The following is a 57,671-nucleotide window of genomic DNA, read 5'->3' on the forward strand; positions in this document are numbered from 1 at the left end:
CTGCCGCGTGCGTTTGCCCGCGATGCGCTTTGCCATCAATATTCATGCCGCCAGCCTGTACCGTCCCTATTTTGTCAGCGATCTCGAACAGCTGCTAAAGCAGTATCAGGTAGAGCCGTGGCAGTTGATTCTGGAAATCAGCGAGGCCGCAGGCAACATGAATTTCTCGGCGGGCTACCGCACGATCAATCGCCTGCGACGGCTGGGGTGCCGCATCGCCATCGATAACTTTGGCACCGGCTACGCCAGCTATCTGCAGCTCAAAACGCTACAGGCCGATATGCTGAAAATTGACGGTAGCTTTATTCAAAATATGCTGCACAGCCCGCTGGACTATCAGATCATCGAATCCATCTGCCGCGTCGCACGGTTAAAGCGGATGCAGATAGTCGCGGGATGCGTTGAGTCAGATGCGGTAGCGGCTGCGCTGCGCGGGCTGGGCATCGATTATTTACAGGGCTTCGCCATCAGCGAACCGCAGCCGTTAACCTCACTGGCAGAGCGGTGATTATTCCGCCGGGGCCTTCTTCGCCAGCAGCGTAGCGAAACGCAGGCTGATGCGGTTGCCGTTTTCATCGGTTCTGTGCAGCTGGCCGACATGCTCGTTATATTTAACGATCTGCCACTGGCGATAGTAGTGGCTCAGCTCGCCCGATTTAAAGGTAAAAGGGAAGGGGATCGGGCAGGGATAATCTTCCGTATCCATCGCCGCGACAATCAGGTTATAGCCGTTTTTCACCGTGCTGGCCTGCATATCGGCAATCAGCTGTGGAATGGTTTCCGGCTCTAAAAACATCATCACCACGGTAGAGAGCACAAAATCATATGCGCCGTTAAAGCGCACGCTATTGAGATCGGTCACCTGGGTTTCGATTCCGCTCAGGGCTTCAGCGGCAATGATCTGATTCAGCCGCTCAATGCTTTGGGGATTTTTATCCCAGGCGGTAACCTCAAACCCTTTCATATTCAGCCACAGGCTGTTGCGGCCGCTGCCGCAGCCCACATCCAGCGCCTTGCCTGGCGTCAATAAGGGGAGTGCCGCCACCACTTCAGAGTGCGTGGCGCTCAGCTGATATTTCTCAGCAAAATAGTTATCCGGACGTATGGTCATTTTTTTATATCTGGTTGATGCGGGCGGAGGAAGCGCCGCCCGAATTCGCCGGCGTGCGTTACGCCTCTTCTTCGATGGTGAGTTTCCAGCCGGAAACATCCTCCCAGTACGCCTGTTCACGCTCTAAATCGAGCTGAACCAGGGTGTTCTGGCTGAAATATCCGGCCGGGAAGCGCAGCGTCCAGTGGCCTTCGTCGGTGGTTAACGCCAGCCGCTCCGGACGATTGGTCGCCTGACGCTGATTATTCAGCAGCGTGCCAAGACGCAACAAAAACACCAGCGGCAAAATCTGCTTCTTTTTAAACAGCGTAAAACGCGGCAGTTCGTCGCTCTTGATCGCTTTCCGGTGGAAGCGTACCAGTGTCGCCAGCAGCAGCTGTTGATCCTGATTAAAACCAGGCAAGTTGGTGTTTTGCAGAATATAGGCAGAGTGGCGCTGCATCCCGCTGTGGTTAATGGTTAAGCCCACCTCGTGCAGCAGCGCTGCCCATTGCAGCAGCGCCGCGAGCTGCGGATTTGCCAGCCGGGGATTTTGATCGCGCCACTGTTGCCAAAGCTCATCGGTGGTTTCCAGCACGCGCCGCGCCTGATCGCTATCGATATTGTAATGATTCGCCAGGCTTTGCGCGGTGCGGCTGCGAATATCCTGATGACGGAAGCGGCCTTCCATTTCATACAGCACGCCTTCGCGCAGCGCGCCGTCTGAGAGGCGTAGCTCGCGGATCGCCAGCGCATCAAATACGCCGCACAGAATCGCCAGGCCCGGCACAAATACCGCTTTGCGCTCTTCCGACAGGCCCGGCAGGCTCAGCGCGGCAAAGGATTTATGCTTCAGCACTTCTTCACACAGCATTTCCAGCCGTTCCGGCGTCACCTGGCGCTCTTTTTCGCCCATCGCCTGCAGCACTTCGCAGGCGGCTTTAATGGTGCCGGAAGCGCCCAGCGCGTATTGCCAGCCGAGCAGCCGATATTGCCAGGCCAGCGTTTCCAGTTTTTGCGCCGCCGCCAAACGCGCGCGGCGGAAATTCTCCTGGCTGATCACGCCGCCGGGAAAATAGAGATTGGCAAAGCTGACGCAGCCCATACGGCGGCTTTCCACCAGCTTGGGTTCAAAATCTTCGCCAATCACCAGCTCGGTAGATCCGCCACCGATATCAATCACCAGCTTGCGGCCTCTTTCCGGCTGCGTGTGTTCCACGCCCATAAAAATCAGGCGCGCTTCTTCATGACCGGAGATCACTTCGATCGGGTAGGGGATGACTTCCGCCGCGCGTTGCAGAAAATCTTCGGCATTGCTGGCCTGGCGCAGCGTATGGGTACCGACAATGGTAACGTTCGAGGCGTTAAAGCCCTGTAGACGCTCGGCAAACAGCGCCAGGCAGCTCAGGCCGCGCTGGATAGCGTCTTCGCTCAGCACGTTATCCGCGCCCAGCCCGTCCGCCAAATGCACCCGCTGTTTCAGGCGACCCAGCACCTGCATCGCGCCATCCACGACGCGGGCAATGACCATGTGAAAGCTATTGGAACCGAGGTCAATCGCGGCAAACTCTTGTGGTCGAGGCGTATTCTTATGGGATATCGGCATAGTGAGTTATTCAGGTTGTTCCAGAGATTTGATGTAATCGTAAATGGCCTGCTGCGACCGAACCTTGCGGCGGTTCCCGCGCGGTACATAACGGTTACTCAGTTCTTTATCAATGATGCGGGCTTTCACAGTATCACTTAACAGGATGGCAATAATATCCAGCACGCGCTGTTTCAGAACAGGATCAAGGATCGACACCGCGACTTCGATACGGTAATCGATATTACGCGTCATCCAGTCGGCGGAAGAAAGAAACACTTTTTTATCGCCGCCGTTATCAAAAATATAGACGCGATCGTGCTCAAGATAGCGGTCAACGATGCTGGTAACGCGAATATTATCGCTGATGCCCTCAAGATTCGGGATCAGGGAGCACATGCCACGCACCAGCAGGTTAACTTTGACGCCCACGCTGGAGGCGGTATACAAACGATCCACCAGGCCTTTATCGACGAGGTTATTCACTTTCAGCGTAATCCCAGCCGGAATGCCCTGCTGCGCGTTGGCGATCTCCTCATCAATCAGCTGATACAGCATACGGCGCGAGTTCTGCGGCGACACCATCAGATAATCGAAGCTGACCGGACGATAAGGGTTTTCAATAAAGTTAAACACCCGACGTACTTCATTGGTAATACGCGCATCGGCGGTGAGCAGGGAGTAGTCGGTATAAATACGCGCGGTTTTTTCGTTGAAATTACCGGTGCCGATATGGGCATAGCGCACAATTTCGCCGCCTTCACGGCGCGAAATCAGAAACAGTTTGGCGTGGATTTTCAGGCCCGGCGCGGAGAAGATCACATGCACGCCCGCTTCGGTCAGACGCTTGGCCCAGTGAATATTGGCCTCTTCATCAAAACGCGCCTGCAGCTCCACCACCACCGTGACTTTTTTGCCGTTATAGGCGGCATGGATCATCGCATCAATAATGCGTGAGTTTTTCGCCACGCGATAAATATTGATTTTAATCGCCAGTACGCTGGGATCGAACGACGCCTGACGCAGCAGCTCCAGCACATGTTCAAAGGTGTGGTAAGGATAATAGAGCAGCACGTCGTGGTTACGAATGGCGTCAAAGCCGTTGCGGAAGCCGTCGAACCAGATATGGCGCAGCTGCGGCATCGGCTTATTCACCAGATTGGTTTTGCCAACGTTAGGGAAGCTGATGAAATCTTTAAAGTTATGGTAACGTCCGCCAGGCACGATGGAGTCGTAATTGGAGATATTCAGCTTGTTACGCAGCAGCTCAACCATCGCATCGGGCATATCGCGTTGATAAACAAAGCGCACCGGCTCTGCCGTCAGACGCTGCTTGAGGCTGGAAGACATCAGCTCCAGCAGGCTCGATTCCATTTCGGTAACCAAATCGTACTCGGCGTCACGCGTCATTTTCATCGAATAGGCATTAAGCGCGTCGTAGTCGAAAAAGCCTTTAAAAATATCGTCCAGACAGTAGCGCAGAATGTTATCCAGCAGAATCATCGGCTTGCGGCGACGCGGTGATTCAGCGGGCAGATTCACAAAGCGCGGCACTTTATCGGACGGAATTTCCAGCAGGGCGTAACGAATATCCTCGCCGCGAATAATCTCCACCGCCAGATAGGTGTAATCATCCTTAAGAAATTCAATCAGATCGGTATCATGATTAATCAGAATCGGCGTGACGTGCTGCCGCAGCTCATGCTTGAAGTAGTGACGCAGCCAGCTTTGCTGATTAGGCGACAGCTGCCGCTCGTTGATCAAAAAGATCTGGTTACGCGCCATCTCCAGCAGCAGATCGTTATATAAACCGTCAAACTCCTGGTCGGCGCGCAGCACGCGCTGCTGGATCTTTTTTAACAGATGACGCGGCGTGTTGGGCGAACCCTGCTCTTCACCAATCAAAATGCGCCGCTTCAGATCGGCGAAGCGCACTTTGTAAAACTCTTCCAGGTTATTCGAATAAATGCCCAGAAAGCGCATGCGCTCGATCAGCGGATTGGTTTTATCTGCGGCTTCCTGTAGTACGCGTTCATTAAAGGATAACCAGCTCAATTCTTTTTCTATATAAAGCTTTTCCTGACCCATTGTGGCTCCGTTATGCTGATTTGAGACGAGGGTATCCATTTTCCAACTTCATTATGGCGAGAGTATGGCAGCAATGTCTCACCGCAATAGTTGTCATATCAGTGAGCTACGGGCACCATAGCGACTTCAATAAGAGGAATCTGCAAGCACGATGATCGATAATCATATTCCCGTCAACTACAGCAACCGCACCCGGCGTTATGTTGACCGCCTGACCGCGCGTGCGATCGCTGCCTGTGGCGTCAGCGTGCTGCTGGTCATGATGCTGCTGTTTGTCTGGCTGCTGTGGGTGGTGATGCCCTTGTTTGCTACGCCTTCTATGCAGGCGGGGTCGCTGCAGCCTGCGCTTTCCGCTCAGCCAGCCGTTGCGCTGGGCGTTAATCAGGGCTGGGGCTGGCGAATCGATAGCCAGGGCGAGGGCCGTTTTTTTCCCTTAAACGGCATTGCGCCTGAGCCACCTTTGCAACTGGCGCGTGGACCGGTCATCGCCGCGGCGACCGCCGATAACAGCAGCCTACTGTTGTTACAGCCTAATGGCAATTTCCGACTGGTCCAACCTGACTTTAGCGCAGCGGATGAGGCGCCGCGCTGGAAGTTTCCGCTGGGCGATGGCGCGTTCGACAGCGGCAGTCAGGGCTTTACCCTGGCGGCGCTGGCGGCCAGCGGCGCGCAAAAATGGCTGGCGGCGCTCAGCGACGGGCAACATATTCGGCTGTTGCATCTTGCAGCCGGTGAGACGATGCAAAGCGATACCCTGGCCAGCGGGCCGGTGAAGCAGCTGCTGCTGGCGCCCAACGGTAAATTGCTGTTCGCCAGCAGCGAGCACAGTTTGCGGGTCTGGCAGATACAGGGGCAGCAGGTGACGCTGCGCGATACGTTGCCGCTGGCGCATCCGCCACGCCAGATGGCGTTGCTGAGCGGCGGACGTTCACTGCTGCTGGCTGACGACAGCGGTATCAGCCAGTGGTTTGATATTGCCAGCGAGCAGGGCGTGCATCTAAAACGCATTCGTGATTTTAACGGCGCGCGCGCCGAGCCGTTGCTGATTACCGAACCGCAGCGTCGGGTATTTGCCACGCTGAGCGCCGCAGGCGAACTGCAAATGTTTGCCAGCAAGCGCGAGGGGGCGTTTTATCATCATGCGCTGGGCGCAGGCGTGCAGCGGGCGCAGTTTGCTCCGTCCGGCGATGGATTATTGCTGGAACGCGGTGACGGCTGGCAATACTGGCGTATCGACAATCCCTGGCCCGATATCAGCCTGCGCAACCTGTGGCAACAGGTCTGGTATGAAAACTATCCGCAGCCGGACTGGGTCTGGCAATCCACGGCGGTTGACGATCCTTATCAGGCGAAATTCAGTCTGGTGCCGATGGTAACCGGCACGCTGAAGGCCGCCGCGCTGGCGATGCTGTTTGCCACGCCGCTGGCGCTTGCCGCCGCCATCTATACCGCCTGGTTTATGTCGCCCGCGCTACGTCGCTGGATCAAACCGGCAATGGAGATGATGGGCGCGTTGCCCAGCGTGGTGATCGGTCTGTTTGCCAGCCTGTGGCTGGCACCGCAGATTGCTGCCCGGCTTTCCGGCGTGCTGCTGCTGCCGATCGCCCTGACGGCGACGCTGTTGCTGTGCGGGCCGCTGCTGAAACGCCTGCCGTCGCGCTGGCGGACGTGCGTGGATGCGCCGGGGCGCGAAGTCTGGCTGCTGTTGCCGCTGCTGCTGCTGGTCAGCGTGCTCTGCCTGTGGCTGATGCCGCTGACCGATATCGCGCTGTGGGGCAAGCCGTTGGCCTCGCTGCTGCCGGGCGGCTATGAGCAGCGCAACCTGCTGATTGCTGCGTTAGCGATGGGCTTTGCGCTGGTGCCGCTGATATTTACCCTGGCGGAAGATGCCATTTTTAGCGTGCCGACCGCGCTGGGGCAGGGGTCGCTGGCGCTGGGCGCGACGGCGTGGCAAACCCTGTCACGGGTGATCTTACCCAGCGCCGCCTCCGGTATTTTTGCCGCGCTGATGATTGGCTTTGGCCGGGCGGTAGGAGAAACCATGATTGTATTGATGGCGACGGGCAATACGCCGGTGACGGAAGGTGGCCTGTTTCACGGCGTGCGTACGCTTTCGGCGAACATTGCCGTGGAGATGCCGGAAGCGGCCGCAGGCAGCGCGCATTATCGCATCCTGTTTCTCAGCGCGTTGGTGCTGCTGGTGTTTACGCTGGTGTTGAACACGCTGGCGGAAGTGGTGCGCCAGAACCTGCGGCGACGTTATGGACAGCATGAGGGGCAGGGATGAGCGCGCAAAAGCAAAACGATCGCTGGCGCTGGCTGACGGCTGGCGCGGTAACCTTCAGCCTGCTGGCGTTTCTGCTGCTGCTGTCGCTGCTGGGCTGGCAGGGGCTACGCCATTTCTGGCCGCAGCCGGTGACGCTGTTTACGCTGGCGCAGCCTGCTGCAGGCGAGGCGCAGCTGTTGGGCGAAGTGGTCAGTCGCCAGGCTTTGCCGCGTCAGCAGCTGATCGATGCGGGGTTGCCGCAGGCGCAGCAGTTGCCGGAACAGGTCACGCGTTATTTAATCAAAACCGGCAACCGCGACGTTGCCGCCTCCGATTTCCGCACGCTGCTGGAAAGCGATATTCAGCGCCGCGAGCAGCCGCCAGAGGTGCTGGTATTACAGCGTCGCGTGGGCGGCGATGCGCTGGGCTGGTTCGCCGGTCTGTATGAGAATCAGCAGCCGCTGACGGCGCAGAACATGCAGCACGCCTTACAGGAACGCTTACAGCAAACGCATCAGCTGTTGGAGCAGGCTGAGCGCATCCGTCGCCGCGAAATGGCGCATATCACGGCGCAGCTTGAGGGGCTGGAAGCGGAGGCATTAAAGCTGAAGGCCAGCGGCCGCGACAGCGAACAGGAAAAATCGATGCTGATGGCGAATCGCGTGGAGCTGCAGCGGCAGTTTGTGGCTCAGGCCGAGCGGCGCGCCTCGCTGCTGCAGGAAAGCGCGCGCAATACGTTGATGCTGCGCGACGCCAACGGACAGCTGCACCGTATTCCGCTGGCGCAAATTCGCGATGCCTGGTATCCCAACGCCATGACGCTTACGCAGAAATGGCACCATTTTCTGCATCATCTGTGGCATTTTGTCGCCGATTCCTCGGAGGATGCGCCGGGCGAAAGCGGCGCGTTCCCGGCCATTTTCGGTACCGTGCTGATGGTGCTGCTGATGTCGGTGGTGGTGATGCCGCTCGGCGTGGTTGCCGCCGTCTGGCTGCATGAATATGCCGGTCAGCATACGCTCACCCGGCTGGTGCGCATTGCGGTGGTGAACCTGGCGGGCGTGCCGTCGATAGTGTACGGCGTGTTTGGCCTGGGCTTTTACGTCTGGCTGATTGGCGGCACCATCGATCAGCTTTTTTACGCCACCTCGCTGCCTAATCCAACCTTTGGCACGCCCGGCCTGCTGTGGGCGTCGCTTACGCTGGCGCTGTTGACCTTGCCGGTGGTGATTGTCGCCACCGAAGAGGGGCTGGCGCGTATTCCCGCCAGCCTGCGTCACGGTTCGCTGGCGCTGGGCGCAACCCGCGCGGAAACGCTGTGGCACGTTACGCTGCCGCTGGCATTGCCTGCGATGCTGACCGGTTTAATTCTGGCCGTGGCGCGCGCGGCGGGCGAAACCGCGCCGCTGATGCTGGTGGGCGTGGTGAAAATGGCCCCGGAACTGCCGGTAGATGGCATTTTCCCTTACCTGCATCTCGACCGTAAATTTATGCATCTCGGCTTCCAGATTTACGATCTGGCGTTTCAAAGCCCCAACGCCGAGGCCGATCGCCCAATGGTTTACGCCACGGCGCTGCTGCTGGTGACCATTATTCTTGGCTTGAATCTTACGGCGATGGGTTTACGCCATCGTCTGCGCGAGCGCTATCGCTCGCTGGTGCAATAACGGTGAGGACCATGACCGCTGAACTCGAAACCGCGCTAACGATTAATCATCTCTCCCTCTGGTATGGCGATAAACAGGCGCTGGATGGGATTAACCTGCAGGTGCCGAAGAATCGTATCACCGCGCTGATTGGCCCCTCCGGCTGCGGCAAATCGACCCTGCTGCGCTGCTTTAATCGCATGAATGATGTGATCGATAACTGCCGCATCGAGGGCGAGGTGATGCTGGATCGCCGCAATATTCTCGAACGCGGCGGCGATCTCTCGGCGCTGCGGCGACGCGTCGGTATGGTATTTCAGCGCCCCAATCCGTTTCCAAAATCGATTTATGAGAATGTGGTTTACGGCCTGCGGCTGCAGGGCGTGCGCGATCGCCGCGTGTTGAATGAGGCGGTAGAGCGAGCCTTACGTGCGGCGGCGCTCTGGCCGGAGGTCAAAGACAGCCTGCGGCAAAATGCGTTGACGCTCTCCAGCGGTCAGCAGCAGCGGCTGGTGATTGCGCGCGCCATCGCCATCGAGCCGGAAGTGCTGCTGCTGGATGAGCCTACCTCGGCGCTGGATCCGATCTCTACGCTGGTGATTGAGGAGCTGATGACCACGCTGAAGCAGCATTTCACGCTGATTCTGGTGACGCATAATATGCAGCAGGCGGCGCGCGTCTCTGACTATACCGCTTTTATGCATCAGGGAAAGGTGGTGGAGTTTGCTGATACCGATACGCTGTTTACCACGCCACGGCAGCGCCGCACCGAGGATTATATTACCGGGCGTTTCGGCTGAAAAAGCCCAGAGCCAGCGGGCTGGCTCTGGGCGATAACTTATCTGTTCGGCGCAAAAGCGAATTAATCGCCCGCGTAGCCCTGCGGCGGAAGTGGGTTGCCATCCAGCCAGGCGGCGTTGTCACGCATAACCAGCCGGTTCTCAACGAACCAGTTAATCACCAGCGGATAGATAGCATGTTCCTGATGCTGTACGCGCGCGGTCACGTCCTCTTCGCTGTCGCCGCTGAATACCGGCACGCGGGCCTGTAGGATCACCGGGCCGCCATCCAGCTGGTCGGTTACGAAATGCACCGACGTGCCATGCTCGCTGTCGCCGTTGGCAAGCGCCTGACGGTGCGTGTGCAGGCCGGGATACTTCGGCAGCAGGGAAGGGTGGATATTCAGCAGCCGATCGTGATAGTGAGCGACAAAAGCCGGACTCAGAATGCGCATATACCCCGCTAACACCACCAGATCGGGCGCATAGCTGTCTATTGCGCGCATAAGCTGCTGGTCAAACGCTTCACGGTTTGGGTAATCGGCGGCGGAAAGCGCGTGGGCGGCCACGCCCGCACGCGCTGCGCGTTCAAGGCCAAACGCGTTGGCCTTATTGCTGAAAACGGCGGCTACGCTGGCATTTATCCGGCCCTGCTCACAGGCGTCAAGAATCGCCTGCAAATTACTGCCGTTACCCGATATCAGCACCACCAGCCGCTTCATTTAATAACCACACGCTCTTCTGCGTCAGAGGCGTTGATCGCGCCGATTTTCCACGCCTGCTCGCCTGCGGCATTCATCAGCGCAACCGCTTTATCCGCCTCATCAGCGCTGACGGCGATCACCATGCCGACGCCGCAGTTAAAGGTGCGGTACATCTCATGACGGCTGACGTTGCCCGCCTGCTGTAGCCAGTTAAACACCGACGGCCACTGCCAGCTGGCTTCATCGATAACCGCCTGGGTATTTTCCGGCAGCACGCGCGGAATATTTTCCCAGAAGCCGCCGCCGGTGAGGTGGGCGATGGCATGGACATCGATCTGTTCAATCAGGCTAAGGATATTTTTGACGTAGATACGCGTTGGCGCCAGCAGATGATCCGCCAGCGGTTTGCCGTCGAGCTGGGTGCTTAACGCATCGGTCTGGCTCACCTCAAGAATTTTACGCACCAGCGAGTAACCATTGGAGTGTGGGCCGCTGGCGGCGAGGGCGATCAGCACGTCGCCATCCTGCACTTTGCTGCCGTCAATAATCTCTGACTTTTCCACCACGCCGACGCAGAAGCCAGCCACATCGTAATCTTCGCCGTGATACATGCCTGGCATCTCTGCGGTTTCACCGCCAACCAGCGCACAGCCCGACTGTAAGCATCCTTCAGCAATGCCGCCGATCACCGCGGAAGCGGTATCGACATCCAGCTTGCCGGTAGCGTAGTAGTCAAGGAAGAACAGCGGCTCAGCGCCCTGCACCACCAAATCGTTAACGCACATGGCGACCAGATCGATGCCGATAGTGTCGTGACGTTGCAGATCCATCGCCAGACGCAGCTTGGTGCCGACGCCGTCGGTGCCGGAAACCAGCACGGGTTCGCGATATTTTTGCGGCAGCGCACAGAGCGCGCCAAAACCACCGAGGCCGCCCATCACTTCCGGACGACGGGTTTGTTTTACCACGCCTTTAATACGATCAACTAACGCGTTGCCTGCATCAATATCAACGCCAGCATCTTTATAGCTGAGAGAGGTCTTTTCGGTCACAGCGGTTTCCCCACGCGGTTTGCGGTTTGAATTAAAGCGCGGCAATTCTAACAGTGCAGGCAAACGTTTGCGAGACCGGCGTGGCAGAATATTTATTTTGGCCGATGCTTGATACAGCCGCTGGCTTTTGCGCTTTATTGCCCGATAGCATATGGCGCAGCAGGCAAAAGGCGGTATAATCCGGCGATTTTTTTTTCCGCTCAACACTCCGGGAGTACAACAATGAAGATCGTGGAAGTCAAACACCCGCTCGTCAAACATAAACTGGGCCTGATGCGTGAGCATGACGTTAGCACCAAGCGCTTTCGCGAACTGGCATCTGAAGTGGGGAGTTTGCTGACCTACGAAGCCACCGCCGATCTGGAAACTGAAAAAGTCACCATTGAAGGCTGGAACGGTCCGGTAGAAATCGACCAGATCAAAGGCAAGAAAATCACCGTTGTGCCGATTCTGCGTGCCGGGCTTGGCATGATGGAAGGGGTGCTGGAGCATGTGCCAAGCGCGCGCATCAGCGTGGTAGGCGTCTATCGTGATGAAGAGACGCTGGAGCCGGTGCCCTATTTCCAGAAGCTGGTCTCTAATATCGAAGAGCGCATGGCGCTGGTGGTTGACCCGATGCTGGCAACCGGCGGCTCGATGATCGCCACCATTGATCTGCTGAAAAAAGCGGGCTGCAACTCGATTAAAGTGCTGGTGCTGGTCGCCGCGCCGGAAGGGATTGCCGCGCTGGAGAAGGCGCACCCGGACGTTGAGCTTTACACCGCCTCTGTGGATCAGGGCCTGAACGAGAAAGGCTACATCATCCCCGGTCTCGGTGACGCGGGCGATAAAATTTTCGGAACCAAATAATTATTCAGCCGACCGCAGAGTCGGCTTTTTTTTGCCAAAAACATCTCAAGGGGATACTCCATGACTCGTCGCGCGATTGGCGTTAGCGAACGTCCACCGCTACTGCAAACGATTCCGTTAAGTTTTCAGCATCTGTTCGCCATGTTCGGCGCCACGGTGCTGGTGCCGATTCTGTTTCATATCAATCCGGCAACCGTCCTGCTGTTTAACGGCCTTGGCACCTTGCTCTATCTCTTTATCTGTAAAGGCAAAATTCCGGCCTATTTAGGTTCCAGTTTCGCGTTTATCTCGCCGGTGCTGCTGCTGCTGCCGCTCGGTTATGAGGTAGCGCTGGGCGGCTTTATCCTTTGCGGCGTGCTGTTTTGTCTGGTGGCGCTGATTGTGAAAAAAGCGGGCACCGGCTGGCTGGATGTGATGTTTCCGCCTGCGGCGATGGGGGCGATTGTTGCGGTGATCGGCCTGGAGCTGGCGGGCGTTGCGGCGAATATGGCGGGCCTGCTGCCGGCCAGCGGCGCAACGGTGGATGGCACGGCGGTGACCATTTCGCTGGTGACGCTGGCGGTGACCGTCTTTGGTTCGGTGCTGTTTCGCGGTTTCCTCGCCATTATCCCGATTCTGATCGGCGTGGTGGCGGGCTATCTGCTTTCGTGGGCAATGGGCATTGTGGACTGGAGCGGCGTCGCGGCCGCGCCGTGGTTCGCGCTGCCGACGTTCTATACGCCGCGCTTTGAATGGTATGCGATGTTAACCATCTTACCCGCTGCGCTGGTGGTGATTGCTGAGCATGTTGGTCATCTGGTGGTCACGGCGAATATCGTTAAAAAAGATCTAATTCGCGATCCTGGCCTGCATCGTTCGATGTTTGCTAACGGCTTCTCAACCATTATTTCCGGCATGTTTGGTTCGACGCCGAACACCACCTACGGTGAAAATATCGGGGTGATGGCGATCACGCGCGTTTACAGCACCTGGGTGATTGGCGGCGCGGCGATCATCGCCATTCTGCTCTCCTGCATCGGCAAGCTGGCGGCGGTGATTCAGGCGATCCCGGTGCCGGTGATGGGCGGGGTTTCCCTGCTGCTGTATGGCGTGATCGGCGCATCAGGTATTCGCGTGCTGATTGAATCGAAAGTGGATTACAACAAGGCGCAGAACCTGATCCTGACCTCGGTGATTTTGATTATCGGCGTCAGCGGGGCGAAAGTGCATATCGGCGCGGCTGAGCTGAAAGGCATGGCGCTGGCAACGCTGGTTGGCGTGGCGTTGAGCCTGATTTTCAAAGCGATCAACGTTCTGCGCCCGGAAGAGGTGATTCTGGACGCGGACGATAAGCCGCAAGCGTAATAACCGCAGCAAGAAAGGCGCCCTGAGGCGCCTTTTTTATTACCTTTCAGCGCCCTGTGCCAGAGGCGAACGCACGCTTTTAACCGCCAGGCGGCGCGGCGGCGTGATTTCATTTCATTTGAAAAGATGTGTTAAACTACCGCGGTTTTTAGCCCGTTCACGCTTGAGGTGCATCTGAACACGCCGGCACAACTTTCACTGCCACTCTATCTACCGGATGATGAGACTTTCGCCAGTTTCTGGCCTGGGGATAATCCGTCCCTGCTGGCGGCACTTAAAGGCGCGTTAGCACAGGAACATGGCAGCTATCTCTATTTCTGGTCACGTCAGGGCGGCGGACGCAGCCATTTGCTGCATGCCGCCTGTGCTGAAATGTCGATGCGCGGCGATGCCGTCGGCTATGTGCCGCTGGATAAACGCACCTGGTTCGTGCCGGAAGTGCTGGACGGCATGGAGCAGCTGTCGCTGGTCTGCATTGATAATATTGAGTGCATTGCCGGTGAAGAGGCGTGGGAGATGGCGATCTTCGATCTCTATAACCGCATCCTGGAAACTGGAAAAACGCGGCTGCTGATCACCGGCGATCGCCCGCCGCGCCAGCTGAACCTGAAGCTGCCGGATCTCGCGTCACGCCTCGATTGGGGGCAAATCTATAAGCTCCAGCCGTTATCGGATGAAGATAAGTTGCAGGCATTGCAGCTGCGCGCCAGCCTGCGCGGCTTTGAGCTGCCGGAAGATGTGGGCCGCTTCCTGCTGAAACGGCTGGATCGTGAGATGCGCACGCTGTTCACCACGCTGGATCGGCTCGATCGCGCCTCGATTAGCGCCCAGCGTAAGTTAACCATTCCCTTTGTGAAGGAAATCCTCGCGCTATAGGCCGTGGATTAACGCCCCTTTTGATATTGACGGAAGCGCAGCTGTAGCTGACGCAGCTGATCGATGCGTGCGTCATAACGCGCCTGCGTCAAACTGCCCAGCTTCACCTGCGCGCTGGCGCTGCTCAGCGTGGTGATCGCCTGATCTAACTGCCCGGTCAACGCCAGCCCTTCCGCACGCGCAGAAAGCTCCTCATCACGATGGTTTTGCGCCGCCGACGCCTGCGCCAGCAAATCCCAACCGTTGGTATCATCAGGATGCGCCCAGGTATAGCGATTCAGAACGCGGCTGGCCTCGGCGGGCTGCTTGTTTTCCAGCAGCGCATTCGCCAGGTTAAGCTGTAGCACCGGATCGTTGCGGCTGGCTTTTTGCGCGCTCAGACGCTTCACCGCGCTTTGCGGCTGATTCAGGCCGAGATCGATATCGGTCATCAAATCCAAATACCAGACGTTGCCAGCATCTTTTGCCAGCAGCGGCTCGATAATCTTTTTCGCATTGGCGAAGCTTTTCGCCTCCAGAAACAGCAGGGCGCGGCCATATTGCGCGGCCTGCTGCTGACGTGCATTGCCTTTTGACCACTCCTCCAGCAAATCTTCACTCAGCTGGTTCTGTCCGGTGGCATACATGCCCAGCGCGCGCGCTTTCGCCATGTAGTAATCCTGCGAGGATTGCACCACTACTGCACGCATCTGGCTGGCGCGGTTACGGGCATCCGCCAGGCGGCTGTCCGGCAGCGGGTGAGTCAGCAAAATTTCCGGCGGCTTAAAGGCAAAACGCGACTGGTCCGCCAGCTTTTGTAAAAAGGTCGGCATCGCCTGCGGATCGAAACCCGCGCGTTGCAACACCTGAATGCCAATGCGATCCGCTTCCTGTTCATTATTCTGCGTAAAGGAGATTACGCCCTGCTGCGTACCCGCCAGCGTACCGGCCAGCCCGGCCATGCCCGCCTGCGGGTTCGCCATTGCCAGTAAGATCGAACCCAGCGCGCCTACCCAGGTGAGCGGGGCGTTACGCTGCTGCTCTTCCATCGCACGCGCCAGATGACGCTGGGTCACGTGTGAAATTTCATGCGCCAGCACCGAGGCCAGCTGGCTTTCATTATCGCTGGTGCGGAACAGCGCTGAATGCAGCACAACGTTGCCGCCAAAGAAGGCAAAAGCGTTTATTTCATCATTGCGGATCAGATAAAAATGAAAGGGCGTGCGCACCGAATTGGCATGAGAGACCAGACGCATGCCCAGCTGATTGATGTATTGATTGAGCAAGGGATCGTTAATCAACGGCGCGCTGGCACGCAGCTGGCGCACATAAAAATCACCCATTTGCAGCTCTTGATTGATCGATAACGTACCGCCTGCGGTGGTGCCAATATCGGGGAGCGTATCAGCCACGTCGGCCTGGGAAGGAAGCACGCTGCCAGCCAGCAGCGTGACGCAAAGTGAAGCGATCACATTTTTCTTCAAGCGATTAAACATACTTCTTCCCCAGGGCAAAAGAGTAACGTTTCGACCGATCCCGGTCCTGATAGTTCATGCGTCAGTGCAATAGCGCGCTCAGGGCGCTATCTTAGCGAGGTAAACTGTATAATGAAATGGCGGTTTTTACCTGATGATATAAGGGTATAAGCGTGCTTCAGGTCACGGTTGAAGTTCAAAGTTGTGTAAACTTATTCAGAGAAATTGAAAGTGGCACGGGATTTGATTAAGCATGTTCTGAAAATCACGGCGGCAGCGCAGTCGCTTTTATTTACAATCGTTAGCTATTCTGTTGTTTTCGTAAACGTCGACTTTTTTACTTAAATGCAAACTGGCATCGATTAATTTTTTATTTCTTTGAAGAGATATGAAACTAAAGGCCATTAGTTAATTAAAAACCCGCTGCAATCCTTTATTTTACCGCTTTGTTGCTTTATTCCACTGGCGCTAATTTTTTGTTATTTTCGTGCGTTTATTCCTAAAGCGATAAGCCAGTGATTAAAATGCTGCGATTCACTAAAAATAAAAATAATAACGATAGTTGCTGGCAGTGACATTAACCTGTTGAAATTAAGGCGCGCGTGCCGCTGCGTAAGCTGTATTTCCCCGACAAGAGTCTGTGATATAGATAAAAAAGGCCGCTAAGAAATAGAGATGATGTTTCCATCCTGGTACTGCTGAAGATCTGGCAAAGAGCAGGGAAATGCGTGGGGCAATAACCCCTTTTTTGCGTGCTTCTTTGCCTGGACCAGGCGGTGCGGGAGAGTATTTTAGCGACAGGATTCAGTAATAACAGAGTATGGCAAATAACACGCAGTGAGCGATCGCGAGCGCGGTTCGGATGAGATATTTCTTATCTCAGCGGACGGCGCTCATCTGCCTGAAAATCGGGAAAGGTTCTGCTGCAAATATAATACGTTCAGTTTTTCTATGACTAACATCCTCTTTTAAAGGAGTGCTTTTTTATGCGTCCCGTAACTTATATCGTCGTGGCGGCTTTGGCCGGTTTTGTCGGCGGTAATGTGCTTCAGGCACCACAGCTCTATGACAAAGTGACTCATCATATCGCGAACAACCAGAGCGAGCCGGAAGGTTTCTGGTCAACGCCCGCGATTGCTAACTATGGGAAAATTCATTACGTCGATACGCCAGCTTACAATCCGCGCAATGATGCCAGCCTCAGCAATAAGATTGTGTTTCAGCTCAACAGCAACGATGGCGATATCAAAGATCCGCATCTGGGCCTGGAGCGTGTTTCACGCGTGGTGAATCTCTATTACGCGGCGGGCATTCCGCTAAATAAACTCGATTTCGTGGTGTCCATGAACGGCGATGCCGTGGTTGCCGCACTGAGCAATGAAGAGTTCCATAAAGCTTACGGTATCGATAACCCAAATCTGAAGATGATTAGCGAGCTGGAAAAAGCGGGCGTGAAAGTGACCGTTTGCGATCAGTCGGTGGCCTTCCATCATATCGACCGTTCATGGATTGATAAATCAGTAACCCATACCATCTCCAGCGGCACCACGGTTGCCACGCTGCAGAACCAGGGTTATGCGCTGTTAATGCTCTGATTTTTCTTTTCTGTATAGCGTGATTGAAAATGACATTGCCCGTGCAGTGTCATTTTTATTTTACTTCCCGCCGCCTTATTCCTTTCCCGTCCACACGCCGGTCATCTGACCTAAGAAAAATCTTAATAATTCGCGCTGAAACGTTTTTCTGCCTGTTCAATCCATGTACAATTGAGACGTGCATCTCACCAGGGCACCTGCGGCACAACAAATCTTGAAAATAAAAGCACCTTAAGGCGCAACAGAAATGATGAAGACAATGGAGACAAATCCATGCTGAGGCTGTTAAGGCCGAAAACGGATTTGCGGACGCTTATTACCCTGCTGGCGATAGCCAGTATCGTTATCACCCTTGCTAATTCCCTGTATGCCAGCTGGCGCGTGCAGCGCGAGCTATTGATTACCAATACGCTGGAGGCGAACCGGGTTTACGCCGCTAAACTGGCGGCCACGACCGGACAGTTTTTTCAGCAGGCGCAGTCGCAGCTGGCATGGAGCGCCGCCGAGCTTGGCGCGCATTTTGATGATGATGCGCTGCTGGAAAGAGAAGTGGAGCGTCTGCGGCAGCAAACCAACAGCTTTAACTCGGTGTTGGTGGTAAATGCCGCAGGCTGGGTGCGCGCTATCTCACCGGAGTCGCTGACGCTAAAGGGCATGCAGCTGCATACTGACAGCACGCGTGAAGCGCTGACGCGGCGAACGGCATTGATTGGGCAACCGAGTATTTCGGCGGCCAAAAACCTGATCGTATTTGTCTCACGTCCGATCTGGTCTGCGGACGGCAGCTATCTGGGCTTTGTTGGCGGCACCATTTATCTGAAACGGAAAAGCATCCTGAATGAGCTGCTGCTGAGCCAGTTCTATCGTGATGGAACCCAGCTTTATGTACTGGATCGCAATAATCGCGTGCTTTACCACCAAAACGGTGAGCTGGTTGGCAAGAAAATTGCGCCGCTGCTGCATCAGGATGCCACCTCCTACGCCAGCAATGGCTATCAGGAGATCAACGATGAGCACGGCGTGCCGGTGCTGGCGGGCTTCGCCCATGTGCCGGACTCCGACTGGACCATTATCGCCCTGAAACGCACCAGCACTACGCTGGCGCCGCTCAGCAGTCTGCTGTTGCAGATAATAAAACACTCGCTGCCGCTGGCGCTGTTAACGCTGGCTGCGGCCTGGCTGCTGGCGCGCCTGATCGCGATGCCGCTGGGGCAGCTGGCGCGCAAAGCCAGCCAGATGGATGAGCCGGATGCGGCAGTGGAAATCAACGCTATTCGCTCCTGGTATTTTGAATCATCACAAATTAAGCGGGCACTGCTTTCCGGCATCGGGCTGATGCAAACGAAAATTGGTCAGCTGAAATCGGAAGTGCAAACCGATCCGCTAACGCAGCTGCTTAACCGCCGCGGCCTGCAGGCGGTGCTGGAATACCTTGCCACCACGCGGCAGCCTTTTGCCGTGCTGGCGCTCGATATCGACCATTTTAAGCGGGTTAATGATACCTGGGGACATGATACCGGCGACCAGGTTATTCAGCAGGTGGCGCAGCAGCTGAAAAGCTATGCGCGGCAAACCGATGTCGCCTGCCGCAGCGGCGGCGAAGAGTTTTTGATGATTCTGCCCGGCGCGGATCATGAAACGGCCATGAAGATGGCGGAACGGGTGCGCCAGGCGACGCAGCATCAGGCCATTGAGCCGGTTGGCGAAATAACCCTGTCGATTGGCGTCAGCTGCTGGTTGTCCAGCCGCGAGTCGATCGCGCACTGTTTTCGCCGCGCCGACGAAGCGCTTTATTGCGCGAAACGCGCCGGAAGAAATTGTGTGGTTGCGGCAACCCTGCAGGAAGAGAGCGAGGCGTAAGTCTGTGAGTGCTAACCTTCAGGTTGTTCTGTCTTCTGTCGCACATTTCAGTACAATCGTCAGCCTTGTTGATACAGGGAAGGACCTGGCATGCTGGCTCTTTTGATTCAATGGTATCGCCGTCGCTTTAGCGATCCCGAGGCGATTGCCCTGCTGGTCATTCTGCTGGCAGCGTTTTTTATTCTGTTTTTCTTCAGCGGATTGCTGGCGCCGCTGCTGGTGGCGCTGGTGATGGCGTATCTGCTGGAGTGGCCGACGGTGCGCCTGGAGCGGCTGGGCTGTTCCCGCAGCTGGGCGACCACCATTGTGCTGGCCTTTTTCGTCGGCATTCTGCTGTTGTTTGTGCTGGTGGTCGCGCCGGTCGCCTGGCAGCAGGGCATTCATTTGGTTCATGATATGCCGAATATGCTGAACAAGCTTTACACCTTCTCCGCAGGCCTACCGGCACGTTTCCCGGCGCTGGCTGATGCCGGTGTGGTGGATATCGTGATTGAAAATTTGCGCAGCCGCATCTCCGGCGTGGGAGAGTCGGTGGTGAAGTATTCGCTCGCCTCGCTGGTGGGCTTAATGACGCTGGCAATTTATCTGGTGCTGGTGCCGCTGATGCTTTTTTTCTTGCTCAAAGATAAGCAGCAGATGCTGAATGCGGTACGCCGCGTGCTGCCGCGCAATCGCGGCCTGGCCGGGCAGGTCTGGAGCGAGATGAACCAACAGATCACCAACTATATTCGCGGCAAAGTGGTGGAAATGGTGGTGGTAGGCTTTGTGACCTGGATAGCTTTCCTCGTGCTGGGCGTGAACTACGCGCTGTTGCTGGCGGTGCTGGTAGGGCTATCGGCGCTGATCCCCTATGTCGGCGCGCTGGCGGTAACGCTGCCGGTGATCTGCGTTGGGCTGTTTCAGTGGGGCCTGGGCAGCGATTTCTGGACGCTGATGGTGGTCTATTTGATTATTCTGGCGCTGGACGGCAATGTGCTGGTGCCGGTGCTGTTCTCCGAGGCGGTGAACCTGCATCCGCTGGTGATTATTCTGGCGGTGGTGATTTTTGGCGGGCTGTGGGGATTTTGGGGCGTGTTTTTCGCCATTCCGCTGGCCACGCTGATTAAAGCCGTGGCGCATGCCTGGCCGGAAGATACCACCGGCGGCGAGTTTCAATAAGATTAGCGGTGGCGTCGTTGACGCCACAGGCTTTCTCAAACTGATTTCAGATAATCCATCACAATATCGTAGTGATTACTGGTTTTGAAATCATCGAACACTTTTTCAATCTGACCGTTGGCATCAATTAAAAAGCTGACGCGGTGCAGGCCGTCGTAGGTTTTCCCCATAAAGGTTTTTTCTCCCCAGACGCCAAACTGCTGGCTGACTTCATGATCTTCATCAGAGAGCAGCGTAAAGTTCAGCAGCTCTTTTTCAGCGAAACGTGACAGCTTTTCCGGCTTATCGGTGCTGATACCCAGCACTTCTACGCCTGCCTTTTTGAACTCATCCATATTGTCGCGCAGGCCGCACGCCTGAACGGTGCAACCGGGCGTCATCGCTTTGGGATAGAAATAGACCAAAACGCGCTGTCCCTGGAAGTCGGTCAAATTTACTTGTTCGCCGTCCTGATCGGGCAAGCTAAATTTCGGTGCGCTATCACCGGCTTTCAGTGGATTCATCACTCATCTCCATTTTCTCGTCATGCTGCGGATAATTCACCACGCTAATAGTGCCTTGCGCATGGAGTTCTGTACATAGGTCATGAAACGCCTGCTCGATTAAGATCGCCTCCCGGTGCGCCGGGCTGTGGGCTGTTATCTGAATATAGAGTAAAGGTGGCTGATGTTCTTCCGTTAGCTGAGTACGCGAAACCAGCTCGGCGATATTCATCTGGTGTGAATCAAACAGGTCGGTAAAGCGTTCGATAATATGCGGCGAGTCGTTCACTTCTACCTGTACCCAGACGGTTTCCGGCATGGGCGGCCGACGGCTGGCATTGGTGCGCTTCATCACGATCAACAGTTCCATTTCCGCGCCCTTCAGCGGCAACGTGGACTCAATCAGGGTAATGGCATTCCAGCTGCCGGACAGCAGCATGATAAAAGTAAACTCTTCGCCCAGCATCGCCAGACGGCTATCTTCGATATTACAGCCGCAGCTGCTAACGTGACGGGTAATGGCATTAACAATGCCCGGACGATCGACGCCCAGGGCCGTAATAACCAAAAAGTGTTGCGGTGTCTGCGGCAAAATAACGCTTCCTGTGGGATCGGCTGATAAGTAATAGTAATAACCCGTAGGTAAACATAAAAAATACCCTCTGCCAAGCGCTCCTGGCCTCTGTTTGCTTGCTTTTCCCCGCCGGTCAAACGTACCATGAAGCACTTGTTTGTCGAGGGGATGGCCAATGTTCACGGGAAGTATTGTTGCGCTCGTTACGCCAATGGATGACAAAGGTAATGTCTGCCGTACGAGCCTGAAAAAACTGATTGATTATCATGTCGAGAGCGGGACATCCGCCATCGTCTCTGTGGGAACCACGGGCGAATCCGCAACGCTGAGTCATGATGAACATGGCGACGTGGTGATGATGACGCTTGACATGGCTGCGGGTCGCATTCCGGTGATTGCCGGTACCGGCGCCAACGCCACCGCAGAAGGCATCTCTCTGACCAAACGCTTCGAGAATAGCGGCGTTATCGGCTGCCTTACCGTAACGCCTTACTACAACCGTCCGACGCAGGAAGGGTTGTTTCAGCACTTTAAAGCCATTGCGGAAAGTACCGATCTGCCGCAAATGCTGTATAACGTACCGTCACGCACCGGCTGCGATATGCTGCCGGAAACGGTGGCGCGCCTGGCGAAAATCAAAAATATTATCGGGATCAAAGAGGCGACCGGGAACTTATCCCGCGTCAGCCAGATCCAAGAGCTGGTTGATGATGAGTTCGTGCTGGTCAGCGGCGATGACGCCTCCGCACTGGACTTTATGCAGCTGGGCGGCCACGGCGTGATTTCCGTAACGGCAAACATTGCCGCACGTGAAATGGTTGAGCTGTGTCGGCTGGCGCGCGAAGGCAACTTCGCCGAAGCGCGTCAACTAAACCAGCGCCTGATGCATCTGCATCAGAAATTGTTTGTTGAACCTAATCCTGTTCCGGTGAAATGGGCCGCGAAAAAACTGGGATTAATCGCGACCGATACCCTGCGCCTGCCAATGGTTCCGTTATCCGCGGCGGCGTGTCCGGTTGTGGAGCAGGCGCTGAAAAATGCGGGTCTGCTGTAATTTAGGGAGAGTTAATGGCTTATTCAGTAAAAAAGTCCACGATAGCGACTATCGTTGGGCTGTCCACGGTGATGCTGCTGGCAGGTTGTTCCAGCGATCAGCGCTATAAGCGCCAGGTCAGCGGAGATGAATCTTATCTGCAGGCGGCTGAACTGCAGGATTTACGCGCACCGGCAGGGATGCTTCTGCCGCTGCAAAACGGAGATTACGATGTGCCGCGCGCCAACGTTAACGGCGCAACCGGCAAACAGCTGGATATCCGTCCCCCGGCCCAGCCGCTGGCGCTGATGAACGGCGCACGCGCGCAGTTTACCGGCAACACCGGCGTGCTGATGATGGAAAACAGCCGCAGCGGCTCTGTCTGGTCGCAGGTGGTGAATGTGGTGCAGTCTTATCACTTCCCGATCGCCGCGCGTCAGGATGCCAGCCAGCAGCTGACCACCGACTGGGTTGAGTGGAATCGTGCGGATGAAGATAACCAGTATCGCGGCCGCTATCAGATAAGCGTGCAGCAGCAGGGTTATCAGCAGGCGCTGACGGTAAAACTGCTGCAGCTGCAGCAGGCGGGTAACGATGTCACCTCGCCTGTGCAGATCCAGCGTTATACCGCGCAGATGCTGAACGATATCAGCACCGGCCTGGATAAAATGGAAACCGCCGCGCAGGATGCCGCCGCCAACCGCAGCGCCACACAGATTGATGTGCAGAGCGGCGCGGATGATACCGGCCTGCCGAACCTGATTCTGCGTGCGCCGTTTAACGTCACCTGGCAGCGACTGCCAGCGGCGTTGAAGCGCGTCGGGATGGAGGTGTCTGACAGCAACCGTTCACAGGGCAGCATGGCGGTAACCTATAAAGCGCCAGGCGACAGCACCTGGGATGAAATTGGCGCGAAAGATCCGCAGCTGCCGAATGGCGATTACAAGCTGCAGGTGGGTGATTTAGATAACCGCAGCAGCCTGCAGTTTATCGATCCGAAAGGCCATGTCCTCACGCAGTCGCAAAACGACGCGCTGGTGGCAGTCTTCCAGGCAGCCCTTAGCCAGTAACAAAAAAAGGCCGGAAAACTCCGGCCTTTTTTATTAGATTTTGGCATAATGTCGCGCGGCGACGTAAACGATTGCGTCGTGACTGATGGCCATTCACTATTTACCCAGTTTGGAGTTTATCAAGATGCAAAAGCTAGCTGAGTTGTATCGCGGCAAAGCGAAAACCGTTTACAGCACCGAAAACCCGGATCTGTTGGTACTCGAATTCCGCAATGATACGTCAGCAGGAGACGGCGCGCGTATTGAGCAGTTTGATCGCAAAGGAATGGTAAACAACAAGTTTAACTATTTCATTATGCGCAAGCTGGAAGAGGCGGGCATTCCTACCCAGATGGAAGCGCTGCTCTCAGATAACGAAGCGCTGGTAAAAAAACTGGAGATGGTGCCGGTTGAGTGCGTTATTCGTAACCGTGCGGCAGGTTCGCTGGTGAAGCGTCTGGGCGTGGAAGAGGGAATAGTGCTTAATCCGCCGCTGTTTGATCTGTTTTTAAAAGATGACGCCAAACACGATCCGATGGTTAACGAATCCTACTGTGAGACTTTCGGCTGGGTAAATAAAGAGAACCTGGCGCGTATGCGCGAGCTGACCTACAAAGCTAACGAGGTGCTGAGCAAACTGTTTGATGATGCCGGTTTGCTGCTGGTGGATTTCAAGCTGGAGTTCGGTCTTTATAAAGGCGAAGTGACGCTGGGCGATGAGTTCTCGCCAGACGGCGCCCGCCTGTGGGACAAAGAAACTCTGGCGAAAATGGATAAAGATCGCTTCCGCCAGAGCCTGGGCGGCGTGATCGAAGCGTACGAAGAAGTGGCGCACCGTTTGGGCGTTAAGCTCGACTAACCTGCCTGCTATCGGCTGGCGCGCCTGCGCGGCTGGCCGATTTCCTCACCGTTGTTCCCCTGCGTTTTTTCCGTTACCTTGCCATTCCACGCGCCGCAAGCTGGTTATTCAGCGCCGCCGCGACTAGAATTTGCCATATTCGCCAGAAAAAATAACAGAGGAAAGTCATGCGTTGGCAAGGGCGTCGCGAAAGCGACAATGTAGAAGATCGTCGGAATCAATCTCCCACCGTGGGCGGCGGACGTATGCGTATTCCGCGTGGTAAAGGCGGAATTATTCTGCTGGTGGTGGTCATGGTCGCCAGCTATTACGGCTATGATTTGACGCCGCTGCTCACCGGCGGTGGTTCGGCTACGCAGCAGAGCCATTCACAACGCGTCAGCCCGCAGGATGATGAGGCAGCGAAGTTTACCTCGGTGATCCTCGCCACCACTGAAGATACCTGGCAAAAACTCTTTACCCAGATGGACAAGACTTATCAGCCGCCGCATCTGGTGATGTACCGCAACGCGACACGCACCGGCTGTGGCACCGGCCAATCGGTGATGGGACCATTCTATTGCCCGGCGGATAGCACCGTTTATATCGACCTCTCTTTTTATGATGAGCTGAAAAACAAACTGGGCGCCGATGGCGACTTCGCGCAAGGCTATGTGATCGCGCATGAGGTGGGTCACCATGTGCAAAAACTGCTGGGCATCGAACCCAAAGTGCGTCAGATGCAGCAGAACGCGTCACAAACTCAGGTGAATCAGCTGTCGGTGAAAATGGAACTTCAGGCGGATTGCTTTGCTGGCGTCTGGGGTCACTATATGCAACAGCAGCAGATTCTGGAGCCAGGCGATCTGCAGGAGGCGTTAAACGCCGCCGAAGCGATCGGCGACGATCGGCTCCAGCAGCAGAGTCAGGGACGCGTCACGCCGGACAGCTTTACTCATGGCACCTCAGAGCAGCGTTATAGCTGGTTTAAACAAGGCTTTGACTCCGGCGATCCGGGCCGCTGCGATACCTTCGCCGCCGCTAAATAACCATGCTGTTATCCGTTACCGCTGAGATGCAGCGCGCCGGCATCCGGCGGCTGGCGGTGCTGGCTGGCGAGCCTGACTGGTGTTGCCAGCAGGCGCAGCAATGGCAAGCGACGCTGACGGGAGACTGGCTTCTCCTGAGCGAAGCCCCCGATCTGCCCGACAGCGTTGCGCCTTCCGCGCTGCGTAACCTGTTAGGGCAAGAGTTCCGCCACGCTGTTTTCGACGCCCGCCAGGGTTTCCACAGCGAGGCGTTTGCCGCGCTGGCAGGCACGCTCAGCGCCGGAAGCTGGCTGCTGCTGCTGACGCCGCCCTGGGATAACTGGCAACACTATCCTGACAGCGACTCGCTGCGCTGGAGCGAGAGCGACGCGCCGATCGCCACACCCGTTTTTATCCAACATCTACAGCGTCAGATCGACGCCGATGCACAGGTATTGCTGCACCAGCAGCATCTGCCGTGCCGCCTGCCACCTGCTTTAACCCTAACCGACTGGCATCCAGCCGGAGCGCAACAGCAGCAACACCTGCTCAAGCAGCTGTTACAGGCGCCGCCAGGTATTCATGTGCTGACCGCCGCCCGCGGACGTGGGAAGTCGGCGCTGGCTGGCATGCTGATGCAGCGCTGGCCGGGACGCGCTCTGGTGACCGCACCGGCGAAAGTGTCTACGGCGGTGCTGGCTCGTTTTGCCGGGGAGCGCTTTGCCTTTATCGCGCCCGATGCGCTGCTGGCCAGCGCGCCGCCGCCGGAGGCGGATTGGCTAATTATTGATGAGGCGGCGGCGATTCCGGCACCGCTGCTGCAGCGGCTGATAACGCGTTTTCCGCGCGTTTTATTAACCACCACCGTGCAGGGCTACGAAGGCACCGGACGTGGCTTTCTGTTGAAATTTTGCGCCGCGCTGCCGCAGGCGCATTTTTACCAGTTGGATGAGCCGCTACGCTGGCGGCAGGGCGATCCGCTGGAAAGCCTGATCAACGCTGCGCTGATGCTGGATGAGGCGAACAGCAGCGCCGCTCGCATCAGCGCGGATGCATTTACCATCGCCCGCTGTGACCGCGACGATCGGGCGCGCCTGCTGGCGCTCTATCAGCTGTTAACCAGTGCGCACTATCGCACTACGCCGCTCGACCTGCGCCGCATGATGGATGCGCCCGGACAGCAATTTATCGCCGCGCAAAGTCCCCAGGGCGAGATGGGCGGCGCGCTATGGCTGGTGGCGGAGGGAGGCCTTGCCGACGCGCTGGCCTGGCAGGTATGGGCCGGGCTGCGGCGCCCGCGTGGCAATCTGGTGGCGCAGTCGCTGGCCGCCCATGCTGGTTTGATCGAGGCCGCCCGGCTGCGCGCTCAGCGCGTCAGCCGCATCGCCGTCGCGCCGGGCCTGCGTCGTCAGCAGCTCGGCAGCCGGATGATTGACGTGGCGCGTAAGCAGGCGCAGAGGCAGGGGCTGGACTATCTCTCTGTGAGTTTTGGTTTTACCCATGAGCTGTGGCGTTTTTGGCAGCGCTGCGGCTTTACTTTGGCGCGTATCGCCACGCAGCGCGAGGCAAGCAGCGGCTGCTATAGCGCGATGGCGGTGCTGCCGTTAAGCGAGTCGGGAAAACGGCTGAGCCAGCAGGCGGAACAGCAGCTGGCGCGCGATCTTTTCTGGCTTCAGCCGCTGATCGATGAGCCGATTCCGCAGGCAGTCGATAGCCAACAGGCGTTAACGGAGGCTGACTGGCTGACGCTGGCCGGCTTTGCTTTTGCTCATCGATCGTTCGAGGCCAGCTTACCCGCGCTGGGACGTCTGTTACAGGCCACCACACATAACGAGTCGCTGGCGCTGTATCAGGCGATTATTCAGCGCCAGCCGCTGGCGACGCTGGCGACGGCGTTTAACCTTTCCGGTCGTAAAGCGCTGCTGAGCCACTGGCGTAACGAGGCGCAGCGGCTGATGCAGCAGCTGGACCTGGCGCGCTATGAAGAAGGGCAGTATAGGGTCAATAGATTGCAAATCGCCCACAGCTGAAAATTTTCGCTGTGGACAACGCATTAAATACCGAATATGGCCTCAATTTCTATTGAGAGGTCAGGTGAAAAAAGGCGGCTAACTTCTACGAGTGAACTGGCAGGCAAGTTATCACCGTAATTTCTGTACAGCACTTCGCGTAACGCGTTGATCCCTTCAAAAGAGGTAATGAATATAGTCACCTTGATTAGGGCTGAAAAATCAGTGCGTTCAGCGCTGGCGATCTTTCTGAGTTGCCTGAATATTTCTTCAGCCTGTTCAGCAATGCCTTTATGCTGCGCCGATGTGCCAAACGCCGTTAGTCCTGAAATGTAGAGCGTGTGACCATGCTTTACTGAATGGACGTATGGCGCCTTTACTTCACCTAACTCGGGATAATTTTTCCGTACCACATTGCTCATACTGAAGGCCCTGAAGAGAGAACGAATGTTAACCTTATCATTCTTGTGTTAAGGCTTAACTGGGTTTTTGTGGCTAAAAAACATGTAGCGCATGCTTCTGGCGCGGAGCAAGTAAGGTGAAATGGACCTCGTCCGCTTTGAGCGAGAAGCGGAAGTTTGTACTTTTGCGCGCCAAACCGGGAATGTGTACGTACGGTGCTGCCTCAATAGAGAAAATTGAGTGGATGGTTTCGTCTGCAGGCAGAGGGGAGCTGATCCCCGTAGATGTTTTTCAGTTTGTCTGGTCAAAAATAATTAATACTATAATTTTTAGAAAGTTAAACTAAGCATGATACATAAGACATGAAGCTAAGGGACAAACATGACAGCATATTCCAATTCTGATGCGGCAAGGGATTTGCGCTCGGCCTTAGATAAGGCACCCGCTGGCGCTGTGAACGGAGAATGGTTCTTTATCACCGAACAGGCCGGAGTCTCCTCACAAACCGGAGGCTACATGTATGCAGACGGGAGTCATGTTGCAGAGGGTAACCACGCCATTCAGAAGGTCCGGGAGATTGTCGAGAAACTGGAAGCATCACGGGTACAGCCCTTTAATAAGGTCATCGTTCATTGGACAAGGTCTAAAATACCGTTGATACGGGGGCGCGTTACGGTTGAGACACTCTTCGATGAGACAATTGTGCCGCGCGGTCCTCAGGATCCGATTTATGAGGCTGCATCTGTAGCAAGGCGAGCCTTCTGGGAAAGGTATGGCCGCGTCTCAGAGGGTTTTAGGGCTGAGCGAGATGACGCGAACGTACACAACCAGACGAAATGGTTCGGGCCCCATCGCCGGGTGCTCGACATTAAGAACAACACCACATTAACGCTGGTCACTGATGGCCTCTCGACACCCTGGTGCGGCATTGCAGACCCGGAAAATGGCGTAGGATGCGAACTTTTCATGGAGTTCGACGCGTCGTATATTATCAGCCACCAGATTGATGACTGGGCTCATCTCTTGATTAACCTCGGGGATCTCGTTGCCGATGGGTATCAGGTTGCTGCCGACGTAGAAAAATATGGAGCAATCCTGTTTTGCACTCTTACAGATGAATATAACCCAATGACCCGAATCATCCTCAGCCGTGATACCCGTAGTATTGATAAATTGCCTTTCGGTTCGGTTCCGCTCATTCGTGTCACGCCGATAGCAGAGTCAGAGATTGAAAATCTGGACCAATCCGATGAATGGGCATCAAGCGCAGCAAGACATGCTCTCGCTGAACGGCAGATAGCAATATAGACACTTATCACGAAGTTCTTCACGCCCTTACGAGGCAGAATGAGTTCAGTTGCCTTCGTTAAAGGAAAAACAGCATCAAATAATTGAACCTTGTTCCGCTGTGAGCGAATTGCGGACATAACGCTCACATTTTCGGCTAGTTTAGATCGCAGCAGAAAACCAGTCCGACAACATGCTTGTTAGGCACTTTTTAAGTACTCTCGCTGAATTTTATTGGTAAGTTCAATCCTCTGTATCTCGCTTGTGGTAAATAGCAACTGCACAAAACCCTCTTGTGCGGCGTGTAAAAGCCCAGTATCTTCTATTTTGTCTTCCGCCTTTAACCTACATTCTAATTCATGGATGAGCCGTAATAATTCTTTACCTCTAGAGGTCAGTGGTGCCATAAAAGATGGCTGCATCGCACGATCATACCAGTCAATCATACAGTCAGAGAAATCAACATCAGCTATACGCTGGTGTACGATGAACTTTATATACTCAAACAGAAAATTATGTTCTGAGTCGCCTACTCCGACACCAAAAGGTGAATTTTGATTTTGCAATTCAACGTCTGCCACGGTCATTGCTACATCCATACCAAAATATAAAGAGCGACAGATATTAGTTAGGCCGGAGCAGAATAGATTGAAATATGATACAGGAAATGAAGCATTGTTACTTTTAGCCTTGATCAAATAGTCAAGAACCTCTTCGACCGACATGAAGTCTTGATCTATGACCGCAAACCCTTCAAAGAGTGTTTTAGCACTGGTAGATTGTAAGACATTTAATTTGGGTATGGTAATACCCTTTGCATCTGTTGGCTTGGCAACTCTTAACACTTGGCGAGCATCTTGCCAATAACTTAAATTAGTATCTGGGTTGTGAATAATTATGAGTACAGGCAACGGAAATCTTTCCCAGTAGAATCGGTGCTTCTCTTCTGGGTGGAAAACCCAATCTCCTTTGCTTTCCTTAAAAAAGGATGGCCCTGACTTTATTTGAACAGCTATCATCCTTCCCGTGGCAAACCCCTCGGGACTAACATACTCAATCTGGCCATCAATTCCAACGTCAGCCATTGGAGTTTCACGCCAAATCTGGCCAATTTTTGCTATAGCTTCTGCGACAGCATTTACACCTAATCTTTCTTGAGAATTAGTTTGGTTATATTTGGGGAAATTCATATTTTTCTCGATTGCTTAATGCTGGCCATAGTGGCAGTAGAATCTGGTACAGAATTACGCCAGTAATTTAAGTAACAGGTTTTGCGGTCCGTTGCTCTTTCTGCCTTCTTTCGTGATTTATTCTCAACCTAAATTAATACCGAACTGCCTATTTTTCAACCGATTTTTTACTCAAGCCGAGAAAACAATCCCGGCAAAATCCGTACTATCTTTTCGCCAGTTATTCGAAAATAAATTCATTGTCATCTGCTGTTTTTTTTGCCAATGATTTTGAAGATTTCGGGGACACTGTAAAGCTATACCGGACGGCGTTTGTCCGCTTCTGGCACGGCGCGGACGAGTAGCGTTGCTGAAGGCTCCTTGTGAGCGAGAAGTGGACGCAACCGGGGTGGCGTAAGTCCAATTTGCTAAAAACAGAGTATAGAAGCCAGTTCAAATCATGGATGGCCAATCGGCGTATTGGTAGTATTCCGGTACAACGGGAAATGCCATTCAAAGGTTGAACTATGGGTACTGTAATTTCTCTTGAAGTGTCAGGAATGGGGCTAGATTGGAGTAAGAACTCGCTGGGTTTAGATCATGGAGGCCTGTTTCAAAGTGCCGATCATCACGTCAAACCACTAAATGAAGATCAAATAGAGGAAGGAGAGGACTTCGACACTCCTGATGGCATCCTATGTCGTACTGTGCTGCGTAAGCCTTTAGGGCAAGTTGCCTACCGATTGGAATTGTTGGGTTTCACACTTGAAAATATATGCTATGAGTACGAACTCATGGCTAAAGATTCAATTGAATACCAAGAGGAATTTAACGAATCCTGCCCGGAATATGCAAAGCCGATTAGTAACATGATGAGCTTTGATGAATTCGTTAACTTCATCAAGAGCGTAAATATTAGCGAGCTAAACGATGGTTATATTAGCTTAAAAGATAGGGAAAAGGAACGCGAGCTTATCATGGGCCGATTTAATAATGATGAATTATTAAGCAGGATACCTCAATACGACAATACCTTTGATAATGCATGGTCTGAAAAATCTGCTTTTGGGACTTTAGTTAGCATACTACATCCATACTCAGTGATGCGACTTTTGGCCGAAAACCCAAATAATCATAATGAATTCGTCACTTGGGATTACGGAGATCTAGTTTCTGCTGGTTATGCGAATATAAAAGATATTCAGGTAAATGCTCGCAGACGTGACAAGTTCCTGATTGCCACCGAGGGAAGCACCGACTCCAATGTCATCAAATACGCATTGCACCTCTTACGGCCTGATGTAGAAGATTTTTTTCACTTTATCGACATGAGTGAAGGGTACCCGTTCACTGGTTCAGGAAATCTGGTTAAGTTCGCTGCTGGGCTCGTAAAAATCGACATTCAAAACTTGATTGTTTTCGTGTTAGATAATGATTGCGAAGGGATTGAAGCATATGACAAAATCCGCAAGCTCGCATTGCCTCACAATATTAGCTGCATTCATCTTCCTGATCTTCCTCATTTCAATCAATTTCCAGCTATTGGTCCTCACGGCGTTACCTATGAAAACATCAATGGCCGGGCTGTAGCGATTGAATGCTATCTCGATCTAAGATTTTCTGATTATGATGAAGCGAAAATCCGGTGGTCAAATTACAAAAAGGAAAGTGATGCTTATCAAGGAGCGCTGGAAAACAAAGACTATTACACGAAAAAATTCATGAAACTAAAACCAGGAAATAAGGATTTTAGCAATTATGATTTTGCCAAACTCGCTATGGTCTTGGATGAATTAATAAAAGCGTGCTCAAAAATCTCATCAGAGATTAGAAAAAATGAAGTAGATGTTCAATATCCAGACTAAAAAGGCCGCATGCGCGGCCTGTATGAGTTAGCCGATATTGCGATGGCCTATGAGGTACATCACTCGCTGGTAATGTTCCTGCCGGTTGCGGTGAAGTTGTAATCCCTGCTCCCAGGCAATATCTGCAACCCTCTCCGCATCGGATCCGGTGCGCTCATTTTCGCCCCTGGATTGCCAGAGTTTCAAAATCTCAGTATTCACGTTCATTTTCTGTTTCCTGTGTGTTTGGGAACATTCAGCGTCGTGTCACGACTGTGGGAACGCCAACATAATTTGGTGCTGGCAACGAAATATCCTCATCCACTGTTAACGTGAACTGAAGGTTTGACCGTTCCCGGTTGATTAACACATTTTGATGTCAGCAATGTCCGCTCCTGGCACAAAGCGGACGCGAGCGCGTTAAATGTCACTGTGAGCGAGAGCGTACAATTGCTAAAAAATTCAAAGTGTGGCCATGGTCGGCAGAATTAGCTCTTTATAGAACAGTCGGGAAAAGAGAAAAAGGGAACAAAACGGGGTGAAAAAATTTAGGGGATAACGGGAGTGCGCTTAGGCTTTGACTCGTGCCGGAAATGACATACTGAGGACGAAAAAAAACCCGGTTTGGAAGACCAGGTTTATTTTTCAGTTCCAGGTGCGGTTGGAAGCCATACTCAGGAACCAAGTGCTGCATGTATCGACTCGCTATGCAATTCTAGCAGTATTGACGGCCCCGTCAATATACCTCAACCCCATTGTTGGCTTATAATGGCCCAGCTTGTCGGATTGAGTGCAGCACTAATGGGTGAATGTCATGAATTCTCCCAATCGGAAACGGGTGGAGCCGTCCGGTTTGCCCCCACTTATAGGGTGCTGCATGTATCGACTCGCATTGATACGCGTCGTGAGGGAAGTTCAAGGGCATAAGCGGCGAGTGGCGCTCTCCTGAGAGGGAAAAGCTAAAGTGATAACGCTGGGATCTATCCTGCTAATATTGCAGATACTGCACGTCAGCCTAAGCATTATCGTTGTTATCAAGCAACTGACTGGACGCCCGTAAGAGCTGAAGGAACTTGAACAAAGGCGGGGGTTTTCCACCCCGCCTTTTTTCATTTCTGTGCAGCGGTTCGTTTGTACAAACTTATTGCCCAACGACCTGGCGGCGGTTATTTCCGCGGCTCAGGAATCTTTTCTGTAGTAATCCCTACATACTCTGAATCAAAAAGCTTCTCTCTCCTGGTATCGAATCAAAGCCAGCCAGGCTGGAACTTAGCTGATTGTCATAAGGCTATCATCAAGCTATGTACATAGCATCCCAGCACCAGGGCGGCTGAAACCAGCCCCTTCTGTTATGTACTAAAATTAATATGGCATAAAAGGTAAAGCAGAAGGCCGTTCAGCGGCTAAGCAACGTTTCACCTTCGGGAGGGAGCCAGGCTCACTCCGCTTCATATGATGGTCGCTAATCATCATGTGCCCGTCATAGATAAGGAGAGAGGAAATGACGAGTCTTAATCATTTTGTGGTACAAAGCCCGTCCATGCCGCCGCAGCAGCTGTTTCTGCTGTATCACGCCGCCGGTGATAATCCGGTTTCGATGGGGCAAATTGGCAGTTGGTTTGCAGAGAGTTTTCCGCAGGCGCTGGTGGTCAGCATCGGCGGGCCGGAGGCCAGCGGCCCGGCGCCGGGCCGCCAGTGGTTCAATGAGGGCGAACTGAACGATAGCAGCCTGCAGCAGCGGGTTGACGACGTAATGCCGCAGTTTTTGCAGTCGGTAAATGAGTGGCAGCAGCTGAGCGGCGTACAGCCTCAGGCAACGGCGCTGATCGGCTTTTCTCAGGGCAGCGTGATGGTGCTGGAAGGCAGCAAGGCGCAGCCGGAGCTGGCGGGGCGCATCATCGCATTCAGCGGATGCTATGCCAGCCTGCCGGAGCAGGCCACGGCAAAAACCACGATTCATTTGATTCATGGCGATGAAGATGAAATTTATCGGGCGGGGCTGGCACAGCAGGCGGCGGCGCGGCTCGCATCGCTGGGCGGTGACGTCACGTTGGATATCGTGGAGGATTTACCGCACGCCATCGATCAGCGCAGCATGAATCTGGCATTGAACCATCTGCGTTATACCGTGCCGCGTCGCTATTTTGAAGAGGCGCTTAGCGGCGGCAAGCCAGGCAACAATGTAGTGACTTTTATGCATTGATCTCAGAAAGAAGGGCAGCACAGGCGGCTGCCCTGATGAGAGCTATTTCTTTTTCGGCCAGTCGTCTTCATCATCCCACTTATCGTTGAAATCACGATGCGGTGGCAGATCGGGCTTATTCGCCATAAATTTCTTATGGTCGATGCGCTTGAGATCTTTATATACGTTGACCATCACGCCAACCAGCAACAGGATCACGATGATCCACCAGTAATCTTTTACCCATTCCATGATAGCTCCTCCTGTGGGGCGCTTATGCAATCAGCTGTTCCATAATGCGTTGATACATACGGCTCAGCAGCTGCAAATCGGATGCCTTCACGCACTCATTGATTTTATGAATGGTGGCGTTTACCGGTCCCAGCTCAACTACCTGAGCGCCCATCCGGGCAATAAAACGGCCATCAGAGGTGCCGCCGGTAGTCTGTAACTCAGGCCTGGTTTCAGTATAGTGTTCAACCGCATTGATTACCGCATCCACCAGTTGACCGCGTGCGGTAAGGAACGGCTGACCAGAGAGTTTCCATTCAATCGTATGGGGCAGCTGATGACGCTCCAGCAGGGCGGCCACGCGCTGGCGAATATCGGCATCGGTCAGTTCGGTGCTGAAGCGAAAGTTAAACTGCACAAACAGTTCGCCTGGGATCACGTTATTACTGCCGGTCCCGGCCTGAACGTTGGCGATCTGCATGCTGGTGGGCGGGAAGAATTCGTTGCCGCGATCCCATTCGGTCGCGACCAGCTCATTCAGTGCGGGCAGGGCGCGATGCACCGGATTATCCGCCAGATGCGGATAGGCAACATGCCCCTGAACGCCATGAATCGTCAGGTTAGCGGTAATCGAGCCGCGACGACCGTTTTTTACCACATCGCCCACCTGAACCGTACTGGACGGCTCGCCGACCAGGCAGTAATCAAGGCGTTCGTTACGCGCCATCAGGTGTTCAACCACCTTTACCGTGCCGTGCGTGGCGTTGGCCTCCTCATCGGAGGTAATCAGAAACGCCAGGCGTCCACGATGATCGGGATTGGCGGCGACAAACCGTTCAGCGGCCACCACCATTGCCGCCAGCGAGCCTTTCATATCAGCGGCGCCGCGGCCAAACAGCATGCCATCGCGAATGGTGGGTTCAAACGGTGGATTGATCCAGCGGCTGGTATCGCCTGGCGGCACCACATCGGTATGACCGGCAAAAGCCAGCGTTTCACCCTGACCGCGCCAGGCCCAGAAATTTTGCGTATCGGCAATATTAATCGGCTCGATGGTGAAGCCAATCGCCTGCAGGCGTTCGATCATCAGCGCCTGGCATCCGGCATCATCGGGGCTGAGAGAAGGGCGACGGATCAGCTGCTGCGCCAGCTCAATAACCGGACAAAACATATTATGACTTCTCCTGAATAAACTGCGGGTAGTCGGTTTCATTAAAACCCAGCAGCATAGATCCGTCTGCCGCGACGAGCAATGGCCGTTTTATCAGCGCAGGCTGCGCCAGCATCAGCGCTTTCGCCGCCTGCGGGTTATCGATCTGCGCTTTTTCTTCATCGGTGAGTTTGCGCCAGGTGGTGCCGCGCGTATTTAACAGCGCCGTCCAGCCGAGCGTATCAATAAAGCGCTGAAGCATTTCATCGCTTAATCCATTCACCCGATAGTCGTGAAAGTGATAGTTAACGTGCTGCGCGTCGAGAAAGCGACGCGCTTTTTTGATCGTGTCGCAATTTTTGATGCCAAAAAGGGTAAAAAGGGCAGGCGGCTGCTTTTCCATCATCTTGCTATCCCGGTTTTCTAAAAATATCGTTAAAGAATAATGCATTAATTAACGCGTCGGATCCACGTGCGGCGCACCACACCCACCTTGATAAAGGCGGAGAAACGTCAGGAATGATTTTATTAATCACTCAGGAAAGTAATTAGTTTTGCTGAATTGTGGTTCAGCTCTCACTTTAAAAAAGAAGTAAAGTTTTTAGGATGTTTTCCGATAGTAATATTGAAAACAGCAATTCACATGCTGCCAGAACAGACGTAAAATAGCGTCTAATAATAAGAGAGGTTGTTATGATTGACACTGAACTGGGGAACTGGAAAGACTTTATTGACGCGATGTTACGCAAGTAATAATGCCTGATAAAGATAAGCGTGACGCGCATCGCCGCCGTCCTTGCATCTGACAGTCCATATATGAAATAAGGCAGCCGGTTTACCGGCTGCCTTTATTATTTCTGTACGGCTTGAGCATTAATATTATTGATGTTTTTGCGGGGCGCCGCGGCGGGGCTTTAACGGAAAACGTTGTCTGATCAACACGAAAAACAGCGGAACAAAAAATATTGCCAGCAGAGTCGCGGAGATCATGCCGCCCATGACGCCGGTGCCGACCGCATGTTGACTGCCCGAACCCGCGCCCTGGCTTATCACCATCGGCAACACGCCAAAAACAAATGCCAGCGAGGTCATCAGGATCGGACGCAGGCGTTGGCGGCACGCTTCCAGCGTTGAGGCCACCAGATCGCGGCCGCGGCTGTTAATATCATTGGCAAACTCCACGATCAAAATCGCGTTTTTTGCCGACAGGCCGATAACCGTCAGCAGCCCTACCTGAAAATAGACATCATTTTCCAGCCCGCGCGCCCAGGTGGCGATTAATGCGCCGACCACGCCAAGCGGCACCACCAGCATCACGGCAAACGGAATCGACCAGCTCTCATACAGCGCCGCCAGGCACAGGAACACCACCAGCAGCGAGATGGCATACAGCGCCGGTGCCTGCGAACCAGAGAGCCGCTCCTGCAGGGAAGCGCCGGTCCATTGCAGGCCGACGCCGGAAGGGAGCTGGCTCACTATCTCTTCCATCGCGTCCATTGCGCTGCCGGTGCTGACCCCGGACGCCGCCTCGCCGACAATTTCCAGCGAAGAGTAACCGTTATAGCGTTCCAGACGCGGCGAGCCGGTTTCCCAGGCAGTTTTCGCAAAGGCGCTAAATGGCACCATGCCGCCCTGGCTGTTGCGCACATACCATTTGTTAATATCATCCGGCAGCATGCGGTATTTTGCCGCCGCCTGAACATACACTTTCTTTACGCGTCCGCGATCGAGAAAGTCATTAACGTAGGTGGAACCCCAGCCGGTGGTCAGCGTGCTGTTAATATCATCAATAGAGACGCCCAGCGCCTGCGCTTTACGTTGATCGATATCGATCCGCAGCTGTGGGCTGTCGTCAAGACCGTTATGCCGCACACGCGCCAGGCGCGGATCGCTGGCAGCCTTCGCCAGCAGCCGATCGCGCATCGCCATAAGCTGCGCATGACCGATACCGGCGTGATCCTGTAATTGCATATTAAATCCGGCAGCACTGCCCATGCCGGTAATCGCCGGAGGGCTACTGGCAATCACGCGCGCTTCATTTATTTTCTGAAACGCTTTGGTGGCCCTTTCGATAATGGCGAAAGAGGTGCGGCCAGCATCTGAACGTTCTTCCCAGCTTTTCAGGCGAACAAACAGACGCGCCACATTCTGACCGTTGCCGCCCGGCCCGGAGCCCACGGTGGCAAACAGCGAGGCGATATTCTCTTTCTCATGGGTCAGATAATATTTCTCCACTTTCTCCACCACCTTCAGCGTTTGCTGCTGGGTAGAGCCTGGCGGCAGCTGGACCTGGGTGGTAAAAATCCCGCGATCTTCCAGCGGCAGAAAAGAGGTGGGCAGATGCAGAAACAGCAGCGCCATCGCGCCGATAATGCCGAGATAGAGCAGCAGCCAGCGTCCCGCCTGCAGCAGCAGCCTGGCCACGCCGCGTTCATAGCGTCCGGTGTTACGCGCGAACATGCGGTTAAACCAGCCAAAAAAGCCGCGACGCGCGTGCCCGCCGGGCGCGACGGGCTTCAGCAGCGAGGCGCAAAGCGCGGGCGTCAGAATCATCGCTACCAGCACCGACAGCACCATCGCAGAAACCACGGTAATGGAAAACTGCCGGTAGATGGCACCAACGGTGCCGCCAAAAAATGCCATCGGCACAAACACGGCGGAGAGCACTAGCGTAATACCCACCAGCGCGCCCTGAATTTGTCCCATCGATTTACGCGTTGCCTCACGCGGCGATAATCCCTCTTCGCTCATGATGCGCTCGACGTTTTCTACCACCACAATCGCATCATCCACCAGCAGCCCGATCGCCAGCACCACCGCGAACATCGTGAGCGTGTTGATACTGAATCCGCAGGCATACAGCACCGAGAAGGTGCCGAGCAGCACCACCGGCACCGCAATGGTCGGGATCAGCGTGGCGCGGAAGTTCTGCATAAACAGGTACATCACCAAAAACACCAGCAGCACCGCTTCCAGCAGCGTTTTTACCACATCCCGGATCGAGGCGGTCACAAACGGCGTGGTTTCGTAAGCGACTTTCGCCTCCAGCCCGTGAGGGAAATAAGGGGAAAGCTCGGCAATGCGCGCCCGCACCAGCCGATCGGTTTCCAGCTCATTGGCGCCGGAAGCCAGCTTAACGCCCAGGCCGGATGCCGCCATGCCGTTATAACGGCTGAGGTAATCATATTTTTCTGCGCCCAGCGCCACGTCGGCGACATCGCCCAGCGTAACGACCGAACCATCCTGATTGGTGCGCAGGGTGATGGCTTTAAACTGTTCTGGCGTTTGCAGCAGAGACTGGGAATTCACCGTGGCGTTTAGCGCCTGGTTGTCTACCGAAGGCGTACCGCCGACCTGGCCCACGGCGATCTGACTGTTTTGTGATTCGATGGCGCTGACCACGTCGTTGGTGGTTAACGCATAGTTGATAAGCTTGTTGGGATCGAGCCAGATACGCATTGCATACTGCGTGCCGTAGGCGTCCACCTGGCCCACGCCGCTGATACGGCTGAGCGGATCCTGAATATTACTTGCGACATAGTCAGCGATATCCTGCTTATCCATGCTGCCGTCGGTAGAGACGAAGGCGTACATCAGGATATTGCTTTCGCCGGTTTTATTCACCGTCACGCCCTGTTGCTGCACATCCTGCGGCAGCTTACGCAGCGCCGACTGCAGCTGATTCTGCACCTGCTGGCGCGCTTCATCAGGGTTGGTCCCGGCGGAAAAGGTCAGAGTGATGGTCGCCTGGCCGGTATTACTGCTTTGTGAGGACATATACATCAGATTATCGATGCCGGTCATGCTTTGCTCGATAATCTGCGTGACCGTATTTTCCAGCGTGGTCGCTGATGCGCCGGGATAGTTAGCGGTGATGCGCACGTTGGGCGGCGCAAGGTCAGGATACTGTTCCACCGGCAGTGACTTTATTGCCAGCGCGCCGGTCAGGCAGATCATTATCGCCAACACCCAGGCAAAGATCGGGCGGTCAATGAAAAAATTCGCCATTGAAGCGGCACTCCTCAATACGGTGTCATCAACAGGGAAAAGCAGCCGGTTGCGTTGGCGTCACAACCGGCAACAGTGACAGGATACGCGTTGTCTGTGGCGGCATGGCAATCACATGCCAACTCACTTTACGCGTCCACCTGTACAGAAACGTGGAGGAAAAGAGGAGAAAGTGTAAATTATCGTGCCGAAAGCGCCTTTAAAGCTCAGGCCTGGCCGAGTTTATTTTCCAGCCATAGCACGGTGGCAGCAACGCGTGATCGCACATCCAGCTTACGCAGGAAGTTGCGAATATGGACTTTTACTGTCTCTTCGGAAATATGCAGCGCCGCCGCAATCTCTTTATTCGACAGGCCGCGCGCCACCTCCTGCAACACATCCAGTTCACGTTCTGTTAGCGTTTGAAACGGATTGGCGCTGTAGCCGCGCGTCGCCAGATAATCGCGCACAATAGAGCTGTAGACGTTTTGGCCATCAGCGCCGTCGATGATCTGTTGCAGCAGCAGCTCAGGCTCGCTGTCTTTCAGCAGATAACCGTCGGCACCAGCATCCAGCATGGCGTAAATATCGCTGCGCGCGTCGGAAACGGTGAGCACCAGGATGCGCGCCGCCACACCCTCATTGCGCAGCGCCTTCAGCGTATCGAAGCCGGACATGCCTTTCATATGTAAATCCAGCAGGATCACATCGGGTGAGAGGCGCTTCGCCTCAGCCAGCGCTTCGGTGCCGTTATTGGCTTCAGCCACGACCTCAAAGCTGCTATTCAACTCCAGCAACTGACGAATTCCCCGGCGCATCAGTGGATGATCGTCGACCAGCATCACGGTAAAATGTCGGTTGTTCATAATACTCCCCGGAGTAGACCGCCAGCCGTGGCTGGCTTTTTATAAAGAATAACGATGGCGGTTAACCTGCCGCCGCCTCTGTCACCTGCGACGGAAAGCGCAACCGCAGTTGCGTTCCCTCGGTCGGCCCGGTGTCCATCTGTAAGCTGCCGCCCAGCCGCTGTGCCCGTTCATGCATAATCGTCAGGCCATAATGGCCCGCCGGCTCCTCAACGGTGCCCAGCCCGCAGCCATCATCGCTGATAACAATTTGATATTCACCGTTTTGTTGCGTGTTGCAGCATACCTCAATACGGCTGGCATCCGCATGGCGGATGGCATTCAGCACCGCTTCGCGAACAATCTGTAAAACATGCACCTGCTGCTGCGCTGTCAGCGCATCAAAGCCGGTCGAGCAGTGCAGAACAAGCTCTGCGGTGGTTTGCTGTTGCAGCGGCGTAAGCATGGCCTGCAGCGCGGCGGACAGGCACGCTTCATCCACCGACAAACGGAAGGTATTCAGCAGCTCGCGGAGTTGACGGTAGGCTTCTGCCAGCGCCTGATCGACATCGCTGACAATCTGCTGCGCGGGTTGCTGGTCGGCGTTAATGGTGCGCTTCAGTAAGGTTAGCTGAATACGCAGGTAGGAGAGCGCCTGCGCCAGCGAATCATGCAGCTCGCGGGCAATAGTGGCGCGCTCTTCCATCAGCAAAAACTGCTGTTGCTGTTTCTGCGCCTGATGGATCCAGATAGCGCGCGACAGCAGGTTGCCGACGCTTTGCATCAGCGGCACCGCGGTCTGCTGATCGCCTTCCTGCCAGCGCAGCTCGCCGCCTGGCTGGTTCTCCTGCTGCAAGGTCAGGCGCTGCCAGTTTTTATCCGGCTGCGGCGCGCCCAGCGCAATTTGCCAGTTTTCTCCGGCATCTAACGTCAGGGCGGTGAGACGAGCTCGCGTAAAAACGATCTCCATAACCTGGGTAATGGTCGGATGGCCGAGGCTGCTGACGGCCAGCGCCTGAGACGCTTCATACAGAATGGTCATGGTCTGATGCGCCGCCATCAGATCCGCCGTACGCGCCTTAACGGTATTTTCCAGCTCGCTGTAGTGGCGCTCCAGCTCGCTGGACATGCGGTTAAAGGCATTAGCCAGCAGGCCCAGCTCGTTAGCGAGGGTAGTATCAAGCGGTGGATAGTTGAAATTGCCCTGTTCGATATAGCGGCTCGCCGCAACCAGCTGATTCAGCGGCTTAACCACCTGGCGACGCGTCAGGCGAATCGTCCAGAACGCCAGCGCCACGATGGCGACAAATCCGATGGCGCTGGCCAGCGCCACCACCTGCATTTTACGTTCAGCATAGCGTTGCAGGTCGTAAACGAAACGATCGATTTCACTGACGTAATGCACCACATGCTGCGAGTAGCGCCCTGGGTCGCTGCTGGTTAAATCGGCCCGCAACAGCGGCCAGGAGAGTTTAAGCCGCTGATAGCGATTGCGTACATTTTGCGGCACGTAAAACCGGTTCAGATGTTGCAGCACTGGCGCATTCAGCGACTGCTGATAGTAGTGTAGATGCGCTTCCAGCTCTGGAGATCGCGTATCAAGATCCCAGGCCAGGCGATAGCTTTGCATGCGCAGTGAGCCCGCAAAGTTAATCATTTCTGCGTCGCGCAGGCTGCCGGATAAGGTCAGCAGCGCCAGGCTGGTGGACAGCACCGAAAGAATAACGATGCCAGCCAGCGCACGCGCGATAGAACTGGTAACGGAGCGTTTCAGCATAAGAGTACTTAACCCAAACAAGAGGCGGCAATCATAGCCTGAAACCCGCGCGGACGCAGCGGTGCGAAGTCAAATTAAGCGCAGGTAATCAGCCTAATTCCACTATTTAACGCCGGGTCTCAGCCAAGGCGGCGATAAAACCACTCGGTTAAACGCGCGCCTGGGCGGCAACATCAGGCGTTCCATCCGCCTTCAGGATGCCTGTGTGCCGCCGCATTGCACCCGCTCACTTCCGTGCTTTTACCTGTGCCACAAAAATGACAAAAAGAGTAAAAATTTTCGCTTAGGGAGTTTTGCTTCCCATTAACAGACAGGTTAGGATTCATCGCCGTAAATTCGCTATGTCGCCACATTACAAGACCCAGATCTATAGCGAATTTATCCCTTTACCTCTTTATGCCGCAATCGTTTGGTTATGACGAGGCAAAGCGGGCAGAGCGGACAGGCGCTCGTTTATCGGACAGGACAACAGGAAAGGCAATGAAAGCAACCAAGAAAACGGCAGCGGATCAACACGCTGCCAGAAGACGCTGGCTGAATTCACATGATGCTGGCTATGACAAGGCGATGGGCAATCGTCAGGTACAGATGATCGCTATCGGCGGCGCAATAGGAACCGGACTGTTTCTCGGTGCTGGTGCGCGCTTACAGGCAGCAGGTCCGGCGCTGGCGCTGGTTTATCTGGTCTGTGGTATTTTTTCTTTCTTTATTTTGCGTGCGCTTGGCGAGCTGGTGCTGCACCGACCCTCCAGCGGCAGCTTTGTTTCCTATGCGCGTGAGTTTTTAGGTGAGAAAGCCTCTTACGTCGCGGGCTGGATGTATTTTGTGAACTGGGCGATGACCGGTATCGTCGATATCACCGCCGTGGCGCTTTATATGCATTATTGGGGCGCTTTTGGCGACGTACCGCAATGGGTGTTTGCGCTGGGGGCGCTGGCGATTGTCGGCACGATGAACTTGATTGGCGTGAAATGGTTCGCGGAAATGGAGTTCTGGTTTGCACTGGTGAAGGTGTTGGCGATCGTGATTTTCCTGGTTGTCGGCGTGGTATTTCTCGGCAGCGGTAAACCGCTGGATGGCAATGCGACCGGCTTCCATCTGATCACGGATAATGGCGGCATGTTCCCGCATGGGCTGTTACCGGCGCTGGTGCTGGTGCAGGGCGTGGTGTTCGCCTTTGCATCAATTGAACTGGTGGGGATCGCCGCAGGCGAATGTAAAGAGCCGAAAAAGGTGCTGCCGAAAGCGATTAACAGCGTTATCTGGCGTATCGGTTTGTTTTATGTCGGTTCGGTGGTGCTGTTGGTGCTGCTGCTGCCGTGGAACGCCTATCAGGCCGGTCAAAGCCCGTTTGTGACCTTTTTCTCGAAGCTGGGCGTGCCTTATATTGGCAGCATTATGAACATCGTGGTGCTGAGCGCCGCGCTTTCCAGTCTGAACTCTGGTCTTTACTCCACTGGCCGTATTTTGCGCTCCATGTCGATGGGCGGATCCGCGCCGCGGGCGTTGTCAAAAATGAGCGGCCAGCAGGTGCCTTACGCCGGGATTCTGGTTACGCTCGCCGTTTACGTGGTCGGCGTGGTGCTGAACTATTATGTTCCGTCGCAGGTGTTTGAAATCGTTCTTAACATCGCCTCGCTGGGCATTCTTTCTACCTGGGCATTTATTATTGTTTGCCAGATGCGTCTGCGTAAGGCGATCAAGGAAGGTAAAGCGGAAGATGTCAGCTTTAAATTGCCAGGCGCGCCGGTGACCTCATGGCTGACGCTGCTGTTCCTGGTAAGTGTGCTGGTGTTAATGGCGTTTGACTATCCTAACGGCACCTTTACCGTGGCTGCGCTGCCGCTGATCGCCCTGGTGCTGGTTCTCGGTTGGTTTGGCGTGCGTAAGCGCGTACATGCGGTCGCGATGACTGAACATGACGATGTTCATCACGCCGCGCCGTTAGAAGAAGAGCATTCTAAATAAGCGTTTAACGGCGGACGACCAACCATCGCCCGCCGTTTCTTAATTGCCCATCTTGTTTTGCAAATACCAGACCGCCGCTTCCACCCGCGATTTCAGCTGTAATTTCTTCAGCAGATGTTTTACATGAACTTTTACCGTGCTTTCGGTGATATTAAGCTTCCGCGCGATGGTTTTATTCGGCAGGCCGCGGGCAATTTGCCGCAGGATATCCTGCTCCCGGCGGGTAAGTTGTTGCAGGTCGCGTTGCGTGGCAGGCGGTGTTTCGCGCAGGCTGCTAATCAGCACCGAGGTCAGCGTCTCGCTTAAGACTAACTGACCAGCCGCGGCCTGATGCAGCGCGGTCAGCAGCTCTTCGGGCTCCATATCTTTCAGCAGATAGCCATCTGCGCCGCGCTTCAGGGCGCTTACCACATCTTCTTCATCATTCGACACCGTAAACACCACGATGCGTCCCGACAGATCGATGCGGCGTAAAAGATCGAGCGTTTCCAGCCCGTTGGTGCCCGGCATATTTAAATCCAGTAAAATCAAATCGGGATCGAGCTGCTCAGCCAGCGCTAAACCCTGTTCGCCATTGCCTGCTTCGGCGATCACCTTTAACTGCGAATCAAGACTAATCAGCTGCTTAACGCCGTTACGCAACATCGGATGATCGTCAATCAAAAGGATAGTGGCGGCGTCATCATGCATCGTCATACTGGCTCCGGTTCATCATGGTGTTGGCAGCATCTGCAACACTGCACAAAGCGTAACGAAAGCCGGTTAGTAAGAAAACAGGCCTGTCGTCAGCGATTTCTCATTATTTTTAAGTTATGTCTTATACCTCTAAAGAGGTAGGTGAAGTAAATCAGAGGGATTCAAAACCCTTTATTAACATGAGTATTAGCTTTTAATTAACTGTTTTTATTAAATTTGTGCCGATAGCAGACACTACTCATTTAGTGGTTAAGACACAATTGCCGAGTGAAACTAACTGCCGCCCCGTTGATTTATGTCAACTCCGTATCGCCGATCACCAGGCAGGATGTGCGCAGTTTTCATTCCATCCTCGGGGTTATTATGTCAAATTTAGCCACGCCGTCAGAGAAAAAAGCATCGGGTGCCGTTATTCAACACTGGCAACCGGAAGATGCGGAATTCTGGCAGCAAAGCGGTAAACGTATCGCAAGTCGTAATTTATGGATCTCTGTTTTTTGTCTGTTGCTGGCATTCTGCGTCTGGATGCTGTTTAGCACCGTTGCCGTTAACTTAAATAAAGTCGGTTTTAACTTTACAACCGATCAGCTTTTTCTGCTGACGGCTTTACCTTCTGTTTCCGGCGCGCTGCTGCGCGTGCCTTACTCCTTCGTGATTCCCATGTTCGGCGGACGCCGCTGGACCGCTTTCAGCACCGGTTTCCTGCTGGTTCCCTGTTTGTGGCTCGGCTTTGCCGTACAGAATCCGCAAACGCCTTTCGCCGTATTTGTGGTGATTTCTTTGCTTTGCGGCTTTGCTGGCGCCAACTTTGCCTCAAGTATGGGAAATATCAGCTTCTTTTTCCCGAAAGCACAGCAGGGCGGCGCGCTGGGGATTAATGGCGGCCTTGGCAACCTGGGCGTTAGCGTTATGCAGCTGCTGGCACCCCTGGCTATCTCCATGGCGATTTTCGGCTATTTCGGTAGCCAGGGTCAGGTCACCAGCGACGGCAGTGAGATATGGCTGGAAAACGCCGCCTGGATTTGGGTGCCGCTGCTGCTTATCGCCACGCTTGCCGCCTGGTTCGGCATGAATGACCTTGCAGCGTCCAAAGCTTCCCTGCGTCAACAGCTGCCAGTATTGAAACGTGCGCACCTGTGGGGGCTGAGTCTGCTTTATCTGGCAACCTTTGGTTCGTTTATCGGCTTTTCCGCTGGCTTTGCCATGCTGTCGAAAACGCAGTTCCCGGATATCGTGATCATGAAGTACGCCTTCTTTGGGCCGCTGCTGGGCGCGCTGGCTCGCTCTGCGGGCGGGGTGATTTCTGACCGCTTTGGCGGGGTGCGCGTTACGCTGATTAACTTTATCGCGATGGCGATATTTACCGCGTTACTGTTTTTGTCGCTGCCTGCGGAAGGGGAAAGCGGTTCGTTCCCGCTGTTCTTCGGCATCTTTATGGTGCTGTTCTTAACCGCCGGGTTAGGCAGCGGCTCGACCTACCAGATGATTGCGGTGATTTTCCGTAAGATCACCTGGGATAGCGTGAAAGCGCGTGGCGGCAGCGATCAGCAGGCGCAGCAGGAAGCGGTGACCGATACGGCAGCAGCGCTGGGCTTTATTTCCGCCATCGGCGCGGCAGGCGGCTTCTTTATTCCGCAAACCTTCGGGATTTCACTGGCGATGACCGGGTCTCCGGCTGGCGCAATGAAAATCTTCCTGGCGTTCTACGTGGTTTGCATTTTGATTACCTGGTTAGTTTACGGTCGGAAGGCCGCACGCTAATCGTAAAAACCGGTTTTGTCGTCAGGGCAAAGCCGGTTTTTTTATGGTTTCTCTCGCACTCTACTCCTAAATAGCTAACAGCCGAAAAAAATAACGCTTAAGTCAGGTTTTCTGAGATTTATCCATTTAAATGATGAAGTTAGGTTAAGGCGAGGATTACTACTTAAGGAGTAAACAGGGTGGCGGAAGGAACCGCTTCGCCGTGCTGACTTGATCGCAATCAAGCGGCCGGAGCGATCAGCTCAGTAGGCTGACGCTCACACCATACGCAATGTCGTTTAGCCATTTATAACAACACCGAGCCTTCAGGAGAATTCCGGATGAGCAAATTTCTGGATCGGTTTCGCTATTTCAAACAATTAGCCGAACCATTTGCTGGTCAACACGGCCAGACACTTAACACTAACCGGGACTGGGAAGATGGTTACCGCAGCCGCTGGCAGCATGACAAAATCGTGCGCTCTACGCACGGCGTTAACTGCACCGGTTCCTGTAGCTGGAAGATCTACGTCAAAAACGGTCTGGTCACTTGGGAAACGCAGCAAACCGACTATCCACGTACCCGTCCCGATCTGCCTAACCATGAACCACGCGGCTGTCCTCGCGGCGCCAGCTACTCATGGTATTTATATAGTGCCAATCGCCTGAAATATCCACTGATGCGCAAGCGTTTGGTGAAATTATGGCGCGAAGCGAAAGCACAACATAGCGATCCGGTTGATGCCTGGGGTTCCATCATCAACGATGCTGAGAAAGCCAAAAGCTATAAAGTGGCGCGTGGACGCGGCGGGTTTGTGCGCTCCAGCTGGCAGGAAGTGAATGAGCTTATCGCCGCTGCCAACGTGTATACCGCAAAAACCTTCGGGCCAGACCGCATTATCGGTTTCTCTCCGATTCCAGCGATGTCGATGGTCTCTTACGCCGCAGGCGCACGTTACCTGTCTCTGATTGGCGGCACCTGTCTGAGCTTCTATGACTGGTACTGCGATTTGCCGCCCGCTTCGCCAATGACCTGGGGCGAGCAGACCGACGTACCGGAATCCGCTGACTGGTATAACTCTTCCTATATTATCGCCTGGGGTTCTAACGTGCCGCAGACGCGTACGCCGGATGCCCACTTCTTTACCGAAGTGCGCTACAAAGGCACCAAAACCGTCGCGGTGACGCCGGACTACGCGGAAGTCGCCAAGCTGTGCGATCTCTGGCTGAATCCGAAACAGGGTACCGACAGCGCCATGGCGCTGGCGATGGGCCATGTCATGCTGAAAGAGTTCCATCTCGATCGCGAAGTGCCTTATTTCCGCGACTATGTGCGTCGCTACACCGATATGCCGATGCTGGTCATGCTGGAACCGCGTGAAGAAGGCTATTACGCGGCCGGTCGTATGCTGCGCGCCAGCGATCTGGTGGATAACCTTGGCCAGGAAAATAACCCGGAATGGAAAACCATCGCGCTTGATAGCCTGAGCGGTGAGCTGGTGGCACCGCTGGGTTCTATCGGTTATCGCTGGGGCGAAGAGGGTAAATGGAACCTGGAAGCGCGTGAAGGCGGTTCGCAGCGTGACGTTGAGCTGCAGCTAAGCCTGCTGGGCAGCCATGATGAAGTTGCGGACGTTGGTTTCCCTTACTTCGGCGGTATCGAAAGCGAACATTTCAACAGCGTGGCGCTGGATGAAATTATGCTGCACAAACTACCGGTTAAACGCCTCAAACTGGCCGACGGCAGCGAAGCATTAGTCGCCAGCGTTTATGACCTGACTTTGGCTAACTACGGCCTCGATCGTGGCCTGGAAGATGCCAACTGCGCAGCCAGCTACGATGAGATCAAAGCGTACAGCCCAGCCTGGGCAGAGAAAATCACCGGCGTATCACGTCAGCAGATTATTCGTATCGCACGCGAATTTGCGCAAAACGCCGAGAAAACGCACGGTCGTTCCATGATCATCGTTGGCGCCGGTATGAACCACTGGTTCCATATGGATATGAACTACCGCGGGCTGATCAATATGCTGGTGTTCTGCGGCTGCGTCGGTCAGAGCGGCGGCGGCTGGGCACACTATGTGGGCCAGGAAAAGCTGCGTCCGCAAACCGGCTGGACGCCGCTGGCCTTCGGCCTCGACTGGCAACGTCCGCCGCGTCATATGAACGGCACCTCTTTCTTCTATAACCACTCCAGCCAGTGGCGTCATGAAACGGTCGAAACGTCAACCCTGCTGTCGCCGCTGGCGGACAAAGCGCGTTTCCAGGGCAGCCTAATCGATTTCAACGTGCGCGCTGAACGTATGGGCTGGCTGCCGTCTGCGCCGCAGCTTTCGGTTAACCCGCTGCATATTGCCGCCAAAGCGCAGGCTGCCGGTCAGACGCCTGTCGACTACACCGTTGACAGCCTGAAGCAAGGCTCGCTGCGTTTTGCTGCCGAACAGCCTGATAACCCACAGAACTTCCCGCGTAACCTGTTTGTCTGGCGTTCTAACCTGCTGGGCTCTTCCGGTAAAGGCCACGAATATATGCTGAAGTACCTGCTGGGTACGGAAAATGGTATTCAGGGCAAAGACCTCGGTGAGCAGGGCAGCGTTAAGCCGCAGGAAGTGGAATGGCAGGATAACGGCGGTGAAGGCAAACTGGATCTGGTGGTAACGCTCGATTTCCGTATGTCCAGCACCTGTCTCTATTCCGATATCGTGCTGCCAACGGCGACCTGGTATGAAAAAGACGACATGAATACTTCGGATATGCATCCGTTTATTCATCCGCTTTCTGCCGCCGTTGATCCCGCCTGGGAAGCAAAAAGCGACTGGGAAATCTATAAAGGCATCGCCAAAAGCTTCTCTGAAGCCTGCCAGGGTCACCTCGGCAAAGAGACCGACGTGGTGACGCTGCCGATGCAGCATGACTCCGCCGCCGAACTGGCGCAGCCGTTTGGCGTGAAAGAGTGGAAGAAAGGCGAATGCGATCTTATTCCAGGCAAAACGGCGCCGCATATCATTACCGTTGAACGTGACTATCCGGCGACCTGGGAGCGCTTTACCTCGGTAGGGCCGCTGCTGGATAAGCTGGGCAACGGCGGTAAAGGCATCAGCTGGAATACGCAGACCGAAGTCGATCTGTTGAAAAAGCTTAACTACGTTAAGCAAGAGGGCCCGGCTGCCGGTCGTCCCAACATCGACAGCGCTATCGACGCGGCGGAAATGATCCTCGCGCTGGCGCCCGAAACCAACGGTCACGTAGCGGTAAAAGCATGGGGCGCGCTGAGTAAAATCACCGGGCGCGACCATACCCATCTGGCGTTGAACAAGGAAGAGGAAAAAATCCGCTTCCGCGATATTCAGGCGCAGCCGCGTAAAATTATCTCCAGCCCGACCTGGTCTGGTCTGGAAGATGAACATGTCTCCTATAACGCCTGTTACACCAACATTCATGAACTGATTCCGTTCCGTACGCTGAGTGGTCGTCAGCAGCTTTATCAGGATCACGAATGGATGCGCGCCTTCGGTGAAAGCCTGCTGGTTTATCGTCCGCCGGTTGATACGCGCGCCGTACAGCCGCTGCTGAATAAAAAGCCGAACGGTAACCCGGAAAAAGCGCTCAACTTCCTGACGCCGCACCAGAAATGGGGCATCCACTCTACCTACAGCGACAACCTGCTGATGCTGACGCTGTCGCGCGGCGGGCCGATTGTCTGGATGAGCGAAGAAGATGCGAAAGATCTGGGCATTAAAGATAACGACTGGATTGAAGCGTTTAACGCTAACGGCTCTCTGACGGCGCGTGCCGTGGTCAGCCAGCGTGTCCCTGCCGGTATGACCATGATGTACCACGCGCAGGAACGCATTGTGAATATTCCGGGTGCGGAAATCACCGGCCAGCGTGGCGGTATTCACAACTCAGTGACGCGCGTTTATCCGAAACCGACGCATATGATTGGCGGCTATGCGCAGCTGGCCTACGGCTTCAACTACTACGGTACCGTAGGTTCGAATCGTGATGAGTTTGTGGTGGTAAGAAAAATGAACAATGTCAATTGGTTAGATGGCGAAGGCAACGACGAGTGCCAGGGTTCCCGTCAGGAGGCTCAGCAATGAAAATTCGTTCGCAAGTCGGCATGGTGTTAAACCTCGACAAATGCATCGGCTGCCATACCTGTTCGGTCACCTGTAAGAACGTCTGGACCAGCCGCGAGGGCATGGAATATGCCTGGTTTAATAACGTAGAAAGCAAACCGGGCGTCGGCTATCCGCGCGCCTGGGAAGATCAGGAAAAATGGAAGGGCGGCTGGATCCGTAAAATCAACGGGCAGCTGCAGCCGCGCATGGGTAGCCGCGTCGGTCTGCTCTCTAAAATCTTCGCCAACCCCGATGTACCGGGGCTGGATGATTACTACGAGCCGTTTGACTTCGATTATCAGCATCTGCACAACGCGCCTGCGGGCAAACATCAACCGATCGCGCGTCCTCGCTCGCTGATTACCGGCCAGCGGATGAAAAAAATCGAAAACGGCCCGAACTGGGAAGAGATTCTCGGCGGTGAGTTTGAGAAACGCTCGAAGGATAAAAACTTCGATAACATCCAGAAAGAGATGTACGGCCAGTTCGAAAACACCTTCATGATGTATCTGCCGCGCCTGTGCGAACACTGTCTGAATCCGGCCTGTGTCGCCACCTGTCCGAGCGGCGCCATCTATAAGCGTGGGGAAGATGGCATTGTGCTGATCGATCAGGACAAATGTCGCGGCTGGCGTATGTGCCTGACCGGCTGCCCGTATAAGAAAATCTATTTCAACTGGAAAAGCGGCAAGTCAGAAAAATGTATTTTCTGCTATCCACGTATCGAAGCCGGTCAGCCAACCGTATGTTCAGAAACCTGCGTAGGCCGCATCCGTTATCTGGGCGTGCTGCTGTACGACGCGGATCGTATCGAACAGGCGGCATCGGTAGAGAATGAGCAGGATCTCTATCAAAGCCAGCTGGATGTTTTCCTTGATCCGAACGATCCAGCTGTTATCGCGCAGGCGCTGAAAGATGGCATCCCGCAGAGCGTCATCGACGCGGCGCAGAAATCGCCGGTTTATAAAATGGCGATGGACTGGAAGCTGGCGCTGCCGCTGCATCCTGAATATCGTACGCTGCCGATGGTTTGGTACGTGCCGCCATTATCGCCAATTCAGTCAGCCGCCGATGCAGGCGTGCTGGATCAGCAGGGCGTACTGCCGAACGTGGAAAGCCTGCGTATTCCGGTGCAGTACCTGGCTAATCTGCTGACCGCTGGCGATACCGCGCCGGTGCTGTTGGCGCTGAAACGTATGCTGGCAATGCGTCACTACAAGCGTGCGGAAAGCGTGGATGGCGTGGTAGATACCAGCGCGCTGGAGCAGGTAGGTCTGACAGAAGCTCAGGCGCAAGAGATGTATCGCTACCTGGCGATTGCCAACTATGAAGATCGCTTTGTCATTCCTTCCAGCCATCGTGAACTGGCACGCGAGGCGTTCCCGGAAAGCAAAGGCTGCGGCTTTACCTTTGGTGATGGCTGCCACGGCAGCGACGGCAAATTTAACCTGTTTAATACACGCCGCATTGATGCGATTGATATCACGCGGAAAACCGAAAACCGGGAGGATGCCTCATGATGGCGCTAAAAATTATTGGCCGCCTGTTGGATTATCCCGATCGGGCGCTGTTCGATCATCAGCAAGAGCTGGAGGAGGCGCTGGCCTCCGCCAGCGAGCTAAACGAGCAACAGCGTGCGCAGCTGCTGGCCGTGGTGCGCGATTTCAGCGCCCGGCCGCTGCTCGATCTGCAGGCGGATTACTGTGAGCTGTTCGATCGTGGACGCGCGACCTCGCTGCTGCTGTTTGAACATGTTCACGGTGAATCCCGCGATCGCGGCCAGGCGATGGTCGATCTATTGGAACAGTACCGCACTGCCGGCCTGGAGCTGGACAGCCGCGAGCTGCCGGATTTCCTGCCGCTTTATCTGGAATACCTCAGCAGCCGCAGCCCGGAGGCCGCGCGCGAAGGGTTAGTAGATGTAGCGCCGATTCTGGCGTTGCTAAGCGCACGTCTGCGGCAGCGCAACAGCCGCTGGGCCGATCTGCTCGACGTGCTGCTGGTGCTTTCCGATAGCGGCGTTGTTGCCGATGCGCTGGAGCCACAGATTGCCCAGGAAGCGCGCGATGATACGCCGCAGGCGCTGGATGCGGTCTGGGAAGAGGAGCAAATCCGCTTCCTGGGTGAACAGGGCTGCGCGTCAGCACAACAGGACGCGCATCAGCGCCGCTTTGCCGGTGCCGTTGCGCCACAGTATCTGGATGTGGCGCAAGCCACCACAGGAATGACAGGACGCTGATCATGCAATTCTTGAATCTGTTTTTCTTTAATATCTATCCTTATCTGGCCGGTACGGTTTTCCTGGTCGGCAGCTGGTTACGTTACGATTACGGGCAATACAGCTGGCGCGCAGGCTCCAGCCAGATGTTGGATAAAAAAGGGATGCGTCTGGCATCTAATCTGTTTCATATCGGTATTATCGGCATCTTTTTCGGTCATTTGGTGGGCATGTTGACGCCGCACTGGATGTACGAATCTTTCCTGCCGATTGCCGCGAAACAGCAGCTGGCGATGGTGGCTGGCGGTATCTGCGGCGCAATGACGCTTATTGGCGGCGGTCTGCTGCTGAAACGCCGTCTGACTAATCCGCGCGTACGTGCTACCAGCAGCACCGGAGACATTTTGATCCTGACGCTGCTGGTGGCTCAGGCAACGCTTGGTCTGCTGACTATTCCTTTCTCTGCTCACCACATGGACGGCAGCGAAATGATGAAACTGGTCGGCTGGGCGCAGGCGGTCGTAACGTTCCATGCTGGCGCGGCGGCTCACCTGGAAGGCGTGGCGCTGATCTATAAAGTTCACATGGTGCTGGGCATGACGCTGTTCCTGCTGTTTCCGTTCTGCCGTCTGGTGCATATCTGGAGTGCGCCGGTTGAGTATCTGACCCGTCGTTATCAGCTGGTGCGTAACCGCCACTGATAATCCCTGTCGCAGGTCATTTGGCCTGCGACATCTTTACTCGCGCTTCTCTACAGTGTCCCCTTGTTTACCCACATAATTCAGATAGTTTTCTCGTTCCGGCAGTTCTATGATGACAGGCTCCCTGTTAACCTTTGGAGACGTTATGCCCGCCTGTATCAAGCTGATCAAAGATAAGCTGCTGTCAGATAACTGGTTTGTTTTACGTAATTATACCTACGAACTTACCACCAACAGTGGTGAAACGCTGCGTCACAAGCGCGAGGTATACGATCGCGGTAACGGTGCCACCATCCTGCTTTATAATCGTGCAAAGAATAGCGTGGTGCTGATCCGCCAGTTTCGTATGGCAACATTTGTTAATGGTAACCAGAGCGGTATGCTGATCGAAACCTGCGCCGGGCTGCTTGATAATGATTCGCCGGAAGATTGTATTCGTAAAGAGGCAATCGAAGAGACGGGTTATGCCGTTGGCAAAGTGGAAAAACTCTATGAGGCCTATATGTCGCCTGGCGGCGTAACGGAGCTGCTCCATTTCTTTGCCGCCGAGTATGATGAGTCCCAGCGGGATAATGCGGGCGGCGGTGTGGAAGATGAGTCAATTGAAGTGCTGGAGCTGCCTTTTCCCCAGGCGCTGGCGATGGTTAAAAGCGGTGAAATTTGTGATGGTAAAACCATTATGCTGCTGCAGTATGCCCAACAGGCCGGCTGGCTACACGCCTGAGGCGCTTAAGCTACTCTACTAAAAAAAGCACGTTGCCATATCTGATGAAGTGTTGCTGGCACGCCTGGTGCAAAATCCTGCGCTGCCAGCCGCCACATCATTCAAAAACGTTGAGCAGGCTGAAAATTTATCAGTAACGCTCTACGAGCTAACCGTTTAGAAATTATTCCTTGGGCGAATTCCAGCCGCAGTAAAAAAGCACCAAGGTGAGTATGGGAAGCAAGTAGAGAAGTAGGTTATGGCTTCCGCCAGGGAAGCCAAATTAAATGGCCTGTGAGTCGTCTACAAATAACGTTGGTTTCTAAAGAGTACCAGGGCAAACCATGTTATATAAATAATTTAACTCGTTCACCAACCAGCAGATGAATATTTAGCGTTAATTGTTTAATGATTTTTCGCTCACGCTTAATCGATAACATCATGACTTTCGATGTAATAAAAGTAAGGGGGGACGGGCTGGCAAAATATGCCCTGAATAATATCCCGAGCGTATAAAAGCACGAAAGATAAATAATTGAAAAGTATCTTGATAATCATGCGGTCGGGGCAGCAGTTGACATTTTTTTGTGACTTGAATCACAATTTTACCAACGGTTTCGCCTGTCAGCGGCTATTAATGCCATAACCTCTGTTTTTTCGCAGACAAAATAACGTAACCGAAGATGATTGTTCATTTGTTATGACCGTTTGATGATCTGATAACAGAGTCCGAGGAATCTGATTGAGATAAGCCGAGCGGCAAAGGATGATAAATCGTACCGTTAGGTTATCAACTCGGTTTTTCACCGGTTCCACGACTGTTTCCTTGTATGACCAGAGAAAGGCATGGTGAACCGCCGTCGTTGCGCTATCATCAATGAATTAATTTAGGGATTGGGTTATTAAATGCCTTACTGGATGAAATCGCTGTTGTTGCCTTTTCTTTTCATTGCCAGCGTGCAGGCGGCTCCGTTACAGAAAACATTTACCGACTGGCAGATCACCTGTAATAACCTTAATTATTGTGTGGCGCGTAATATCCCTGGTGAGAACGGTTTAGTGATGAGCCTTTCCCGCTACGCGGGCGTTAACGATCGTCCTTTGTTGCGCATTGACTATGGCAACCGCTATACCGGCGATCTCAAAGGGGCGGCGTTGCAGGATAACCTGCTGCTCGACCAGCAGCGTCTGCGTCCTGACTTCAAGCACTGGACGGTGGAACCTCATCATCTGGTGACCGCGCATCCTATCGCTATCGATGAGTTTCTGACGCAAATCATGGATGCCGATAATATTCAGGTAACCTGGCGTCCTCAGGCCACGATTTCATTACACGGGCTAAAAGCGGCGCTGCTGCTAATGGATGATATGCAGGGGCGTGTCGGCAGCCTCAGTGCCTGGGTTAAGCGCGGTAGCCGCAGCGTGTGGGATGTGCCGCCGGAACCTGCAGCGCCACTAACGCGTTTGCCTGACCGTCCCGCTGCGCCTTTAACAAGAGAAGAAACCACCGGCCTGATCGATTATGGCACCTGGCGCGTAAATGCCGATGAGTGTTCGCTCGACCCGATGCGCCGTGAAGTCAGCGTAGCGCCATTAACCGACAGCAAAGCTCTGCTGCTGGTGAGCTGCGAAATGGGCGCTTACAACATGATTAATTTAGCGTTTGAAGTTACCCGCACCCAGCCCTGGCAATCGCGTCGTCTGACGCTGTCGTTGCCTTTTTCCGCGCCCGGACACAGCGACAGGCAGCTGGAAATCATTAATGCGGAGTATGATGCAGCTAATGCACAGCTTTTTACCTATGCAAAAGGGCGTGGCCTCGGCGATTGCGGTATTGCCACGCGCTGGCAGTTTAATGGTCAGGAGTTTGGGCTGGCGGAGTATGCTGAAGAAAGAACCTGTGACGCCTGGCACGGCAGCGACGAATGGCCCACCCTCTGGGTAAGCCAGCGTCCATCGCCACCTGCCGCGGCGGAGCAACTATCCGCCAAATTACCTTAACGAATGGCCTGTACCTGAATCGGCGAACCTTTGTGATTGCCTGCCAGTTCAGTGACCAGGTCATTAACGCCATCGCTCATGGCGCGAAAACGCGTCAGATTAGTGCGGGTAACCACCACAAATACGCCGACGTTGTACTGCGGAATCATCGCCATATAGGTAATAAAACCGCCGCCGCCGCCGGTTTTTTGCATAATGCCTGGATGGCCGTTTTCTGGCGTCATATAGACCCAGCCCATGCCCAGCGCTTCTGCTTTGCCCGGTACATCCATGCCTTCTACTTTGGTTAACTGTTTACGTTGATAGATCAACGTTTGCAGGCGATCGATCTGTGGCGTACGCGTATTGATATCGGAATTCAAAAATTGCTGCATCCAGCGGCCCATATCTTCCGGCGTTGAATAGACGCCGCCGCTACCAATGGCTGCCAACGTATTACCGCATGGGCTGGCGCCGCGCTCCGGCACCATCAGACGTTTACACTGATCGGGAGAAGGCGTGAACGTGGTGTCCTTCATGCCCAGCGGACGCGTAACCAACTGACGAAACAGCGCCGGATAAGGCGTACCTGCCGCACGAGAAAGCGCATCCGCCAGTAAATCATAAGCAATATTAGAGTAGGCAGCGCGAACGCCAGGCGGCGTATTCAGCTGTGCTTTTTTCAGCCAGCCCCAGCGATCGGCTTTGGTCGGCCAGACAAAGACCGGACGTCCCGCTTTACCGCCGGGCTGCTCTCGCGGCAAACCGCTGGTATGGGTGGCAAGATGGATCAGACGCATCGGCTGCCCGGCATAATTGGGTACGCGCGCGCCGGGCGGCGCATAATTAGCCAGCGGATCATCCAGTTTTATTTGTCCCCGTTCCGCCATTTTAAGCATCACTTCGCTGGTCATGAGTTTGCTCAGCGAAGCAATACGAATTAACGAATCTTTTTGCGGACGCGTCTGGTTGCCAGGACGGGTTTCACCAAGGCTGGCAAAAACCCGTTGGTTACCATCAATGGCGACCAGCGCCATACCCGTAGCGGCGCTGCCATAGAAAATATGTTCAGCATAACGGTCGACAACTTGAGAAGCCAGAAGCGGATCGGACGAAGGCTGCGCCTGGCTGCGTAGCGGCAGCGTGGCAAAGAGAGCAGCCAGCAGATAAAAGCGAGTTTTCAACGGAGACAAATCCATCAGGTTTAACGGAAGGTAAATTATATTACCCGAAATAATTCATGTTGCAGCGAGGCGACGAGTCGGCAAATCTCCGGGCAGTAAATCGCTGGGATAAGCAGAAAAAGCC

General features: G+C 54.5%; 46 protein-coding genes and 1 pseudogene (1 of these 47 only partly in view). 28 read left to right on the forward strand and 19 right to left on the reverse strand.

Translation table 11 applies throughout. The annotated features are described in order from the left end of the window. Positions 1-508: the final stretch of a sensor domain-containing phosphodiesterase gene (locus J2X14_RS16575; RefSeq protein WP_352412282.1), read on the forward strand. Its footprint begins 1,679 nt before the window's first position; 508 of the gene's 2,187 nt are visible here — the last part of the coding sequence; the start codon falls outside the window, past its left edge; it ends in the stop codon at positions 506-508. On the opposite strand, the gene tehB is transcribed toward J2X14_RS16575, so the two are convergent. The 3 genes from tehB to ppk1 are packed head-to-tail and all read right to left on the reverse strand — an operon-like array spanning position 509 to position 4,763. Then, positions 509-1,111, reverse strand: coding sequence for a tellurite resistance methyltransferase TehB (tehB, locus tag J2X14_RS16580; protein WP_352412283.1), 603 nt, complete (start codon positions 1,109-1,111; stop codon positions 509-511). Positions 1,112-1,169: 58 nt separating this feature from the next. Beyond that, entirely contained in the window at positions 1,170-2,696 is a 1,527-nt protein-coding gene (gene ppx / locus J2X14_RS16585) for an exopolyphosphatase (RefSeq protein WP_352412284.1), read from the reverse strand. 6 nt (positions 2,697-2,702) lie between these two features. After that, positions 2,703-4,763, reverse strand: coding sequence for a polyphosphate kinase 1 (ppk1, locus tag J2X14_RS16590; RefSeq protein ID WP_352412285.1), 2,061 nt, complete (start codon positions 4,761-4,763; stop codon positions 2,703-2,705). A 151-nt stretch (positions 4,764-4,914) separates the two neighbouring features. On the opposite strand from ppk1, the gene J2X14_RS16595 reads away from it, so the two are divergent. Genes J2X14_RS16595 through pstB form a run of 3 tightly spaced genes read left to right on the forward strand, consistent with a single transcriptional unit; the run spans position 4,915 to position 9,475 of the window. After that, the gene (locus tag J2X14_RS16595; RefSeq protein WP_352412286.1) at positions 4,915-7,050 is read left to right on the forward strand and encodes an ABC transporter permease subunit; all 2,136 of its coding nucleotides are present in this window, start codon (positions 4,915-4,917) and stop codon (positions 7,048-7,050) included. Further along, positions 7,047-8,696, forward strand: coding sequence for a phosphate ABC transporter permease PstA (pstA, locus tag J2X14_RS16600; RefSeq protein WP_352412287.1), 1,650 nt, complete (start codon positions 7,047-7,049; stop codon positions 8,694-8,696). The genes J2X14_RS16595 and pstA overlap by 4 nt, the downstream gene beginning before the upstream one ends. Positions 8,697-8,707: 11 nt before the next feature. Further along, a complete protein-coding gene (gene pstB, locus J2X14_RS16605) occupies positions 8,708-9,475 on the forward strand; it encodes a phosphate ABC transporter ATP-binding protein PstB (protein WP_352412288.1) in 768 nt (255 codons plus the stop codon). Positions 9,476-9,537: 62 nt separating this feature from the next. Here pstB and purN read toward each other — a convergent pair whose 3' ends face one another. Continuing rightward, positions 9,538-10,176, reverse strand: coding sequence for a phosphoribosylglycinamide formyltransferase (gene purN, locus J2X14_RS16610; protein ID WP_352412289.1), 639 nt, complete (start codon positions 10,174-10,176; stop codon positions 9,538-9,540). Next, positions 10,173-11,210 carry a phosphoribosylformylglycinamidine cyclo-ligase gene (purM, locus tag J2X14_RS16615; protein WP_352412290.1) on the reverse strand — a complete coding sequence of 346 codons (1,038 nt, stop codon included), beginning with the start codon at positions 11,208-11,210 and terminating at the stop codon, positions 10,173-10,175. Before purM ends, purN begins: the two co-directional genes overlap by 4 nt. Positions 11,211-11,432: 222 nt before the next feature. Here purM and upp point away from each other — a divergent pair, with 222 nt between their 5' ends. The 3 genes from upp to hda all read left to right on the forward strand — a co-directional run bounded on the left by upp (position 11,433) and on the right by hda (position 14,279). Next, positions 11,433-12,059: a uracil phosphoribosyltransferase gene (upp, locus tag J2X14_RS16620; RefSeq protein ID WP_352412291.1), complete on the forward strand. Its 627-nt coding sequence runs from the start codon at positions 11,433-11,435 to the stop codon at positions 12,057-12,059. A 60-nt stretch (positions 12,060-12,119) separates the two neighbouring features. Further along, a complete protein-coding gene (uraA, locus tag J2X14_RS16625; RefSeq protein ID WP_352412292.1) occupies positions 12,120-13,403 on the forward strand; it encodes a uracil permease in 1,284 nt (427 codons plus the stop codon). 174 nt (positions 13,404-13,577) lie between these two features. After that, positions 13,578-14,279, forward strand: a complete 702-nt coding sequence (hda, locus tag J2X14_RS16630; RefSeq protein ID WP_352412356.1) for a DnaA inactivator Hda — start codon at positions 13,578-13,580, stop codon at positions 14,277-14,279. An 8-nt stretch (positions 14,280-14,287) separates the two neighbouring features. Here the strand turns inward: hda and bepA are convergent, their stop codons facing one another. Continuing rightward, positions 14,288-15,754 carry a beta-barrel assembly-enhancing protease gene (gene bepA / locus J2X14_RS16635; protein WP_352412293.1) on the reverse strand — a complete coding sequence of 489 codons (1,467 nt, stop codon included), beginning with the start codon at positions 15,752-15,754 and terminating at the stop codon, positions 14,288-14,290. 965 nt (positions 15,755-16,719) lie between these two features. Here bepA and J2X14_RS16640 point away from each other — a divergent pair. The 3 genes from J2X14_RS16640 to J2X14_RS16650 all read left to right on the forward strand — a co-directional run bounded on the left by J2X14_RS16640 (position 16,720) and on the right by J2X14_RS16650 (position 20,346). Further along, positions 16,720-17,328, forward strand: a complete 609-nt coding sequence (locus J2X14_RS16640; protein ID WP_352412294.1) for a DsrE family protein — start codon at positions 16,720-16,722, stop codon at positions 17,326-17,328. A 273-nt stretch (positions 17,329-17,601) separates the two neighbouring features. After that, entirely contained in the window at positions 17,602-19,188 is a 1,587-nt protein-coding gene (locus tag J2X14_RS16645) for a sensor domain-containing diguanylate cyclase (protein ID WP_352412295.1), read from the forward strand. A 90-nt stretch (positions 19,189-19,278) separates the two neighbouring features. Next, positions 19,279-20,346, forward strand: coding sequence for an AI-2E family transporter (locus J2X14_RS16650; RefSeq protein ID WP_352412296.1), 1,068 nt, complete (start codon positions 19,279-19,281; stop codon positions 20,344-20,346). A gap of 35 nt (positions 20,347-20,381) precedes the next feature. Here J2X14_RS16650 and bcp read toward each other — a convergent pair whose 3' ends face one another. Further along, positions 20,382-20,849, reverse strand: a complete 468-nt coding sequence (bcp, locus tag J2X14_RS16655) for a thioredoxin-dependent thiol peroxidase (protein WP_352412297.1) — start codon at positions 20,847-20,849, stop codon at positions 20,382-20,384. Beyond that, on the reverse strand, positions 20,827-21,420 hold the full coding sequence (locus J2X14_RS16660) for a glycine cleavage system transcriptional repressor (RefSeq protein WP_352412298.1): 594 nt from the start codon (positions 21,418-21,420) through the stop codon (positions 20,827-20,829). Before J2X14_RS16660 ends, bcp begins: the two co-directional genes overlap by 23 nt. A 157-nt stretch (positions 21,421-21,577) precedes the next feature. Between J2X14_RS16660 and dapA the strand changes: the two genes are divergently transcribed. The 5 genes from dapA (at position 21,578) to J2X14_RS16685 (ending at position 27,380) form a co-directional block, all read left to right on the forward strand. Beyond that, positions 21,578-22,456, forward strand: a complete 879-nt coding sequence (gene dapA / locus J2X14_RS16665) for a 4-hydroxy-tetrahydrodipicolinate synthase (protein WP_352412299.1) — start codon at positions 21,578-21,580, stop codon at positions 22,454-22,456. A 14-nt stretch (positions 22,457-22,470) separates the two neighbouring features. Then, positions 22,471-23,505: an outer membrane protein assembly factor BamC gene (gene bamC / locus J2X14_RS16670; RefSeq protein ID WP_352412300.1), complete on the forward strand. Its 1,035-nt coding sequence runs from the start codon at positions 22,471-22,473 to the stop codon at positions 23,503-23,505. A gap of 124 nt (positions 23,506-23,629) precedes the next feature. Beyond that, positions 23,630-24,343, forward strand: a complete 714-nt coding sequence (gene purC, locus J2X14_RS16675) for a phosphoribosylaminoimidazolesuccinocarboxamide synthase (RefSeq protein ID WP_352412301.1) — start codon at positions 23,630-23,632, stop codon at positions 24,341-24,343. A gap of 167 nt (positions 24,344-24,510) precedes the next feature. Further along, positions 24,511-25,371: a KPN_02809 family neutral zinc metallopeptidase gene (ypfJ, locus tag J2X14_RS16680; protein ID WP_352412302.1), complete on the forward strand. Its 861-nt coding sequence runs from the start codon at positions 24,511-24,513 to the stop codon at positions 25,369-25,371. A 2-nt stretch (positions 25,372-25,373) separates the two neighbouring features. After that, a complete protein-coding gene (locus J2X14_RS16685) occupies positions 25,374-27,380 on the forward strand; it encodes a tRNA(Met) cytidine acetyltransferase TmcA (protein ID WP_502890021.1) in 2,007 nt (668 codons plus the stop codon). A gap of 23 nt (positions 27,381-27,403) precedes the next feature. Here J2X14_RS16685 and J2X14_RS16690 read toward each other — a convergent pair whose 3' ends face one another. Further along, positions 27,404-27,781 carry a RidA family protein gene (locus tag J2X14_RS16690; protein WP_352412303.1) on the reverse strand — a complete coding sequence of 126 codons (378 nt, stop codon included), beginning with the start codon at positions 27,779-27,781 and terminating at the stop codon, positions 27,404-27,406. 361 nt (positions 27,782-28,142) lie between these two features. Here J2X14_RS16690 and J2X14_RS16695 point away from each other — a divergent pair, with 361 nt between their 5' ends. Continuing rightward, on the forward strand, positions 28,143-29,069 hold the full coding sequence (locus J2X14_RS16695) for a hypothetical protein (RefSeq protein ID WP_352412304.1): 927 nt from the start codon (positions 28,143-28,145) through the stop codon (positions 29,067-29,069). 179 nt (positions 29,070-29,248) lie between these two features. On the opposite strand, the gene J2X14_RS16700 is transcribed toward J2X14_RS16695, so the two are convergent. After that, entirely contained in the window at positions 29,249-30,238 is a 990-nt protein-coding gene (locus J2X14_RS16700; RefSeq protein WP_352412305.1) for a DUF4365 domain-containing protein, read from the reverse strand. Positions 30,239-30,744: 506 nt separating this feature from the next. Between J2X14_RS16700 and J2X14_RS16705 the strand changes: the two genes are divergently transcribed. After that, the gene (locus J2X14_RS16705) at positions 30,745-32,082 is read left to right on the forward strand and encodes a HEPN/Toprim-associated domain-containing protein (RefSeq protein WP_352412306.1); all 1,338 of its coding nucleotides are present in this window, start codon (positions 30,745-30,747) and stop codon (positions 32,080-32,082) included. A 27-nt stretch (positions 32,083-32,109) separates the two neighbouring features. Here the strand turns inward: J2X14_RS16705 and J2X14_RS16710 are convergent, their stop codons facing one another. Further along, complete coding sequence (locus tag J2X14_RS16710) at positions 32,110-32,289, reverse strand: hypothetical protein (protein WP_015696789.1); 180 nt, start codon at positions 32,287-32,289, stop codon at positions 32,110-32,112. 1,273 nt (positions 32,290-33,562) lie between these two features. On the opposite strand from J2X14_RS16710, the gene ypfH reads away from it, so the two are divergent. Then, positions 33,563-34,264: an esterase gene (gene ypfH / locus J2X14_RS16715; RefSeq protein ID WP_352412307.1), complete on the forward strand. Its 702-nt coding sequence runs from the start codon at positions 33,563-33,565 to the stop codon at positions 34,262-34,264. A 42-nt stretch (positions 34,265-34,306) separates the two neighbouring features. On the opposite strand, the gene J2X14_RS16720 is transcribed toward ypfH, so the two are convergent. From J2X14_RS16720 to J2X14_RS16730, 3 genes are read right to left on the reverse strand one after another with little or no spacing between them, the layout of a single operon-like run. After that, a complete protein-coding gene (locus J2X14_RS16720; protein WP_085070830.1) occupies positions 34,307-34,495 on the reverse strand; it encodes a YpfN family protein in 189 nt (62 codons plus the stop codon). Between the two features lie 22 nt (positions 34,496-34,517). Continuing rightward, the gene (dapE, locus tag J2X14_RS16725) at positions 34,518-35,645 is read right to left on the reverse strand and encodes a succinyl-diaminopimelate desuccinylase (protein ID WP_352412308.1); all 1,128 of its coding nucleotides are present in this window, start codon (positions 35,643-35,645) and stop codon (positions 34,518-34,520) included. 1 nt (position 35,646) lies between these two features. Then, on the reverse strand, positions 35,647-36,030 hold the full coding sequence (locus J2X14_RS16730) for an ArsC family reductase (RefSeq protein ID WP_352412309.1): 384 nt from the start codon (positions 36,028-36,030) through the stop codon (positions 35,647-35,649). Between the two features lie 287 nt (positions 36,031-36,317). On the opposite strand from J2X14_RS16730, the gene ypfM reads away from it, so the two are divergent. Further along, the gene (gene ypfM / locus J2X14_RS16735; RefSeq protein WP_157130239.1) at positions 36,318-36,377 is read left to right on the forward strand and encodes a protein YpfM; all 60 of its coding nucleotides are present in this window, start codon (positions 36,318-36,320) and stop codon (positions 36,375-36,377) included. 126 nt (positions 36,378-36,503) lie between these two features. Here the strand turns inward: ypfM and acrD are convergent, their stop codons facing one another. The 3 genes from acrD to narQ all read right to left on the reverse strand — a co-directional run bounded on the left by acrD (position 36,504) and on the right by narQ (position 42,233). Then, positions 36,504-39,632, reverse strand: a complete 3,129-nt coding sequence (gene acrD, locus J2X14_RS16740) for a multidrug efflux RND transporter permease AcrD (RefSeq protein ID WP_352412310.1) — start codon at positions 39,630-39,632, stop codon at positions 36,504-36,506. A 206-nt stretch (positions 39,633-39,838) separates the two neighbouring features. Then, complete coding sequence (locus tag J2X14_RS16745) at positions 39,839-40,477, reverse strand: response regulator (protein ID WP_352412311.1); 639 nt, start codon at positions 40,475-40,477, stop codon at positions 39,839-39,841. Between the two features lie 61 nt (positions 40,478-40,538). Then, positions 40,539-42,233 carry a nitrate/nitrite two-component system sensor histidine kinase NarQ gene (gene narQ, locus J2X14_RS16750; RefSeq protein ID WP_352412312.1) on the reverse strand — a complete coding sequence of 565 codons (1,695 nt, stop codon included), beginning with the start codon at positions 42,231-42,233 and terminating at the stop codon, positions 40,539-40,541. Between the two features lie 480 nt (positions 42,234-42,713). On the opposite strand from narQ, the gene ansP reads away from it, so the two are divergent. Further along, positions 42,714-44,201, forward strand: a complete 1,488-nt coding sequence (gene ansP, locus J2X14_RS16755) for an L-asparagine permease (RefSeq protein WP_352412313.1) — start codon at positions 42,714-42,716, stop codon at positions 44,199-44,201. A 39-nt stretch (positions 44,202-44,240) separates the two neighbouring features. On the opposite strand, the gene narL is transcribed toward ansP, so the two are convergent. Beyond that, positions 44,241-44,891 (reverse strand): two-component system response regulator NarL, encoded by a 651-nt coding sequence (narL, locus tag J2X14_RS16760; protein ID WP_502890024.1) that lies wholly within the window; start codon positions 44,889-44,891, stop codon positions 44,241-44,243. A 369-nt stretch (positions 44,892-45,260) separates the two neighbouring features. On the opposite strand from narL, the gene J2X14_RS16765 reads away from it, so the two are divergent. The 8 genes and pseudogenes from J2X14_RS16765 to J2X14_RS16800 all read left to right on the forward strand — a co-directional run bounded on the left by J2X14_RS16765 (position 45,261) and on the right by J2X14_RS16800 (position 56,384). After that, positions 45,261-46,658, forward strand: a complete 1,398-nt coding sequence (locus tag J2X14_RS16765; RefSeq protein WP_352412315.1) for a NarK family nitrate/nitrite MFS transporter — start codon at positions 45,261-45,263, stop codon at positions 46,656-46,658. Positions 46,659-46,978: 320 nt separating this feature from the next. Next, complete coding sequence (locus J2X14_RS16770; RefSeq protein WP_352412316.1) at positions 46,979-50,740, forward strand: nitrate reductase subunit alpha; 3,762 nt, start codon at positions 46,979-46,981, stop codon at positions 50,738-50,740. Then, positions 50,737-52,281, forward strand: a complete 1,545-nt coding sequence (gene narH / locus J2X14_RS16775) for a nitrate reductase subunit beta (RefSeq protein ID WP_352412317.1) — start codon at positions 50,737-50,739, stop codon at positions 52,279-52,281. The genes J2X14_RS16770 and narH overlap by 4 nt, the downstream gene beginning before the upstream one ends. Beyond that, a complete protein-coding gene (narJ, locus tag J2X14_RS16780; protein WP_352412318.1) occupies positions 52,278-53,000 on the forward strand; it encodes a nitrate reductase molybdenum cofactor assembly chaperone in 723 nt (240 codons plus the stop codon). Before narH ends, narJ begins: the two co-directional genes overlap by 4 nt. Before the next feature lie 2 nt (positions 53,001-53,002). Continuing rightward, positions 53,003-53,680, forward strand: a complete 678-nt coding sequence (gene narI / locus J2X14_RS16785; protein ID WP_352412319.1) for a respiratory nitrate reductase subunit gamma — start codon at positions 53,003-53,005, stop codon at positions 53,678-53,680. A gap of 145 nt (positions 53,681-53,825) precedes the next feature. Next, positions 53,826-54,404, forward strand: a complete 579-nt coding sequence (gene nudK / locus J2X14_RS16790) for a GDP-mannose pyrophosphatase NudK (RefSeq protein WP_352412358.1) — start codon at positions 53,826-53,828, stop codon at positions 54,402-54,404. 34 nt (positions 54,405-54,438) lie between these two features. Continuing rightward, positions 54,439-54,564, forward strand: a pseudogene (locus tag J2X14_RS16795) (hypothetical protein); the annotation flags it as partial. A gap of 725 nt (positions 54,565-55,289) precedes the next feature. Further along, on the forward strand, positions 55,290-56,384 hold the full coding sequence (locus J2X14_RS16800; RefSeq protein WP_352412320.1) for a DUF1176 domain-containing protein: 1,095 nt from the start codon (positions 55,290-55,292) through the stop codon (positions 56,382-56,384). On the opposite strand, the gene ampH is transcribed toward J2X14_RS16800, so the two are convergent. Further along, the gene (ampH, locus tag J2X14_RS16805) at positions 56,381-57,562 is read right to left on the reverse strand and encodes a D-alanyl-D-alanine-carboxypeptidase/endopeptidase AmpH (protein ID WP_502890022.1); all 1,182 of its coding nucleotides are present in this window, start codon (positions 57,560-57,562) and stop codon (positions 56,381-56,383) included. The genes J2X14_RS16800 and ampH overlap by 4 nt on opposite strands. Between the last annotated feature and the right edge of the window lie 109 nt (positions 57,563-57,671).

It is taken from the genome of Mixta sp. BE291 (assembly GCF_031457955.1).
GTDB lineage: Bacteria > Pseudomonadota > Gammaproteobacteria > Enterobacterales > Enterobacteriaceae > Mixta.

What these genes read in the sequence shown, in the direction of transcription:
- J2X14_RS16685 (WP_502890021.1), top strand. Translation starts at nt 25,374, where the DNA reads ATGCTGTTATCCGTTACCGCTGAGATGCAGCGCGCCGGCATCCGGCGG.
- acrD (WP_352412310.1), bottom strand. Translation starts at nt 39,632, where the DNA reads ATGGCGAATTTTTTCATTGACCGCCCGATCTTTGCCTGGGTGTTGGCG.
- J2X14_RS16730 (WP_352412309.1), bottom strand. Translation starts at nt 36,030, where the DNA reads ATGATGGAAAAGCAGCCGCCTGCCCTTTTTACCCTTTTTGGCATCAAA.
- ppx (WP_352412284.1), bottom strand. Translation starts at nt 2,696, where the DNA reads ATGCCGATATCCCATAAGAATACGCCTCGACCACAAGAGTTTGCCGCG.
- J2X14_RS16745 (WP_352412311.1), bottom strand. Translation starts at nt 40,477, where the DNA reads ATGAACAACCGACATTTTACCGTGATGCTGGTCGACGATCATCCACTG.
- ampH (WP_502890022.1), bottom strand. Translation starts at nt 57,562, where the DNA reads ATGGATTTGTCTCCGTTGAAAACTCGCTTTTATCTGCTGGCTGCTCTC.
- pstB (WP_352412288.1), top strand. Translation starts at nt 8,708, where the DNA reads ATGACCGCTGAACTCGAAACCGCGCTAACGATTAATCATCTCTCCCTC.
- J2X14_RS16645 (WP_352412295.1), top strand. Translation starts at nt 17,602, where the DNA reads ATGCTGAGGCTGTTAAGGCCGAAAACGGATTTGCGGACGCTTATTACC.
- ypfH (WP_352412307.1), top strand. Translation starts at nt 33,563, where the DNA reads ATGACGAGTCTTAATCATTTTGTGGTACAAAGCCCGTCCATGCCGCCG.
- J2X14_RS16770 (WP_352412316.1), top strand. Translation starts at nt 46,979, where the DNA reads ATGAGCAAATTTCTGGATCGGTTTCGCTATTTCAAACAATTAGCCGAA.
- ypfJ (WP_352412302.1), top strand. Translation starts at nt 24,511, where the DNA reads ATGCGTTGGCAAGGGCGTCGCGAAAGCGACAATGTAGAAGATCGTCGG.
- J2X14_RS16640 (WP_352412294.1), top strand. Translation starts at nt 16,720, where the DNA reads ATGCGTCCCGTAACTTATATCGTCGTGGCGGCTTTGGCCGGTTTTGTC.
- J2X14_RS16705 (WP_352412306.1), top strand. Translation starts at nt 30,745, where the DNA reads ATGGGTACTGTAATTTCTCTTGAAGTGTCAGGAATGGGGCTAGATTGG.
- ansP (WP_352412313.1), top strand. Translation starts at nt 42,714, where the DNA reads ATGAAAGCAACCAAGAAAACGGCAGCGGATCAACACGCTGCCAGAAGA.
- J2X14_RS16695 (WP_352412304.1), top strand. Translation starts at nt 28,143, where the DNA reads ATGACAGCATATTCCAATTCTGATGCGGCAAGGGATTTGCGCTCGGCC.
- nudK (WP_352412358.1), top strand. Translation starts at nt 53,826, where the DNA reads ATGCCCGCCTGTATCAAGCTGATCAAAGATAAGCTGCTGTCAGATAAC.
- narL (WP_502890024.1), bottom strand. Translation starts at nt 44,891, where the DNA reads ATGCATGATGACGCCGCCACTATCCTTTTGATTGACGATCATCCGATG.
- bepA (WP_352412293.1), bottom strand. Translation starts at nt 15,754, where the DNA reads ATGTTTAATCGCTTGAAGAAAAATGTGATCGCTTCACTTTGCGTCACG.
- bcp (WP_352412297.1), bottom strand. Translation starts at nt 20,849, where the DNA reads ATGAATCCACTGAAAGCCGGTGATAGCGCACCGAAATTTAGCTTGCCC.
- ppk1 (WP_352412285.1), bottom strand. Translation starts at nt 4,763, where the DNA reads ATGGGTCAGGAAAAGCTTTATATAGAAAAAGAATTGAGCTGGTTATCC.
- narJ (WP_352412318.1), top strand. Translation starts at nt 52,278, where the DNA reads ATGATGGCGCTAAAAATTATTGGCCGCCTGTTGGATTATCCCGATCGG.
- narI (WP_352412319.1), top strand. Translation starts at nt 53,003, where the DNA reads ATGCAATTCTTGAATCTGTTTTTCTTTAATATCTATCCTTATCTGGCC.
- J2X14_RS16700 (WP_352412305.1), bottom strand. Translation starts at nt 30,238, where the DNA reads ATGAATTTCCCCAAATATAACCAAACTAATTCTCAAGAAAGATTAGGT.
- J2X14_RS16800 (WP_352412320.1), top strand. Translation starts at nt 55,290, where the DNA reads ATGCCTTACTGGATGAAATCGCTGTTGTTGCCTTTTCTTTTCATTGCC.
- uraA (WP_352412292.1), top strand. Translation starts at nt 12,120, where the DNA reads ATGACTCGTCGCGCGATTGGCGTTAGCGAACGTCCACCGCTACTGCAA.
- dapA (WP_352412299.1), top strand. Translation starts at nt 21,578, where the DNA reads ATGTTCACGGGAAGTATTGTTGCGCTCGTTACGCCAATGGATGACAAA.
- J2X14_RS16690 (WP_352412303.1), bottom strand. Translation starts at nt 27,781, where the DNA reads ATGAGCAATGTGGTACGGAAAAATTATCCCGAGTTAGGTGAAGTAAAG.
- pstA (WP_352412287.1), top strand. Translation starts at nt 7,047, where the DNA reads ATGAGCGCGCAAAAGCAAAACGATCGCTGGCGCTGGCTGACGGCTGGC.
- dapE (WP_352412308.1), bottom strand. Translation starts at nt 35,645, where the DNA reads ATGTTTTGTCCGGTTATTGAGCTGGCGCAGCAGCTGATCCGTCGCCCT.
- bamC (WP_352412300.1), top strand. Translation starts at nt 22,471, where the DNA reads ATGGCTTATTCAGTAAAAAAGTCCACGATAGCGACTATCGTTGGGCTG.
- narQ (WP_352412312.1), bottom strand. Translation starts at nt 42,233, where the DNA reads ATGCTGAAACGCTCCGTTACCAGTTCTATCGCGCGTGCGCTGGCTGGC.
- J2X14_RS16720 (WP_085070830.1), bottom strand. Translation starts at nt 34,495, where the DNA reads ATGGAATGGGTAAAAGATTACTGGTGGATCATCGTGATCCTGTTGCTG.
- J2X14_RS16765 (WP_352412315.1), top strand. Translation starts at nt 45,261, where the DNA reads ATGTCAAATTTAGCCACGCCGTCAGAGAAAAAAGCATCGGGTGCCGTT.
- J2X14_RS16595 (WP_352412286.1), top strand. Translation starts at nt 4,915, where the DNA reads ATGATCGATAATCATATTCCCGTCAACTACAGCAACCGCACCCGGCGT.
- purN (WP_352412289.1), bottom strand. Translation starts at nt 10,176, where the DNA reads ATGAAGCGGCTGGTGGTGCTGATATCGGGTAACGGCAGTAATTTGCAG.
- tehB (WP_352412283.1), bottom strand. Translation starts at nt 1,111, where the DNA reads ATGACCATACGTCCGGATAACTATTTTGCTGAGAAATATCAGCTGAGC.
- J2X14_RS16650 (WP_352412296.1), top strand. Translation starts at nt 19,279, where the DNA reads ATGCTGGCTCTTTTGATTCAATGGTATCGCCGTCGCTTTAGCGATCCC.
- J2X14_RS16710 (WP_015696789.1), bottom strand. Translation starts at nt 32,289, where the DNA reads ATGAACGTGAATACTGAGATTTTGAAACTCTGGCAATCCAGGGGCGAA.
- narH (WP_352412317.1), top strand. Translation starts at nt 50,737, where the DNA reads ATGAAAATTCGTTCGCAAGTCGGCATGGTGTTAAACCTCGACAAATGC.
- purC (WP_352412301.1), top strand. Translation starts at nt 23,630, where the DNA reads ATGCAAAAGCTAGCTGAGTTGTATCGCGGCAAAGCGAAAACCGTTTAC.
- upp (WP_352412291.1), top strand. Translation starts at nt 11,433, where the DNA reads ATGAAGATCGTGGAAGTCAAACACCCGCTCGTCAAACATAAACTGGGC.